The sequence below is a fragment of the Pseudomonas sp. GW821-FHT10B02 genome (assembly GCF_059415665.1).
In genome coordinates this window covers 169,776-226,590 of the sequence record NZ_JBWKNR010000001.1, presented here as the reverse complement: position 1 = coordinate 226,590, position 56,815 = coordinate 169,776, and the positions used below count along the sequence as shown (strand labels likewise).

The 56,815-nt window shown below is 61.2% G+C and carries 52 protein-coding genes (2 of these 52 only partly in view); 22 read left to right on the top strand and 30 right to left on the bottom strand.

Annotated elements, in window-relative coordinates:
• Positions 1-1,308: the 3' portion of a hemolysin family protein gene (locus tag AC07OF_RS01055; protein WP_157190552.1), read on the top strand. Its footprint begins 33 nt before the window's first position; only the last 1,308 of its 1,341 coding nucleotides appear in the window; its start codon lies beyond the left edge, outside the window; its stop codon occupies positions 1,306-1,308.
• Between the two features lie 6 nt (positions 1,309-1,314).
• On the opposite strand, the gene AC07OF_RS01050 is transcribed toward AC07OF_RS01055, so the two are convergent.
• From AC07OF_RS01050 to AC07OF_RS01015, 8 genes are all read right to left on the bottom strand, one after another.
• Positions 1,315-2,211 (bottom strand): peptidoglycan DD-metalloendopeptidase family protein, encoded by an 897-nt coding sequence (locus AC07OF_RS01050; protein ID WP_495072492.1) that lies wholly within the window; start codon positions 2,209-2,211, stop codon positions 1,315-1,317.
• A 129-nt stretch (positions 2,212-2,340) separates the two neighbouring features.
• Positions 2,341-3,243, bottom strand: a complete 903-nt coding sequence (locus AC07OF_RS01045) for a response regulator (protein ID WP_157190554.1) — start codon at positions 3,241-3,243, stop codon at positions 2,341-2,343.
• 162 nt (positions 3,244-3,405) lie between these two features.
• Positions 3,406-4,164 (bottom strand): phosphate signaling complex protein PhoU, encoded by a 759-nt coding sequence (gene phoU, locus AC07OF_RS01040; protein ID WP_038615977.1) that lies wholly within the window; start codon positions 4,162-4,164, stop codon positions 3,406-3,408.
• Between the two features lie 56 nt (positions 4,165-4,220).
• Positions 4,221-5,054, bottom strand: coding sequence for a phosphate ABC transporter ATP-binding protein PstB (gene pstB / locus AC07OF_RS01035; RefSeq protein ID WP_107024483.1), 834 nt, complete (start codon positions 5,052-5,054; stop codon positions 4,221-4,223).
• An 85-nt stretch (positions 5,055-5,139) separates the two neighbouring features.
• On the bottom strand, positions 5,140-6,810 hold the full coding sequence (gene pstA, locus AC07OF_RS01030) for a phosphate ABC transporter permease PstA (protein WP_157190555.1): 1,671 nt from the start codon (positions 6,808-6,810) through the stop codon (positions 5,140-5,142).
• Between the two features lie 17 nt (positions 6,811-6,827).
• Positions 6,828-9,116 (bottom strand): ABC transporter permease subunit, encoded by a 2,289-nt coding sequence (locus AC07OF_RS01025; protein WP_157190556.1) that lies wholly within the window; start codon positions 9,114-9,116, stop codon positions 6,828-6,830.
• 139 nt (positions 9,117-9,255) lie between these two features.
• Positions 9,256-10,254 carry a phosphate ABC transporter substrate-binding protein PstS gene (locus AC07OF_RS01020; protein WP_038615983.1) on the bottom strand — a complete coding sequence of 333 codons (999 nt, stop codon included), beginning with the start codon at positions 10,252-10,254 and terminating at the stop codon, positions 9,256-9,258.
• 161 nt (positions 10,255-10,415) lie between these two features.
• Positions 10,416-11,705, bottom strand: a complete 1,290-nt coding sequence (locus AC07OF_RS01015; RefSeq protein WP_157190557.1) for an MFS transporter — start codon at positions 11,703-11,705, stop codon at positions 10,416-10,418.
• A gap of 373 nt (positions 11,706-12,078) precedes the next feature.
• Between AC07OF_RS01015 and AC07OF_RS01010 the strand changes: the two genes are divergently transcribed.
• Together AC07OF_RS01010 and AC07OF_RS01005 are read left to right on the top strand one after the other, a co-directional pair.
• Complete coding sequence (locus tag AC07OF_RS01010) at positions 12,079-12,480, top strand: acyl-CoA thioesterase (protein ID WP_009402429.1); 402 nt, start codon at positions 12,079-12,081, stop codon at positions 12,478-12,480.
• A 72-nt stretch (positions 12,481-12,552) separates the two neighbouring features.
• Entirely contained in the window at positions 12,553-13,449 is an 897-nt protein-coding gene (locus AC07OF_RS01005) for a D-hexose-6-phosphate mutarotase (RefSeq protein ID WP_157190558.1), read from the top strand.
• 98 nt (positions 13,450-13,547) lie between these two features.
• Here the strand turns inward: AC07OF_RS01005 and AC07OF_RS01000 are convergent, their stop codons facing one another.
• From AC07OF_RS01000 to AC07OF_RS00980, 5 genes are all read right to left on the bottom strand, one after another.
• Positions 13,548-14,081: a DUF3299 domain-containing protein gene (locus tag AC07OF_RS01000; protein ID WP_198325387.1), complete on the bottom strand. Its 534-nt coding sequence runs from the start codon at positions 14,079-14,081 to the stop codon at positions 13,548-13,550.
• A gap of 44 nt (positions 14,082-14,125) precedes the next feature.
• The gene (locus AC07OF_RS00995; protein WP_157190560.1) at positions 14,126-14,371 is read right to left on the bottom strand and encodes a GlsB/YeaQ/YmgE family stress response membrane protein; all 246 of its coding nucleotides are present in this window, start codon (positions 14,369-14,371) and stop codon (positions 14,126-14,128) included.
• A gap of 93 nt (positions 14,372-14,464) precedes the next feature.
• Positions 14,465-15,547 carry a 5-(carboxyamino)imidazole ribonucleotide synthase gene (locus AC07OF_RS00990; protein ID WP_157190561.1) on the bottom strand — a complete coding sequence of 361 codons (1,083 nt, stop codon included), beginning with the start codon at positions 15,545-15,547 and terminating at the stop codon, positions 14,465-14,467.
• 10 nt (positions 15,548-15,557) lie between these two features.
• Entirely contained in the window at positions 15,558-16,049 is a 492-nt protein-coding gene (gene purE / locus AC07OF_RS00985) for a 5-(carboxyamino)imidazole ribonucleotide mutase (RefSeq protein WP_038615995.1), read from the bottom strand.
• 201 nt (positions 16,050-16,250) lie between these two features.
• Positions 16,251-17,156 carry a LysR substrate-binding domain-containing protein gene (locus tag AC07OF_RS00980; protein WP_157190562.1) on the bottom strand — a complete coding sequence of 302 codons (906 nt, stop codon included), beginning with the start codon at positions 17,154-17,156 and terminating at the stop codon, positions 16,251-16,253.
• 178 nt (positions 17,157-17,334) lie between these two features.
• Here AC07OF_RS00980 and aspA point away from each other — a divergent pair, with 178 nt between their 5' ends.
• The 4 genes from aspA to AC07OF_RS00960 all read left to right on the top strand — a co-directional run bounded on the left by aspA (position 17,335) and on the right by AC07OF_RS00960 (position 22,140).
• Positions 17,335-18,759 (top strand): aspartate ammonia-lyase, encoded by a 1,425-nt coding sequence (gene aspA / locus AC07OF_RS00975; protein ID WP_038615998.1) that lies wholly within the window; start codon positions 17,335-17,337, stop codon positions 18,757-18,759.
• 162 nt (positions 18,760-18,921) lie between these two features.
• Entirely contained in the window at positions 18,922-19,914 is a 993-nt protein-coding gene (locus AC07OF_RS00970; RefSeq protein WP_157190563.1) for an asparaginase, read from the top strand.
• A gap of 58 nt (positions 19,915-19,972) precedes the next feature.
• Complete coding sequence (locus tag AC07OF_RS00965) at positions 19,973-20,965, top strand: AraC family transcriptional regulator (RefSeq protein WP_157190564.1); 993 nt, start codon at positions 19,973-19,975, stop codon at positions 20,963-20,965.
• 143 nt (positions 20,966-21,108) lie between these two features.
• Positions 21,109-22,140, top strand: coding sequence for a histone deacetylase family protein (locus AC07OF_RS00960; RefSeq protein ID WP_038616001.1), 1,032 nt, complete (start codon positions 21,109-21,111; stop codon positions 22,138-22,140).
• Between the two features lie 3 nt (positions 22,141-22,143).
• On the opposite strand, the gene pdxR is transcribed toward AC07OF_RS00960, so the two are convergent.
• Positions 22,144-23,673, bottom strand: a complete 1,530-nt coding sequence (gene pdxR / locus AC07OF_RS00955) for a MocR-like pyridoxine biosynthesis transcription factor PdxR (protein ID WP_157190565.1) — start codon at positions 23,671-23,673, stop codon at positions 22,144-22,146.
• Positions 23,674-23,763: 90 nt separating this feature from the next.
• On the opposite strand from pdxR, the gene AC07OF_RS00950 reads away from it, so the two are divergent.
• Genes AC07OF_RS00950 through AC07OF_RS00940 form a run of 3 tightly spaced genes read left to right on the top strand, consistent with a single transcriptional unit; the run spans position 23,764 to position 25,542 of the window.
• On the top strand, positions 23,764-24,393 hold the full coding sequence (locus tag AC07OF_RS00950) for an FMN-binding negative transcriptional regulator (protein WP_495072491.1): 630 nt from the start codon (positions 23,764-23,766) through the stop codon (positions 24,391-24,393).
• An 11-nt stretch (positions 24,394-24,404) separates the two neighbouring features.
• Entirely contained in the window at positions 24,405-24,851 is a 447-nt protein-coding gene (locus AC07OF_RS00945) for a GNAT family N-acetyltransferase (RefSeq protein ID WP_157190567.1), read from the top strand.
• Between the two features lie 16 nt (positions 24,852-24,867).
• Positions 24,868-25,542 (top strand): GNAT family N-acetyltransferase, encoded by a 675-nt coding sequence (locus tag AC07OF_RS00940; RefSeq protein ID WP_495072490.1) that lies wholly within the window; start codon positions 24,868-24,870, stop codon positions 25,540-25,542.
• 89 nt (positions 25,543-25,631) lie between these two features.
• Here the strand turns inward: AC07OF_RS00940 and oadA are convergent, their stop codons facing one another.
• Both oadA and AC07OF_RS00930 read right to left on the bottom strand, forming a co-directional pair.
• Positions 25,632-27,440 carry a sodium-extruding oxaloacetate decarboxylase subunit alpha gene (oadA, locus tag AC07OF_RS00935; RefSeq protein ID WP_038616011.1) on the bottom strand — a complete coding sequence of 603 codons (1,809 nt, stop codon included), beginning with the start codon at positions 27,438-27,440 and terminating at the stop codon, positions 25,632-25,634.
• Positions 27,441-27,451: 11 nt separating this feature from the next.
• Positions 27,452-28,867: an acetyl-CoA carboxylase biotin carboxylase subunit gene (locus AC07OF_RS00930; RefSeq protein WP_045186243.1), complete on the bottom strand. Its 1,416-nt coding sequence runs from the start codon at positions 28,865-28,867 to the stop codon at positions 27,452-27,454.
• Positions 28,868-29,070: 203 nt separating this feature from the next.
• On the opposite strand from AC07OF_RS00930, the gene AC07OF_RS00925 reads away from it, so the two are divergent.
• Positions 29,071-30,018: a LysR family transcriptional regulator gene (locus AC07OF_RS00925; RefSeq protein ID WP_198325419.1), complete on the top strand. Its 948-nt coding sequence runs from the start codon at positions 29,071-29,073 to the stop codon at positions 30,016-30,018.
• Here the strand turns inward: AC07OF_RS00925 and AC07OF_RS00920 are convergent.
• Together AC07OF_RS00920 and hexR are read right to left on the bottom strand one after the other, a co-directional pair.
• Positions 29,960-30,178 carry a PA3496 family putative envelope integrity protein gene (locus AC07OF_RS00920; protein WP_075226612.1) on the bottom strand — a complete coding sequence of 73 codons (219 nt, stop codon included), beginning with the start codon at positions 30,176-30,178 and terminating at the stop codon, positions 29,960-29,962. The two genes, AC07OF_RS00925 and AC07OF_RS00920, sit on opposite strands and share 59 nt — an antisense overlap.
• A 200-nt stretch (positions 30,179-30,378) precedes the next feature.
• Complete coding sequence (gene hexR / locus AC07OF_RS00915) at positions 30,379-31,245, bottom strand: transcriptional regulator HexR (protein WP_038616018.1); 867 nt, start codon at positions 31,243-31,245, stop codon at positions 30,379-30,381.
• 104 nt (positions 31,246-31,349) lie between these two features.
• Between hexR and zwf the strand changes: the two genes are divergently transcribed.
• Both zwf and AC07OF_RS00905 read left to right on the top strand, forming a co-directional pair.
• Positions 31,350-32,792: a glucose-6-phosphate dehydrogenase gene (gene zwf / locus AC07OF_RS00910; protein ID WP_157190570.1), complete on the top strand. Its 1,443-nt coding sequence runs from the start codon at positions 31,350-31,352 to the stop codon at positions 32,790-32,792.
• An 85-nt stretch (positions 32,793-32,877) separates the two neighbouring features.
• On the top strand, positions 32,878-33,201 hold the full coding sequence (locus AC07OF_RS00905; protein ID WP_157190571.1) for a hypothetical protein: 324 nt from the start codon (positions 32,878-32,880) through the stop codon (positions 33,199-33,201).
• 37 nt (positions 33,202-33,238) lie between these two features.
• Here AC07OF_RS00905 and AC07OF_RS00900 read toward each other — a convergent pair whose 3' ends face one another.
• Complete coding sequence (locus tag AC07OF_RS00900) at positions 33,239-36,097, bottom strand: putative bifunctional diguanylate cyclase/phosphodiesterase (protein WP_157190572.1); 2,859 nt, start codon at positions 36,095-36,097, stop codon at positions 33,239-33,241.
• Between the two features lie 224 nt (positions 36,098-36,321).
• Between AC07OF_RS00900 and uvrD the strand changes: the two genes are divergently transcribed.
• The 3 genes from uvrD to AC07OF_RS00885 all read left to right on the top strand — a co-directional run bounded on the left by uvrD (position 36,322) and on the right by AC07OF_RS00885 (position 39,972).
• Positions 36,322-38,505 carry a DNA helicase II gene (uvrD, locus tag AC07OF_RS00895; protein ID WP_157190573.1) on the top strand — a complete coding sequence of 728 codons (2,184 nt, stop codon included), beginning with the start codon at positions 36,322-36,324 and terminating at the stop codon, positions 38,503-38,505.
• Positions 38,506-38,597: 92 nt separating this feature from the next.
• Positions 38,598-39,452, top strand: a complete 855-nt coding sequence (locus AC07OF_RS00890) for a Tim44 domain-containing protein (protein ID WP_157190574.1) — start codon at positions 38,598-38,600, stop codon at positions 39,450-39,452.
• A 112-nt stretch (positions 39,453-39,564) separates the two neighbouring features.
• Positions 39,565-39,972 (top strand): SMI1/KNR4 family protein, encoded by a 408-nt coding sequence (locus AC07OF_RS00885; RefSeq protein WP_038616029.1) that lies wholly within the window; start codon positions 39,565-39,567, stop codon positions 39,970-39,972.
• A 145-nt stretch (positions 39,973-40,117) separates the two neighbouring features.
• Here AC07OF_RS00885 and AC07OF_RS00880 read toward each other — a convergent pair whose 3' ends face one another.
• Positions 40,118-41,878, bottom strand: a complete 1,761-nt coding sequence (locus tag AC07OF_RS00880; RefSeq protein ID WP_157190575.1) for a cation:proton antiporter — start codon at positions 41,876-41,878, stop codon at positions 40,118-40,120.
• A 322-nt stretch (positions 41,879-42,200) separates the two neighbouring features.
• On the opposite strand from AC07OF_RS00880, the gene AC07OF_RS00875 reads away from it, so the two are divergent.
• On the top strand, positions 42,201-42,686 hold the full coding sequence (locus tag AC07OF_RS00875) for an acyl-CoA thioesterase (RefSeq protein WP_157190576.1): 486 nt from the start codon (positions 42,201-42,203) through the stop codon (positions 42,684-42,686).
• Here the strand turns inward: AC07OF_RS00875 and pdxY are convergent.
• The gene (gene pdxY, locus AC07OF_RS00870; RefSeq protein WP_157190577.1) at positions 42,683-43,555 is read right to left on the bottom strand and encodes a pyridoxal kinase PdxY; all 873 of its coding nucleotides are present in this window, start codon (positions 43,553-43,555) and stop codon (positions 42,683-42,685) included. The two genes, AC07OF_RS00875 and pdxY, sit on opposite strands and share 4 nt — an antisense overlap.
• A gap of 118 nt (positions 43,556-43,673) precedes the next feature.
• On the opposite strand from pdxY, the gene AC07OF_RS00865 reads away from it, so the two are divergent.
• Positions 43,674-44,066: a DUF3301 domain-containing protein gene (locus AC07OF_RS00865; RefSeq protein ID WP_157190578.1), complete on the top strand. Its 393-nt coding sequence runs from the start codon at positions 43,674-43,676 to the stop codon at positions 44,064-44,066.
• On the opposite strand, the gene AC07OF_RS00860 is transcribed toward AC07OF_RS00865, so the two are convergent.
• Together AC07OF_RS00860 and zigA are read right to left on the bottom strand one after the other, a co-directional pair.
• Complete coding sequence (locus AC07OF_RS00860) at positions 44,063-45,034, bottom strand: CobW family GTP-binding protein (RefSeq protein WP_157190579.1); 972 nt, start codon at positions 45,032-45,034, stop codon at positions 44,063-44,065. The genes AC07OF_RS00865 and AC07OF_RS00860 overlap by 4 nt on opposite strands.
• A 55-nt stretch (positions 45,035-45,089) precedes the next feature.
• Entirely contained in the window at positions 45,090-46,298 is a 1,209-nt protein-coding gene (gene zigA / locus AC07OF_RS00855; protein ID WP_157190580.1) for a zinc metallochaperone GTPase ZigA, read from the bottom strand.
• Positions 46,299-46,423: 125 nt separating this feature from the next.
• Here zigA and AC07OF_RS00850 point away from each other — a divergent pair, with 125 nt between their 5' ends.
• Entirely contained in the window at positions 46,424-46,810 is a 387-nt protein-coding gene (locus AC07OF_RS00850; RefSeq protein ID WP_476446261.1) for a glutamine synthetase, read from the top strand.
• 31 nt (positions 46,811-46,841) lie between these two features.
• Positions 46,842-47,729, top strand: a complete 888-nt coding sequence (gene folE2 / locus AC07OF_RS00845; RefSeq protein WP_495072489.1) for a GTP cyclohydrolase FolE2 — start codon at positions 46,842-46,844, stop codon at positions 47,727-47,729.
• A gap of 16 nt (positions 47,730-47,745) precedes the next feature.
• Here folE2 and AC07OF_RS00840 read toward each other — a convergent pair whose 3' ends face one another.
• Positions 47,746-48,273 carry a DUF3617 domain-containing protein gene (locus AC07OF_RS00840; protein WP_157190582.1) on the bottom strand — a complete coding sequence of 176 codons (528 nt, stop codon included), beginning with the start codon at positions 48,271-48,273 and terminating at the stop codon, positions 47,746-47,748.
• A gap of 127 nt (positions 48,274-48,400) precedes the next feature.
• Here AC07OF_RS00840 and cls point away from each other — a divergent pair, with 127 nt between their 5' ends.
• A complete protein-coding gene (gene cls / locus AC07OF_RS00835; RefSeq protein WP_495072488.1) occupies positions 48,401-49,840 on the top strand; it encodes a cardiolipin synthase in 1,440 nt (479 codons plus the stop codon).
• Positions 49,841-49,845: 5 nt separating this feature from the next.
• Here the strand turns inward: cls and cfaB are convergent, their stop codons facing one another.
• Positions 49,846-51,030 (bottom strand): C17 cyclopropane fatty acid synthase CfaB, encoded by a 1,185-nt coding sequence (gene cfaB, locus AC07OF_RS00830; protein ID WP_495072487.1) that lies wholly within the window; start codon positions 51,028-51,030, stop codon positions 49,846-49,848.
• 209 nt (positions 51,031-51,239) lie between these two features.
• On the opposite strand from cfaB, the gene lpdA reads away from it, so the two are divergent.
• Positions 51,240-52,640: a dihydrolipoyl dehydrogenase gene (gene lpdA, locus AC07OF_RS00825; protein ID WP_157190585.1), complete on the top strand. Its 1,401-nt coding sequence runs from the start codon at positions 51,240-51,242 to the stop codon at positions 52,638-52,640.
• 2 nt (positions 52,641-52,642) lie between these two features.
• Here lpdA and AC07OF_RS00820 read toward each other — a convergent pair whose 3' ends face one another.
• From AC07OF_RS00820 to AC07OF_RS00800, 5 genes are all read right to left on the bottom strand, one after another.
• Entirely contained in the window at positions 52,643-53,848 is a 1,206-nt protein-coding gene (locus AC07OF_RS00820) for a benzoate/H(+) symporter BenE family transporter (RefSeq protein WP_495072486.1), read from the bottom strand.
• 108 nt (positions 53,849-53,956) lie between these two features.
• Positions 53,957-54,889 carry a catechol 1,2-dioxygenase gene (catA, locus tag AC07OF_RS00815; RefSeq protein ID WP_038616056.1) on the bottom strand — a complete coding sequence of 311 codons (933 nt, stop codon included), beginning with the start codon at positions 54,887-54,889 and terminating at the stop codon, positions 53,957-53,959.
• A 38-nt stretch (positions 54,890-54,927) separates the two neighbouring features.
• Complete coding sequence (gene catC / locus AC07OF_RS00810) at positions 54,928-55,218, bottom strand: muconolactone Delta-isomerase (protein ID WP_038616059.1); 291 nt, start codon at positions 55,216-55,218, stop codon at positions 54,928-54,930.
• 11 nt (positions 55,219-55,229) lie between these two features.
• On the bottom strand, positions 55,230-56,351 hold the full coding sequence (locus AC07OF_RS00805) for a muconate cycloisomerase family protein (RefSeq protein WP_495072485.1): 1,122 nt from the start codon (positions 56,349-56,351) through the stop codon (positions 55,230-55,232).
• Positions 56,352-56,369: 18 nt separating this feature from the next.
• On the bottom strand, positions 56,370-56,815 hold the 3' portion of the coding sequence (locus AC07OF_RS00800; RefSeq protein WP_495072484.1) for a 1,6-dihydroxycyclohexa-2,4-diene-1-carboxylate dehydrogenase. 316 nt of this gene lie beyond the right edge of the window; only the last 446 of its 762 coding nucleotides appear in the window; its start codon lies beyond the right edge, outside the window; it ends in the stop codon at positions 56,370-56,372.

Genomic DNA, 56,815 nt, shown 5'->3' with positions numbered 1-56,815 from the left:
CTTTTCGCCGATTTCGGCATGATTCTTTTTGCTCTGCTGCTGGTGCTGCTCAACGGCTTTTTCGTTGCCGCCGAGTTCGCCATGGTCAAATTGCGCTCGACCAAGGTCGAGTCGATTGCCGTGCAGCATGGCTGGCGCGGGCAAATCCTGCGCACCGTGCACAACCAGCTGGACGCCTATCTCTCGGCCTGCCAGCTGGGCATCACCCTCGCTTCGCTGGGTCTGGGCTGGGTCGGTGAGCCGGCCTTTGCGCATCTGCTCGAACCGCTGCTGGCCGCTGTCGGCGTAGAGTCGCCGGAAGTCATCAAAGCGGTGTCGTTCTTCAGCGCCTTCTTCGTGATTTCCTACCTGCACATCGTGGTTGGTGAACTGGCGCCCAAGTCCTGGGCGATCCGCAAACCCGAACTGCTGTCGCTGTGGACTGCGGTACCGCTGTACCTGTTCTACTGGCTGATGTACCCGGCCATCTACCTGCTCAACGCCAGTGCCAACGCCATTTTGCGCATCGCCGGCCAGGGTGAACCCGGCCCGCATCACGAGCACCATTACAGCCGCGACGAACTGAAGTTGATCCTGCACTCCAGCCGTGGCCAGGACCCCAGCGACCAGGGCATGCGCGTACTGGCATCGGCAGTGGAAATGGGTGAACTGGAGGTGGTCGACTGGGCCAACTCCCGTGAAGACATGGTCTGCCTCGACGCCCATGCGCCGCTCAAGGAAATCCTGGCGATGTTCCGCCGGCACAAATTCAGTCGCTACCCGGTGTTCGATGCCACGCGCGGTGAGTTCATCGGCCTGCTGCATATCAAGGATCTGCTGCTGGAGCTGGCCGATCTGGAGCACATCCCCGAATCCTTCAACCTTGCCGAATTGACCCGGCCGCTGGAGCGCGTGTCCCGCCACATGCCTCTGGCCCACCTGCTCGAAGAGTTCCGCAAAGGCGGCGCGCACTTCGCCCTGGTCGAGGAAGCCGATGGCAAGGTCATTGGCTACCTGACCATGGAAGACGTGCTGGAAGTGCTGGTCGGTGACATCCAGGACGAACACCGCAAGGCCGAGCGCGGCATCCTCGCCTACCAGCCAGGCAAGCTGCTGGTACGTGGCGACACACCGCTGTTCAAGGTCGAGCGCCTGCTCGGCGTGGACCTGGACCATATCGAGGCGGAAACCCTCGCCGGTCTGGTCTACGAGACCCTCAAGCGGGTACCGGAAGAAGAGGAGCAACTGGAAGTCGAAGGCCTGCGCATCATCATCAAGAAGATGAAAGGCCCGAAGATTGTCCTGGCCAAGGTGCTCAAGCTCGATTGAGCCGCCTCAGGGGTTGCCGGCGGTAAAGTTCGGCAACCCGCCGACAGGCTGGTTGAACTGGTAAGGAATCGACTCCAGCGCCAGCCCGACGTTGCGCTGCACGACAAAATGCAGGTGCGGGCCAGTGCTGTTGCCGGTGTTGCCGGATTTTGCCAGCGCACTCCCGTAGACCACCCGCTGTCCCTCGCGAACCACCACAGAACCACGCATCAGGTGCAGATAGACACCCATGGTGCCGTCGTCATGCAGAATCCGCACGAAATTGCCCGCCGGGTGCGTTCCGCGCCCGCTCTGGTTGTTTTCGGTCTTGATCACGGTACCCGCTCGTGAAGCAATGATCGGCGTACCTTCCGGCATGGCGATGTCCATGGCATAGCGGCTCTTGGGGCCAAAATGGCTGTAACTGCCGTTGGCCCCCTGGGTCACGCGAAAAGGCCCACCGCGCCATGGCAGCGGATATTTAAAGGCCTGCTGGCGCTGTGCCGGGTTGCCCAGGGCGTAGGTGAACTTCTCCTGATAACTCACCGGCAGGTCCGCTTGCAGTGTGTTGACCACGGTCAGCAGCACTGCCGCACGCGCAGGCACCACACGCCGGACAAGCCGCGTACCTGCGCCCTTGGCGTTACCCAGACGCTCCAGGCGCAGCTCCACCTCCACCGGCGCATGGGTGTCGTTGCGGGCGCTGAAGCTCACGCCGCTGGCGAACTTGATGGCGTGCAGTTTCACCTGACCTTCCAGCTGCTCGACCATTTGGTCGCGGAAAACAAAGGCCTTTGCGCCAGGCAGTGGCCGGTCGGAATACGAGACCACACCGTTGGTATCGGTGCTTTTGTAGAAGGTCGAGGCCAGAGTCGGGCTGCAAGCCACGAGCAAGGCGCAGAACAGCAGCGAATGTGCCTGCATGGTTAGTGGCTTTTTGACAGTTGAAGTCTGTCGAAGACTAGCAGCAGATTTTGCCGGAGGGATGGTGGAGGTGTTTCAGAAGACGAGCGGTGTAGGAGCGGATTTATCCGCTCCTACCAATCCTGCGGGTCAGGCTCCCGGTACGAAATGCTTCTGCGCCGTACCACGGGCAATCAACCGCGACAGGTAGTCCAGCTTCTGCGCATCCTGATCGACGAACTTGAAGGTCAGCTGCAACCAGTCGCTGTCCGGCTTCGGCTCCAGCGCCACCACAGCATGCAGGTAACCATTGAGGCGGGCGACTTCGGCGTTTTCACCCTGCTCCAGATCGAGCACAGCGCCTTCGAGCACCTGTGGCAGGGTGTCGCCACGGCGGACCACCAGCAGCGCCTCCTTGAGGCTCAGGGCCTTGATCACGCACGGCTGCACACCGTTTGGCAGACGCAGCTGACCTTGGCCACGCCCCGCAGGTGCGGCAGCGGCAGCAGTGGGCTTGGGCGCATTGATCAGTGGCTTGGCCGCCGCCACCGGAGCAGCCGCTGCTGCCGGTTTTACCGTCTCGGCACGGCCACCGGTGAGGGCGCTCAGCGAGTCGTTGGCAAAAGCCGAATTGGCACGCGTCGGGGCGCTGGCCAGCAAGGTATCGAGCTTGCCAACCTTGGTCAGGGCCTTCTTCACCTTGGTCAGCAATTGCTCATTGGTGAACGGCTTGCCGACGAAGTCAGAAACACCGGCCTGGATTGCCTGAACCACGTTTTCCTTGTCGCCGCGGCTGGTCACCATGATGAACGGCAACGTCTTCATCGACTCCTGCTGACGGCACCAGGTCAGCAGCTCCAACCCGGACATTTCCGGCATTTCCCAGTCGCACAGGACCAGGTCAAAGGCTTCACGCGCCAGCAATGTCTGGGCCTTGCGACCGTTGACCGCGTCTTCGATGACAATTCCCGGGAAATAGTTGCGCAGACACTTCTTCACCAGGTCGCGAATGAACGGCGCATCATCCACAACCAACACACTGACTTTACTCATCGCCACTCCTATTGAATCCCGACTAGCATAACGCTGACTAATGGCCATTTGCCAAACATTGGCTCACGCCGGGACTCGTGGTTTCGTTCGCGGCTGCCTTGAGGTGCTCGACCGCAAACGAAAACGCCCGGCCAGGGCCGGGCGTTCGTTCTCGGGGCAGTCTTACTTATCGTCAGTTTCAGCCGGAACATTAGCCTTTTCGCTGCCACCCTCGACCTCTTCTTTCATGCGCTTGAGGCCCAGGTGACGCACATCGGTACCGCGCACCAGGTAGATCACCAGCTCGGAGATGTTGCGTGCGTGGTCGCCGATCCGCTCCAGTGAACGCAAGGCCCAGATCACGCTGAGTACCCGCGAGATCGAACGCGGATCTTCCATCATGTAGGTGACCAGCTCGCGCAGCGCGGTCTTGTACTCGCGGTCGATGGTCTTGTCGTACTGAGCCACCGACAGCGCCAGGTCGGCGTCGAAACGGGCAAAGGCATCCAGCGCATCGCGGACCATGTTGCGCACCTGGTCGCCGATGTGCCGAACTTCGACGTAGCCGCGCGGCGACTCGCCTTCTTCGCACAACTGAATGGCGCGGCGGGCGATCTTGGTCGATTCGTCACCGATGCGCTCCAGGTCGATCACCGACTTGGAAATGCTGATGATCAGACGCAGGTCGGAAGCGGCCGGCTGACGACGGGCGAGAATGCGCACGCATTCCTCGTCGATGTTGCGCTCCATCTGGTTGATCTGCTCGTCGACTTCGCGCACTTGCTGGGCCAGGCCCGAGTCGGCCTCGATCAGCGCGGTGACCGCGTCATTGACCTGTTTCTCGACCAGACCGCCCATCGCCAGGAGGTGACTGCGGACCTCCTCGAGTTCGGCGTTGAACTGCTGGGAGATGTGGTGGGTAAGGCTGTCTTTGTTGATCATGAGAAATCCTTGGAGCGTCCGGTAAGTGCTGTCAGGCGGCGTTCAGTCGTTGAATCCTAGCCATACCGACCGGTGATGTAGTCTTCGGTCTGCTTCTTCGCCGGATTGGTGAACAGCGTGTCAGTGTCACCGAACTCGACCAGCTTGCCCATGTACATGAAGGCGGTGTAATCGGAAACCCGCGCCGCCTGCTGCATGTTGTGGGTAACGATGACGATGGTGTACTTGGACTTCAGTTCGTAGATCAGCTCTTCGACCTTCAGCGTCGAGATCGGGTCCAGAGCCGAGCACGGTTCGTCGAGCAGCAGCACTTCTGGCTCCACAGCGATGGTGCGGGCAATCACCAGACGCTGCTGCTGACCACCGGACAGGCCCAGGGCCGACTCGTGCAGGCGGTCCTTGACCTCCTCCCACAGGGCCGCGCCCTTGAGTGCCCATTCCACGGCCTCATCGAGCACGCGCTTCTTGTTGATACCCTGGATACGCAGGCCGTAGACCACGTTTTCATAGATGGTCTTGGGGAACGGGTTGGGCTTCTGGAACACCATGCCGACCCGGCGACGCAGTTCGGCCACGTCCTCGCCCTTGCGGTAGATGTTGTTGCCGTACAGGTTGATCGCACCCTCGACACGGCAACCGTCAACCAGGTCGTTCATGCGGTTGAAGGTGCGCAGCAAGGTCGACTTACCGCAGCCGGACGGGCCGATGAAGGCGGTCACGCGCTGTTTCGGGATGTTCATGCTGACGTCGAACAGGGCTTGTTTCTCGCCGTAGTACAGGCTCAGGCCAGGCACTTCGATGGCCACGGTTTCATCGGCCAGTTGCAGGCTCTGCTTGGTACGACCCAGGGCCGACATATCGATGCCGTGGGCGTGGGATTCTTGCTGCATGGTCAGACTCCATACGCTATCAATTTCGTTTCATCGAACCGCCCGGTACAACACACGGGCGGCACTTGCAAAAAGGGTGTTTCGATCAGCTGTCCAGCGCCTTGTACTTCTCGCGCAGGTGGTTACGAATCCATACGGCCGACAGGTTGAGCGTGGCGATCACCAGCACCAACAGCAATGCAGTGGCGTATACCAGTGGCCGCGCGGCCTCGACGTTCGGGCTCTGGAAGCCGACGTCATAGATGTGGAAGCCCAGGTGCATGATCTTCTGGTCCAGGTGCAGGTACGGGTAGTTGCCGTCCACAGGCAGCGATGGCGCCAGTTTCACTACACCCACCAGCATCAGCGGCGCCACTTCACCAGCGGCGCGGGCCACGGCGAGGATCATGCCGGTCATCATCGCCGGGCTGGCCATCGGCAGGACGATCTTCCACAGGGTCTCGGCCTTGGTTGCACCGAGCGCCAGCGAACCTTCGCGAACCGTACGCGGGATACGCGCCAGGCCTTCTTCAGTGGCCACGATCACCACCGGTACCGCCAGCAGCGCCAGGGTCAGCGAGGCCCAGAGCAGGCCCGGAGTACCCAGGGTTGGCGCTGGCAACGCCTCAGGGAAGAACAGGCGGTCGAGCGAGCCACCCAGTACATAGACGAAGAAGCCCAGACCGAACACACCGTAAACGATGGCCGGAACACCGGCGAGGTTGTTCACGGCGATACGGATCAGGCGGGTCACCGGCCCCTGGCGCGCATATTCACGCAGGTACACCGCCGCCAGCACGCCGAACGGGGTGACGATCACGGCCATGATCAGGGTCATCATCACGGTACCGAAGATTGCAGGAAAGATCCCGCCTTCGGTGTTGGCTTCACGCGGGTCGTCGCTAAGAAACTCCCAGACCTTGGCGAAATACACGCCCATCTTGGTGAAGAAGCCCATGCCGTTCGGCTGGTAAGCGTGAACCACCTTGCTCAGGTTGATCTCGACTTCACGACCGTTGCCATCCTTTGCCACCAGGCTGTCGCGACCAAAGTCCTGATGCAGGTTGCCCAGACGCTCTTCGATGGCCTTGTAGCGGTTGTTCAGCTCGGCGCGTTCGGCGTCCATGTCAGCCTGGGCGGCGGCATCCAGTTTGCCGTCGAGTTCCAGCTTGCGAGCGTGCAGACGCAGACGCTCAAGGCCGTAGTTGATGGCACCGATGTCCTTCTTCTCAAGCTTCTGCAGCTCGCCAGCCAGCTTGTCGGCACGCTTGAGGCGCGCTTGCAGTTCGGACCAGGCCGCCTGCCCTTCGGCGACGACCTTGCCGTTTTCCTTGACGCTGACCAGGTAGCCGTAGAAGTTGCCCCACTCACGACGTTCCAGGGCAATCAACTCGACCGGCGTCTGCAGGTCGGTCAGCCAATCGCCGACCACCCAGGTGAAGTCGCTGCCGTTGAGGTCGCGGTTGCCGACCTTGATCAGCTCACGGGTCATGAACTCAGGGCCGTTCTCCGGGACCGGCAGGCCGGCCCCTTTCAGACGTGCCAGCGGCACTTCTTCCTTCTGCACCACTTCGCCGACGACGACGTGGTCGGCCTGGCCAGGCACCTTGTAGGTGGCCTGGACCAGGTCGGCCGGCCAGAAGTGGCCGAGGCCGCGCACAGCGATCACAGAGAGCAGACCGATGGTCATGATCACCGCGATGGCGACGGCGCCACCGCTGATCCAGACGCCGGGGGCGCCGCTCTTGAACCAGCTTTTGAGGGAATCCTTTTTCACGGATCTCTACCTTTCTATCAAAGCGACGAGTATTTCTTGCGCAGACGCTGGCGAATCAGCTCGGCCAAGGTGTTCATCACGAAGGTGAACATCAACAGCACCAGCGCAGCGAGGAACAGCACGCGGTAATGGCTGCCACCGACTTCCGATTCCGGCATTTCCACCGCAACGTTGGCGGCCAGGGTGCGCATACCTTCGAACAGGTTCATTTCCATGACCGGGGTGTTGCCGGTGGCCATCAGGACGATCATGGTTTCACCGACCGCACGGCCCATACCGATCATCAGCGCCGAGAAAATACCCGGGCTGGCGGTCAGGATGACCACACGGGTCAGGGTCTGCCATGGCGTTGCACCGAGTGCCAGGGAGCCCAGGGTCAGGCTGCGCGGCACGCTGAACACGGCGTCTTCGGCAATCGAGTAGATGTTCGGAATCACCGCGAAGCCCATGGCGATACCGACTACCAGGGCGTTGCGCTGGTCGTAGGTGATACCCAGGTCATTGGTGATCCACAGGCGCATGTCACCACCGAAGAACCAGGTCTCCAGAAGTGGGCTCATGTACAGGGCGAACCAGCCGGTCAGCAGGATGACCGGGATCAGGATCGCCGATTCCCAGCCATCCGGAACCCGCAGGCGAATCGACTCAGGCAGGCGGCTCCAGGCGAAGCCGGCGACCAGGATGCCGATCGGCATCAGCAGGAACAGGCTGAATACACCCGGCAGGTGGCCTTCCAGGTACGGCGCCAGGAACAGGCCGGCGAAGAAACCGAGGATTACTGTCGGCATCGCCTCCATCAGCTCGATCACCGGCTTGACCTTGCGGCGCATGCCCGGGGCCATGAAGTAAGCGGTGTAGATGGCTGCGGCAATCGCCAGCGGAGCCGCCAGGATCATCGCGTAGAACGCAGCTTTCAGGGTACCGAAGGTCAGCGGCGAGAGGCTCAGCTTGGGTTCGAAGTCGGTGTTCGAGGCGGTGGACTGCCAGACGTACTTCGGCTCGTCATAGTTCTCGTACCAGACCTTGCTCCACAACGCGCTCCAGGACACTTCCGGGTGCGGGTTCTTCAGCGTCAGTGGCAGCAGCTTGCCGCCCTCTTCGACGATGATGCGGTTGGCCCGTGGCGACAGCGCCAGAACGCCTGCGCCTTCGGCTACCGACTCGACCAGCAGGGTACGGTGCGCGGTACTGTGGAACACACCAAGCTTGCCGGCGGCATCCAGGGCAACGAAGCCCTTGCGGCGCTCTTCGGCATCGATCTGCACGATCGGTGCAGTGCCCATCTGGAACTCGCGAATGCGCTTGAAGCGCTGCTCGCCATCCGGATCGCGGGCCATGAACCACTGGGCCAGGCCGCCTTTGGAGTCGCCGATGATCAGCGAGATACCACCCACCAGCTGATTGCTGGCGGTGACTTCGGCATTACCGTCGTCGAGCAGTTTGTAACGGCCATTGAGGCTCTTTTCACGCAGGCTGAAGACATCCGCCTGGGCCCGGCCGTTGATCACATACAGCCACTGCTGACGCGGGTCGATGAAGATCGCTTTGACCGGTTCAGTCATCTGCGGCAGGTCAATGCGGTTCTGCTCGCTGGTGACCTCACCGGTCATCATGTTTTCTTCGCGGCTCAGCGATACCACCTGCAGGTGCGCGCCAGTGGAACCGGCAACCACCAGGGTCTCGCCATTCACATTGAGGCTGACGTGCTCCAGCGCCCGGCCCTGCTCATCGAGCACGAACGGCTCCTGGCCATAAGGGAAGTCGATGGCCGGGGTGATGGTTTTCTTGTTGTCCGGGTAAGTGATCTTGTAGCTGTGGCTGAACGCCAGCGCCTGACCGTTGGACAAGCCCAGCACCACCAGCGGGTTACCCGGCTGATCGGCGCCAATAGAGGTCACCTGAGTACCTGCCGGTACTGGCAGGTCAACGCGTTTGAGCTCGGCACCGCTCTTGGTGTCGAAGAACAGCGCTTGGCCCTTGTCGGAAACCCGCATCCCCACCAGGTTCTGCTCTTCCAGGGCAATCATCAGCGGCTTGCCGGCATCCTGGCTCAGCCAGGTCGGCTCCAGCGCTTTCTTGCTGGTCAGCGTGGCGCCCTGGAACAGCGGCACGACCACATAGGCCAGGTAGAAGAAGATCAAGGTGATCGCTGCCAGCACGGCAAGCCCGCCCACCAGTACATACCAGCGGGTCAGGCGATCCTTGAGCGCACGCATGCGGCGCTTGCGTTGCAGTTCGGGCGTATTGAAGTCAATCCGCACGGGGGGAGAATTTTGGGTCATTGTGGAGTTGGCCAGATCATTCATGCGCACACCCTAGCGGTCCCGTATGACAAAAACATGACAATGCAGTGACGCAAAAAAGCCCGCCGCTCAGTGGTCCTGGCAGCGGACTCGCAATTAGTGGCGAAACCGGGTCATTGACCGGGTCCCGCCGAACCTTCAGTTACTTCTTTGCAACGTTGCCGTTGTGGTTCAGACCCAGGTCCGCCAGGGCTTTTTCAGCCACTTTGGCAGGCAGCGGGATGTAACCGTCCTTCACGACAACCTGCTGGCCTGCTTGCGACAGAACCAGTTTGACGAACTCGGCTTCCAGCGGGGCCAGAGGCTTGTTCGGCGCCTTGTTGACGTAGACGTAGAGGAAACGCGACAGCGGGTAGGTGCCGTTCAGGGCGTTGGCTTCGTTGTCTTCAACGAATGCGCCACCTTCCTTCTTGGCCAGAGGTACGGTCTTGACGCTGGCGGTCTTGTAGCCGATGCCCGAGTAACCGATGCCGTTCAGCGAGCTGCTGATCGACTGCACGACCGAAGCCGAGCCAGGTTGTTCGTTGACGTTAGGCTTGAAGTCACCTTTGCACAGGGCTTCTTCCTTGAAGTAGCCGTAGGTGCCGGATACCGAGTTACGACCGAACAGTTGCACCGGCTTGTTGGCCAGGTCGCCGGTCACACCCAGATCACCCCAGGTTTTCACATCGGCTTTGGCGCCGCACAGACGGGTCGAGGAGAAGATCGCATCGACCTGGGCCATGGTCAGGCCTTTGATCGGGTTGTCCTTGTGCACGAATACGGCCAGGGCGTCGACGGCAACCGGGATGGCGGTTGGCTTGTAGCCGTACTTCTGTTCGAACGCCTGCAGCTCGACGTCCTTCATCTTGCGGCTCATCGGGCCGAGGTTGGCGGTGCCTTCGGTCAGCGCCGGTGGCGCGGTGGAGGAACCGGCAGCCTGAATCTGGATGTTTACGTTCGGGTATTCCTTCTTGTAGGCCTCAGCCCACAGAGTCATAAGGTTCGCCAGGGTATCGGAACCGACGCTGGAGAGGTTGCCCGACACACCGGTGGTCTTGGTGTAGGTCGGAATAGCAGGGTCAACAGCGGCAACCGCATTGGCGGTGGCAACGCCAGCGGCGACGAAAGTCAGGGCCGCCATCAAACGCTTCAGTTTCATGCCTTGCTCCTAGCAGAATTTGGGGTGAGATGGATCGGGCCCAAGTATCTGCAGGCCGTATGACTACTCTATGAACCGAATGTGACAATTAGATGAAAGGCCATCACCGAAATCCGGGGATGGCCTTTTCAAAATGTTGCGAGGGTTGGTTTAGAGCGCTTTCAGCGTTTTTTCGCCAACAGATAGATACCCACCAGCAGACCAATGGTGCAGATGCCAGCGACGTAGTAGGCCGGTGCCATGGGGCTGAACTTGAGCAGTGCGGTGACCACCATCGGCGTCAGACCACCGAAAATTGCGTAAGCCAGGTTGTAGGAAAAAGACAGACCACTGAAGCGCACCACCGGCGGGAACGCTTTGACCATGACATACGGCACCGCACCGACAATACCCACGCACAGCCCCGTCAGGGCATACAGCGGGAACATCCACTCAGGGTGGGTTGGCAGGCTATGGTAGAAGGTCCAGGACGACGCCAGCAACAGCAGGCTGCCGACAATGAATACCCGGCCGGCGCCCAGGCGATCAGCCAGCGCGCCAGTGCCGATGCAGCCGAAGCTGAGCAGGACGATGGCCAGGCTGTTGGCCTTCAGCGAATCGGTCGGGCTGACCTGATACAGGCTCTGCAGCAAGGCCGGAGTCATCAGGATCACCACCACGATGCCGGCCGACAGCAGCCAGGTCAGCAACATCGAGATGACGATGGCGCCACGGTGGTCACGCAACACCGCACGCAGGGGGACTTCTTCAGCCAGCGCCTTGCGCGCCTGCATCTCGGCAAACACCGGGGTTTCGTGCAGCCAGCGGCGCAAGTACACAGCGAAGAAGCCGAACACCCCACCCAGCAGGAAAGGAATTCGCCAGGCGTAGTCGGCAACTTCCTGCGGGCTGTAGATGCTGTTGATCAAGGTTGCCACCAGCGAGCCGAGCAGAATCCCGGAGGTCAGCCCGGCCGTCAGGGTGCCACAGGCGTAGCCAGTGTTGCGTGCCGGCACATGCTCGGACACAAACACCCAGGCGCCCGGCACTTCACCACCAATCGCCGCGCCCTGGATCACCCGCATCAGCAACAGCAGGATCGGCGCCCACATGCCGATCTGTGCGTAGGTCGGCAGCAGGCCCATGATCAGGGTCGGCACGGCCATCATGAAGATGCTCAGGGTGAACATCTTCTTACGTCCCAGCAGGTCGCCAAAGTGGGCCATGACGATCCCGCCCAGCGGCCGCGCCAGGTAGCCGGCGGCAAAAATACCAAACGTTTGCATCAACCGTAGCCATTCCGGCATGTCGGCGGGAAAGAACAGCTTGCCGACCACGGTGGCGAAGAACACGAAAATAATGAAATCGTAGAACTCCAGCGCACCGCCCAGGGCGGAAAGCGACAGAGTTTTGTAGTCACTGCGGGTGAGCGGCCGCGAAGGCTGCGCGATACTGCCGGGCACGGAAGTCATAGGTATCTCTTATTGGTATAGCTTTATTGATACTGCAGGCCGCCTGTGACGCGGGTTACGGCCTGGGAAGCCCCAAACCATAGCAAATTGCCGGAAAAAGCACATAGCAGTACATATTCAATACAACTATTCATGACTGCATGGTCGTCGCTGCGCTTTTCGCTCTATATACTGGCCGCCTGTAGGAAAAGGTTGCGCCTTCTGAAGGATGTTGTGCGAAAACGCCGCTAGATATGCTTAGTCGGTTTCGCAGAGTTTCCCTTCGCCGCCTGGCAAAGCGAAAGCAGCGTAGAATAGTTGTGCTGAATCGTTTTTCGAGGCGTCTGTCATAGCGCCAACCAACGAAGCGTCACGGGTCAGAGGCACCCCCGGCATGATTGAACTCGAACAAGAAGATCCTATCCCGCAAGGCGACCTGGCCTTGCAGATCACTGCATTACCGCGTGAAACCAACGGTTTCGGCGACATTTTCGGCGGCTGGCTAGTCGCCCAGATGGACCTGGCCGGCACCGCCATGGCCAGTCGTGTCGCCGGTGGCCGGGTGGCAACCGTGGCGATCGACCGTATGGCCTTCCTGGTCCCTGTGGCCGTTGGCGCGCAGTTGTCCTTTTATACCCAGACCCTGGAAATTGGCCGTAGCTCGATCCAGATGATGGTCGAGGTGTGGAGCGACGATCCGCTGTCCAGCGAATGGCGCAAGGTCACCGAGGCTGTGTTCGTGTTCGTTGCCATTGATGGCAGCGGCCGCACCCGTTCGGTTCCTCCTCGTCGCTGACACGCCTGCGCGGTAAACTCGAAGGTATGCAAGCGGTCGAAAACCGTACGGCAAACCAACGAGATCAAGCGCATGTCCACACCCAAGGTCGAATCCGAACAGCACGGCGAGCTCAATTGCTGGCGCATCACCAGCGACACTGCCGAACTGCTGGTAGCCCAGCAGGGCGCGCAGGTCCTGAGTTATCAGCGGCTCGGCGAGCCGCCTTTGCTGTGGCTCAGCGAGCAGGCCATCTTCAAGCAGGGCAAATCCGTGCGCGCCGGGGTTCCGGTGTGCTGGCCCTGGTTCGGCAACCTCAAGCGTAACCCCGCAGCTGTGCAGGCCATGTATCGCGGTGAAGACGCACCGGCCCATGGCCTGGTGCGTGGTCGCGACTGGCAACTGCTGAGCATCGAAGGCAGCGGCGACAGTGTCCGGGTTGAATTTACCCTGCCGGAAACCCAGGGCGACCTCCCCGGCTGGCCGCACAATGTCGAGCTCAAGTTGAGCATCGTCATGGGCGAACAGCTGACTATCACCCTCACCAGCTACAACCTCGACAACGTTCCGGTCACCATCAGCCAGGCGCTGCACAGCTACTTTGCAGTCAGCGATGTGCGCGAGGTGCAGGTAGAAGGTGTCGATGGCCTGGGCTATATCGAAACCCTGGCTGACTGGGAACAACGCGTACAGCAAGGCAACCTGGGTTTTGCCGGTGAGACTGACCGCATCTACCTGCAGGCGCCTGAGCAGTTGAGCATTGTCGACCCGAACTGGAACCGGCGCATTCGCCTGAACAGCAGCGGTTCACGCTCGGCGGTGATCTGGAACCCGTGGATCGCGCGCGCGGCCGAACTGCCGGACATGGCCGATGATGGCTGGCAGCGCATGCTGTGTATCGAGACTGCGAACGTCTGGGACGACGTGGTGACGCTGGCACCTGGGGCAACGCATTCGCTGAGTGTCAGCATTGCCAGCGAAAATCTCTAGACCCTGTGGGAGCTGGCCTTGCCGGCGATCGAGCGCGAAGCGGTCGCCGACTGAACTGGCCTCATCGCCGGCAAGGCCAGCTCCCACAGGAGTAGCGTTTACAAATCGGCGTCTTCCACTACCCGCACCTTGGCCGCATCCATGGCATAAGCGGCGTCGGCCAGATCATTGCTGACTTTCTCGATCTTCAACGTGCCGTTGACCCACAATGGCGTATAGATATCGTCGAGCTTCAAACCTTTGGGATACCGAACCAGCACCAGCTGGTTAGGTGGCGGTGGCGGTACGTGGATGCAGGCCCCCGGATAAGGCACGAGAAAGAACAGCGTACTGTTGCCCTTGGCATCAGTTTCCAGCGGCACTGGATAGCCACCCAAACGGATCTGCTTGCCGTTCATGGCAGCGACGGTCTTGTTCGAATACATCACCGCCGGCAGGCCCTTGGCCTGCTTCATGCCACCCTTCTCGGTGAAGGTGCCCATGGCTTCCGGGGTGTTGTGGTCGATCTCGGGCATCAGCTCAAGGGCTTTCTGGTCCGACTTGGGCATCAGCTCCAGCCAGTCGGTTTCCGCCAGTTCAGCGCGGGCCAGGCTGCTGATGAGCAACAGTGAAAGCAGTAATACACGGCGCATGAGAATGCTCGGCAACGGAAATTGCCGAGCATTCTAGCCTGCCATCAGTTCTTTTTGACCATACCGTAGATCACCAGAAGGACGACCGCGCCCACCAGCGCACCGAGAAAACCTGCGCCCTCGCCGGCCCGGTAGATGCCCAGCGCCTGGCCGCCGTAGGTCGCTGCGAGCGAACCGGCAATGCCGAGGAGAATGGTCATGATCCAGCCCATGCTGTCGTCGCCGGGCTTGATGAAGCGTGCCAGCAGACCGACGATCAGGCCGATGAAGATGGTTCCGATGATACCCATGGCAATCCCTCTGAGTGAAATGGCGCATGCCAAAGCCTAGTCAGCGCTTTGGCATCCCGCCATCAGAGGGACCGCGAAGAAGGAAGGTTCCCTTCAGCCCTGGATCAGGGCTTCGACCTGCTGGATCTTCTGTTCCAGGGTGGCCATGTCGTCACAACGCAGGGTGGCATGACCCACCTTGCGCCCGACCTTGAAGGCCTTGCCGTAGTGATGCAGGTGGCATTCGTCGATGGCAACCACCTTGTCTACCGCCGGTACTTCGCCGATGAAGTTGAGCATGGCGCTTTCGCCGACCTTGGCGGTCGAACCCAGCGGCAGGCCGGCCACGGCACGCAGGTGGTTTTCGAACTGGCTGCACTCGGCGCCTTCGATGGTCCAGTGCCCGGAGTTGTGCACCCGTGGGGCGATCTCGTTGGCTTTGAGACCACCGTCGACTTCGAAGAACTCGAAGGCCAGCACGCCGACATAGTCGAGCTGCTTGAGCACGCGACCGGCGTAGTCCTCGGCCAGGTTCTGCAGCATGTGGTCTTCACTGGCGACCGACAGGCGCAGGATGCCGTTCTCGTGGGTGTTGTGCACCAACGGGTAGAAACGGGTTTCGCCATCACGGGCACGCACGGCGATCAACGAGACTTCACCGGTGAACGCCACGAAGCCTTCCAGCAGGCATGGCACGCTGCCGAGTTCGGCGAAGGTGCCTACAACATCCTCGGCAGTTCGCAGCACTTTCTGGCCTTTTCCGTCATAACCCAGGGTGCGGGTCTTGAGCACGGCCGGCAGGCCGATGCTGGCCACCGCGGCGTCCAGGTCGGCTTGCGACTGGATGTCGGCAAACGACGGGGTCGGAATGCCCAGGTCCTTGAACATGCTCTTTTCGAACCAGCGATCGCGGGCGATGCGCAGCGATTCGGCACTCGGATAGACCGGAACGAATTGCGACAGGAAGGCCACGGTTTCAGCTGGGACGCTTTCGAACTCGAAGGTCACCAGATCGACTTCGTCGGCCAACTGGCGCAGGTGGTCCTGGTCGCCGTAATCGGCACGCAGGTGCTCGCCCAGTGGCGCGGCGCAAGCGTCCGGAGCCGGGTCGAGGAAGGCGAAGTTCATGCCCAGCGGCGTTCCTGCCAGGGCCAACATGCGACCCAACTGGCCGCCACCGATTACACCGATTTTCATGCTTTTGACCTCAGGCCTGGCGCGGATCTGGATTGTCCAGAACGTTGTCTGTCTGCTCAGCGCGGAACTGCTTCAGCACCGTGTGGAACTGCGGGTGCTTGGCCCCGAGGATGCTCGCCGAGAGCAGCGCGGCGTTGATCGCACCGGCCTTGCCGATGGCCAGGGTGGCAACCGGAATACCGGCTGGCATCTGTACGATCGACAGCAGCGAATCGACACCGGAGAGCATCGACGACTGCACCGGTACGCCCAGGACAGGCAGGTGGGTCTTGGCCGCACACATGCCTGGCAAGTGGGCAGCGCCACCGGCTCCGGCGATGATCACCTCAATGCCACGGCCTTCAGCCTCTTCGGCATACTGGAACAGCAAGTCCGGGGTGCGGTGGGCGGAAACCACCTTGACCTCGTAGGGAATGCCGAGTTTTTCCAGCATATCGGCGGTGTGGCTAAGGGTGGACCAATCGGACTTGGAGCCCATGATCACGCCAACCAGTGCACTCATCGTCGAGCCTCTTCTCTTGGGCGCCCGCAGGCGCGTCAAAAAACAACAAGCCACGCGGGACAACCGGCGTGGCTTGTTATACGAATTAGGGTCGGGGGAAACCGACCGAAGGCCGCGCAGTATACCGCAAAGCCGCGCTTTTGATGCACCCTGACGACCAACTGTCGGCCTTATTTTTCGGGGCTTTGGCTGACTTTTGAGTCAAGCCGTTGCCGGCCCGCCCTCCAGCTTGCGCCAGAGCAAGCGCACGTTGGCTTTGCGCACCAGCGCGCAGCGATACAGACGGATTTCCAGCGGCACGTGCCACTGGCTGCCGCCACAGATCACCAGCTCACCCCGCTCAAGCTCGGCGCGCGCCGACAGTCGCGGCACCCAGGCGATGCCCAGGCCTTCCAGCGCCATGCTCTTGAGGCTGTCGGCCATAGCCGTCTCGTACACTGTGGTAAATCGCAGATTGCGCTGGCGCAGCAGCAAATTGACCGAGCGGCCGAGAAACGCCCCGGCGCTATAGGCCAGCAACGGCACACTGCCCTCGCCTTCGAGATCGAACAACGGCTTGCCTTCGGCGTCGGCGGCGCACACCGGGAGCATTTCGGTGTTGCCCATATGCAACGACGGGAAAATTTCCGCGTCCATCTGCAACGCGGCATCCGGGTCGTAGAACGCCAGCATCAAGTCGCAACCGCCTTCACGCAGGGCGTGCACCGCATCGCCAACGTTGGTGGCCACCAGCCGCGTGGCGATGTTCAGACCATCGTTGCGCAACTGGGCGATCCAGCGCGGGAAGAACCCCAGCGCCAGGGAGTGAGCGGCCGACACCTGAATCACCTCGCCCTGCCCGCCTTCCAGATGATGCAGATGGCGCAGGACTTCACCCAACTGATCGACCACAGTGCGCGCCGTCACCAGGAACAATTGGCCGGCCGCCGTCAGTTCGATCGGCGTGCGCGAGCGGTTGACCAGGGTCAGCCCCAGCGCGGCCTCAAGGCTGCGAATACGGCGGCTGAAGGCCGGCTGGGTCACAAAGCGGCGCTCGGCCGCCTGGGAAAAGCTACGGGTCGCCGCCAGGGCACTGAAGTCTTCCAGCCATTTGCTTTCGAGGTTCATCTGTCTCTCCAGGCATGCACCAAAATGGCACACGCTCGAATGTCGGTTGGCGTCACATCAACCATTATGCCGTTTGTGCATAGGTTAGCGTGCAACAGCATTGGCCGCAAAATCGGCGCAGGCCTAGGATTGGCGCCATTCCGGCATGTGCCGGGCCTAACACGAGATGATATTTATCATGTCCGCTGCTGCATCGTTCCGCGTCGAAAAAGACCTGCTTGGCACCCTTGAAGTCCCAGCTGATGCCTACTACGGCATCCAGACCCTGCGCGCTGCCAACAACTTCCACCTCTCCGGTGTTCCGCTGTCGCACTACCCTAAACTGGTTGTCGCCCTGGCGATGGTCAAGCAGGCTGCTGCTGACGCCAACCGTGAGCTGGGTCACCTGAGCGATGCCAAGCACGCCGCCATCAGCGAGGCTTGCGCCCGTCTGATCCGCGGTGACTACCACGAGCAGTTCGTGGTCGACATGATTCAAGGCGGTGCTGGTACTTCTACCAACATGAACGCCAACGAAGTAATCGCCAACATCGCGCTGGAGGCCATGGGCCACCAGAAGGGCGAGTACAAGTACCTGCACCCGAACAACGACGTGAACATGGCGCAGTCGACCAACGACGCCTACCCGACTGCGATCCGTCTGGGTCTGCTGCTCGGTCACGATGCGCTGCTGGCCAGCCTCGACAGCCTGATTCAGGCCTTCGCCGCCAAGGGCAAGGAATTCGACCACGTACTGAAGATGGGCCGTACCCAGCTGCAGGACGCCGTGCCGATGACCCTGGGCCAGGAATTCCGCGCCTTCGCCACCACCATGACCGAAGACCTCAACCGTCTGCGTTCCCTGGCGCCAGAGCTGCTGACCGAAATCAACCTGGGCGGTACCGCCATCGGTACCGGCATCAACGCCGACCCGGGCTACCAGATGCTGGCCGTCCAGCGCCTGGCAACCATCAGCGGCCAGCCGCTGGTACCGGCTGCCGACCTGATCGAAGCCACCTCGGACATGGGCGCCTTCGTCCTGTTCTCGGGCATGCTCAAGCGTACTGCGGTCAAGCTGTCGAAGATCTGCAACGACCTGCGCCTGCTGTCCAGCGGCCCGCGTACCGGCATCAACGAGATCAACCTGCCAGCGCGTCAGCCAGGCAGCTCGATCATGCCAGGCAAGGTCAACCCGGTAATCCCGGAAGCCGTTAACCAGGTGGCCTTCGCCATCATGGGCAACGACCTGGCCCTGACCGTCGCTGCCGAAGGCGGCCAGCTGCAACTGAACGTGATGGAACCGCTGATCGCCTACAAGATCTTCGATTCGATCCGCCTGCTGCAACGCGCCATGGACATGCTGCGCGAACACTGCATCGTCGGCATCACCGCCAACGAACAGCGCTGCCGTGAACTGGTCGAACACTCGATCGGCCTGGTCACCGCCCTGAACCCGTACATCGGCTACGAAAACGCCACCCGTATCGCTGCCATCGCCCTGGAAAGCGGCCGTGGTGTGCTGGAACTGGTCCGCGAGGAAGGCCTGCTGGACGAAGAGATGCTCAACGATATCCTGCGTCCGGAAAACATGATTGCTCCGCGTCTGGTGCCGCTGAAGGCGTAACCGATGCTGTAACACCGCTCACCAGGTCGAGGGACTAGACACCTCTCACCTTTTGAGGGCCCAGGGATCACTCCCCGGGCCCTTTTTTTATGCCTGTGGCATATCGTTGACAGCATGACGTACTGTGAGCAGCTAACTATAAGCCGATCACGGAGACAGCCCATGGCAACCGCACACCCCGCTCGCAACATCATGGTGCTGTATACCGGTGGCACCATCGGCATGCAGGCCAGCGCCAACGGCCTGGCCCCGGCCTCGGGTTTCGAGCAGCGGATGCGTGAGCAACTGGCCGGACGTGCCGATATCCCGCACTGGCAGTTCCGCGAAATGCAGCCGCTGATCGACAGCGCCAACATGACGCCCGAGTACTGGCAGCGCCTGCGCGCGGCGGTGATCGAGGCTGTCGATGCGCAAGGCTGCGATGCCGTACTGATCCTGCACGGCACCGATACCCTCGCCTACAGCGCTGCCGCCATGAGCTTCCAGCTCCTCGGCCTGCAAGCACCTGTGTTGTTCACCGGCTCGATGCTGCCGGCCGGGGTTGCCGACAGCGATGCCTGGGAAAACCTGGTCGGCGCCCTGCTGGCTCTGGCCCAAGGGGTCGCTGCAGGTGTGCAGCTGTATTTTCATGGCGAACTGCTCGAACCCAACCGCACCGCCAAGGTGCGCAGCTTTGGCCGGCACCCGTTCGTCACGCTCAAGCGCTTCGGTGGTGCCGCCAACGTGCAGCCTTTGCCAAGTGAACTCGACTATCGGCAGCCAAAACAAACCGCCACGGTCGCCGTCCTGCCACTGGTACCGGGCTTCGGCGCCGCGCTGTTGCAAGCGGCGCTCGACAGCGGTGCACAGGGCCTGATCCTGGAATGCTTCGGCAGCGGTACCGGACCGGCTGACAATACGGACTTTCTCGATGCCCTGGCGCAAGCGCAAGCGCGCGGGGTCGTGGTGCTGGCAATCACCCAGTGCCATGAAGGCGGGGTCGAGCTGGGTGTCTATGAAGCCGGCAGCCGCCTGCGTCAGGCCGGGGTGTTGTCGGGAGGCGGGATGACCCGCGAAGCGGCGTTCGGCAAGTTGCAACTGCTGCTTGGCGCCGGCTTGCCGATGGCAGACATACGCCGCCTGATCGAGCTCGACCTGTGTGGCGAACTGCGCTGACCCCGGCAAGGCACGCATATTGCTCGCTTGCCGGTAGCCCTTCAGCAGGAAGCCAGACATGCTCCACTCACACCTCACCACCCTCAACGCCGTGTCGCTGGTGCTACAGGCCTTCAAGGATGACGACGTAGACGCTGCGGCGCTGCTCGACGGTAGCGGCATCAGCCCGGCCGACCTGGGCCGCGCCGATTCGCGCATCACCACGCGCCAGGAGCTGCTGGTGTGCGCCAACGCCGTGGCGCGGCGCCGTGAAGTGGGCCTGGAACTGGGTCGGCGCATGCATGTTTCCTGCTACGGCATGCTCGGTTACGCCCTGCTCTCCAGTGCCACCTTAGGTGACGCTTTGCGCCTGGCCATGCAATATCCGGCGCTGCTGGGAACACTTTTCCAGCTGCGCCTGATCGACGACGGCGAGCGTATCTGGTTCAGCGCCAGCAATTATCGCGAAGCCCCTCACCTGGCGGCGTTCAACGCCGAGTTCTGTCTGACCTCGTTGAAAGTCATCTGTGATGACCTGCTCGGGCAATCGCTGCCGCTGCTGGCGTCGCGCTTTGTCCACACCGCTCCCGATTACCAGGCGCTGTACGCTGAAACCTTCAACTGCCCGCTGCACTTCGAGGCCAGCGACAATGCCTTTGCCTTCGAGCGCCGCTGGCTGGATATGCCCTTGCCATTGGCCGACCAGATCACTCACCGGGCCATGAGCGAACGCTGCCGCCGGCAGAACCTGGAGTTCACCGGTCGCCAGGCGTGGCTCGGGCGCATCCGTCAGTTGCTGCTCGATCAACTGGATGCCGCGCCCGGGCTGGAAGGCCTGGCAAAACAGATGAACTGCTCATCACGCACATTGCGCCGGCATCTGCAGGAGCTGGGCAGCAGCTACCAGCAGTTGCTCGACGAGCTACGATTCGAGCGAGCCAAACAGTTGCTGGCCGAAGACCAGCTGCCGATCTATCAAATTGCCGAAGCGCTGGGTTTCAGCGAAACCGCCAGTTTCCGCCATGCATTTCTGCGCTGGAGCGGCGTAGCGCCAAGTCATTTCCGCGCCTGACGAGCGCTCAGCTTGCCGCGTAGGGGCGATATCCGGACATCCAGGCTTGGCCATATCGATCCCCTTTTGGCCGTTTCCGCCGTTCTGCGCCGGGGCCGATCCATCAACAATGGACCCATGCCAGTGACCCCGGAGAACAACAAATGCTGACAATTTATTCCGATGACCATCACCTTCATCACGGCCGCTGCGAGTTGATCGACGGGCAGCTGATGCCCTGCTTCGAAATGCCTTCACGTGCCGACCATGTGCTGGAACGGGTCAAAACCCGTGAATTGGGCCCGGTACAAGGCCCTGCAGATTTTGGCCGGGCACCGCTGTTGCGCGTGCACAGCGCCGATTACCTGAACTTCTTCGAAGGCGCCTGGCAGCGCTGGGCCAGCCTCGGCCACGATGGCGACCTGCTGCCCTTCACCTGGCCTGCGCGCACCTTGCGCAGCATCAAACCCAAAGGCCTGCATGGAGAACTGGGCTATTACAGCTTCGATGCCGGTGCGCCGATCACCGCCGGAACCTGGCAGGCCGCCTACAGCGCAGCACAAGTCGCACTCACCGCCCAGGCCGCCGTGCAAGCCGGTGCCCGCAGTGCCTTTGCCCTGTGCCGTCCACCGGGACACCACGCCGCCAGCGATGTCATGGGCGGCTACTGCTACCTGAACAATGCCGCCATTGCCGCCCAGGCATTCCTCGACCAGGGCCAGCGCAAAGTCGCGATCCTTGATGTGGATTACCACCACGGCAACGGCACCCAGGAAATCTTCTACCAGCGCAGCGACGTGTTCTTCGCCTCGATTCATGGCGATCCACAAGCCGAATTCCCGTTCTTCCTCGGCTATGCCGACGAACAGGGCGAAGGCGAAGGCCTGGGCTACAACGTCAACTACCCGCTGCCCGCAGGCAGTGACTGGGCAACCTGGAGCAACGCCCTGGATCAGGCTTGCGAGCGTATCGCCGCCTATGCACCGGACGTGGTAGTGGTGTCGCTCGGCGTCGATACCTTCAAGGACGACCCGATCTCCCAGTTCAAACTGGACTGCCCTGACTACCTGAAGATGGGCGAGCGCATTGCCCGCCTCGGCAAACCGACCCTGTTCGTCATGGAAGGCGGTTATGCGGTCGAAGAGATCGGTATCAATGCCGTGAACGTACTTGAAGGTTTCGAAGCGGTTCGATGATCGTCAACCACGCCAGGCACGCCGCAAGCGTGCCAGGGCGTCGGCAATCTTCGCTTCGTCCACCGCGGCGAAGCCCAGCACCAGCCCTGCGCGGTTATCCACAGGGGTAAGCGAATCAGGCAACCAGTAGTCGCTCAGGGCATTGAGTTCGACGCCGACGGCTTCGGCCTGGGTGATCAGCTGTTGCTCGCGGGCATGGCTTTCGACATCAATCTTCACGTGTAATCCCGCCGCCACCTCGGGCATCGGCCCGAGGCCGGAGATATCCACAGGCCAGCCTGCTTGCAATGCATTGCGCCGGCTCAGCGCAGCGCGCCGCACCCGGCGAATGTGCCGCTGAAAATGCCCCTGGGCCATGAACTGCGCCATCACCGCCTGGGTGCCGACCTCCGAATGCCTGACCGCCAGCGCCCGGCACCGGGAGAAGGCTTGCACCAGCTGTTGCGGCAGCACCAGATAACCCAGACGCAACGCCGGAAAGGCGATCTTGCCGAACGTGCCGACATACAACACCCGCCCGCTACGATCCAGCGCCGCCAGCGGGGCCAATGGCGCCCCGCTGTAGCGGTACTCGCCGTCGTAATCGTCCTCGATGATCCAGGCGTCCTTGCGCTGTGCCCAGTCCAGTAGTTCCAGGCGCCGGGCCAGGCTCATGGTGACCCCGGTGGGATACTGGTGCGAGGGGGTCACATAACTCAGGCGGCAGTGCGCCACGTCATAGAGTGCAGCGCAGTCCAGTCCTTCGTTGTCGACAGCAATACCGCGCACTTGCGCACCGGTCAGGGCGAAGGCATTACCGGCGGCACGATAGCCGGGGTTTTCCACAGCCACCACGTCACCCGACTCCAGCAGCAACTGTGCACAAAGGCTTATCGCCTGCTGCGCACCACTGGTGATCACAATTTGTTCAGCCGTGCAGGAAAGCCCGCGCGATCGGCGCAAATAGGTGGCAATCAGCTCACGCAGCTCGGTCTCCCCCGCCGGATCGCCGTAGCCCAAAGCGGCAGGATCCGGATTGCGCCAGAATCCCGCCTGCAGCTTGGCCCAGACGTCGAACGGAAACAGATCGAGCGCCGGTAATCCGACACGAAACGCCCGCGGCGGACCGCTTTTCGGCGCGGGCAAATGGTGCTTTTCCAGCCGTTCCAAGGGGCCGTTGTGGATAACATTACTGGATATAATCTCAGTGTTTTCCGACGTTTTTGTGGATAACCCTGTGGAAAAACCCAGGGATAACCCTGTGGATACTTTTGTGGATAGTTTTGGCAGCTGACTCACATAGGTGCCGTCGCCAACCCGGCTCTCGATAAAGCCTTCGGCATACAGCTGGTCATAGGCACGCACCACGCTGTTGCGCGACAGTGCCAGTGCCGCAGCCATGTCGCGGGTGGCCGGCAAGCGCGTGCCGCTGCTCAAACGGCCATCCAGCACGCGCAGGCGCAGCGCCTGGTAAAGCTGACGGCTCAGCCCCTGGCGCCGGTCAAGGACGATACCGGTAGGGTCGAACGGCAACGCGAAAGGACGCACGCTCATGACAATGGACCTATCAAATTAGCTGGAAATGGCTCTTACCATAGACCAATAGCCTGCCTAGGATTGAACCATTCGCCAAGGACAATCCTCATGTTCACACCTTCGAGCTACAAGGAAACCGACCTCAGCCAGCTGCACCGGCAGATTGAGCAGACCCGCCTGGCCGTGCTGGTTACCCAGGGTGAACAAGGCCTGCAGGCCAGCCACCTGCCGCTGCTGCTGGATCGCAGCCAAGGCAGCAACGGCACCCTCTACGGCCACTTCGCCCGCGCCAACCGGCAATGGCAAGCGCTGGAGAACGGTGCCGAAGCCCTGGTGGTGTTTTCTGGGCCCGACGCCTATGTCAGTGCCGGCTACTATCCGAGCAAGGCCGAGGATCCGCGCACCGTACCGACCTGGAACTACCTGGCCGTACACGCCTGGGGTAAAGCCGAGGTTTACCACGATGCCGAGCATCTGCTGGACATCGTCCGGCGCCTGAGCGACCGCCATGAGCAGACTCAAGCCAAGCCGTGGTCGGTGGATGAAGCGCCCGCCGACTACCTCGCTGGAATGCTCAAGACGATTGTCGGCTTTGCCCTGCCCATCGAGCGCCTGCAAGGCACCCGCAAACTCAGCCAGAACCGTTCGGCCATCGATATCGAAGGTGTGCGTACGAGTCTGGCCAACAGCAGCGATCCCCTGGACAACCAACTGGCCGCAGTGATGCGCCACTCTTGAAGGACTCTCTCATGCCTATCGTTTCGATCCGCCCGGTTACTGCCGATGACCACAGCGCCTGGCTGCCCCTGTGGCAGGCCTACCAACGCTTCTACGAGACCCGTATTGGCGACGAGGTGACCGCCGTGGCCTGGCAGCGCATGCTCGACCCGAATGAGCCGACCAATGCCGCGCTGGCCTGGGTCGACGGTAAAGCGGTGGGCATGGTCCACTGGATCTACCATCGCTCGAACTGGAGCATCGAGAACTCCTGCTACCTGCAGGATCTCTATGTCCAGAGTGAGCAACGTGGCCTGGGTGTCGGTCGCCAGTTGATCGAATACGTCTACGCTACGGCGAAGGCAGCAGGCTGCGCCAAGGTTCACTGGTTGACCCATGAAACCAATGCCACCGCCATCAGCCTGTACGAGCAGGTCGCCGAGCGGCCTGGTTTCATCCAGTTTCGCAAACCGCTGTAAGCCCTGGAGCCTTTACATGAATGCATCGTTGAACTGGCACCCGGCAAAACGCCCGCAACCGAAAACCCTGGTCGGGCGCTTCATTCGCCTGGAAAAGCTTGATCCGCGTCGCGATCGCGAAGACCTCTGGCAGGTGCTCCAGGGCCCCGACGCCGACCCGAAACTCTGGGATTACCTGGCCTACGGGCCGTTCACCGAGCGTGAAGACTTCGACCACTGGCTCGACAGCAACGCGGCCAGCAGCGATCCGTTGTTCTACAGCGTCATCGACAGCGCCAGCGGCCAGACCCAGGGCATCCTCAGCCTGATGTCGATCGTGCCCGAGCAGGGCCGTATCGAGATCGGCCATATTGCCTTTGGCGCCGCCATGCAGCGCACGCCCAAAGGCACCGAGGCGGTCTACCTGCTGGGCAAGCTGGCGTTCGAACTGGGCAACCGCCGCCTGGAGTGGAAGTGCAACAACGACAACGCCCGCTCCAAACGTGCAGCCGAACGCTTCGGCTTCCGCTTCGAAGGGGTGTTTCGCAAGCATATGGTGATCAAGGACAGAAATCGCGATACCGCCTGGTTCTCGATTACCGATGATGAATGGCCGGCGATTGCGGCGGGGTTTGAGCGCTGGCTGGGGGAAGACAATCAGCGGCCAACGGGGCAGGTTCAAACACTGGAAGCCTGTCGCGCAGTTCACTGATTGCTGAAGGTTTCCACAAATACAGGCGCGAAAAAAAGGGGAGCATATGCTCCCCAGAGGTTAACCGCTTGTAGATGAAGGCCTGAAAATCAGCCCTCGATCTCGATCAGGATTTCGCCCGGGTTGACCCGGTCGCCCTTGGCTACATGAATGGCGGTGACCTTGCCGGCGATGTCCGCCTGGACTTCGGTTTCCATTTTCATGGCTTCGGTGATCAGCACCGGCTGGCCGGCCTTGACCATGTCGCCTTCCTTGACCAGTACATCGACGATGTTGCCCGGCATGGTGGTGCTGACGTGGCCCGGTGCGCTGGCCTGCTTGCGCTTGCTGCTGCCGCCGCCGACGAATTCGTTGAGCGGTTCGAACACCACTTCTTCCGGCATGCCGTCGATGGACAGGTAGAAGTGACGCTTGCCTTCGGACTTGACGCCGACACCGGTGATGTCGACGCGGTAGGTTTCGCCGTGGACGTCGATGACGAACTCGGTCGGCACGCCTTCGCCGCCAGCCGAGGCCACCTTGCCAGCTTCCGGAATCGGCAGCAGTACTTCAGGGGTCAGGGTGCCAGCTTCGCGCTCTTCGAGGAACTTGCGCCCGATGTCCGGGAACATGGCGAAGGTCAGTACGTCTTCTTCGGACTTGGCCAGGTTGCCAATATCGGCACGCAGCTTGGTCATTTCCGGCTTGAGCAGGTCGGCCGGGCGCACGTCGATGACTTCTTCGCTACCGATGGCCTGACGACGCAGGTTCTCGTCGACCACGCCCGGAGCCTTGCCGTAACCACCTTGCAGGTACAGCTTCACCTCGTTGGTGATGGTTTTGTAGCGCTCGCCGGCAAGGACGTTGAAGAACGCCTGGGTGCCGACGATCTGCGAGGTCGGGGTCACCAGCGGCGGGAAGCCGAGGTCTTCACGCACGCGCGGGATCTCGGCCAGCACTTCGTTCATGCGGTTGAGCGCGCCCTGCTCCTTGAGCTGGTTGGCCAGGTTGGAAATCATCCCGCCCGGTACCTGGTTCACTTGCACGCGGGTGTCCACGGAGGTGAACTCGCTTTCGAACTGGTGGTACTTCTTGCGCACGGCGTAGAAGTACAGGCCGATTTCCTGCAGCAGCTCCAGGTCCAGGCCGGTGTCGAACTCGCTGCCCTTGAGCGCTGCAACCATCGACTCGGTACCCGGATGGCTGGTGCCCCAGGCAAAGCTGGAGATCGCGGTGTCGATGTGATCGGCGCCGTTCTCGATAGCCTTGAGCTGGCACATGGCAGCCAGGCCGGCGGTGTCGTGGGAGTGCACGAACACCGGCAGCGATTGCTCGGCCTTCAGCGCCTTGACCAGCTCGCCGGTGGCGAATGGGGTCAGCAGGCCGGCCATGTCCTTGATCGCCACCGAGTCGCAACCCATGGCTTCCATCTGTTTGGCCTGGGCCACGAAAGCGTCGATGGTGTGCACCGGGCTGGTGGTGTAGGCAATGGTGCCCTGGGCGTGCTTGCCGGCAGCCTTGACCGCTTCGATGGCCACGCGCAGGTTACGCACGTCGTTCATGGCATCGAAGATGCGGAACACGTCGATACCGTTGACCGCAGCCTTGGCCACGAAGGCTTTGACCACATCGTCGCTGTAGTGGCGGTAGCCGAGCAGGTTCTGGCCGCGCAGGAGCATCTGCAGGCGGGTGTTAGGCAGCGCTGCACGCAGTTTGCGCAGACGCTCCCACGGGTCTTCCTTGAGGAAACGCACGCAGGCGTCGAAGGTCGCGCCGCCCCAGACTTCCAGCGACCAGTAGCCGACTTTGTCGAGCTTGTCGCAGATCGGCAGCATGTCTTCGGTACGCATGCGGGTGGCCAGCAGGGACTGGTGGGCGTCGCGCAGGATTGTGTCGGTTACAAAGATTTTCTTGGACATTATGGGATTCCTCACAGGCCTGCGTGGGCGGCAATGGCGGCAGCGATGGCCAGGGCCAGCTCTTCGGGTTTGCGCTTGATCGAGTAGTTGGTCAGTTCCGGATGGCTTTCAACGAAGCTGGTATTGAACTGACCGCTGCGGAATTCCGGATTGCGCAGGATTTCCTGGTAGTAGGCGGCAGTGGTCTTCACCCCTTGCACGCGCATGTCGTCCAGAGCCCGCAGGCCGCGGTCCATGGCTTCTTCCCAGGTCAGCGCCCAGACCACCAGTTTCAGACACATCGAGTCGTAGAACGGTGGAATGGTGTAGCCGGTATAGATCGCCGTGTCGGTCCGCACGCCAGGGCCGCCGGGTGCGTAGTAACGGGTGATCTTGCCGAAGCTGGGCAGGAAGTTGTTCTTCGGATCTTCAGCATTGATCCGGAACTGCAGGGCAAAGCCGCGGTGCTGGATGTCTTCCTGCTTCACCGACAGCGGCAGGCCGGAAGCAATACGGATCTGCTCGCGAACGATATCGATACCGGTGATTTCTTCGGTGATGGTGTGTTCCACCTGCACCCGGGTGTTCATCTCCATGAAGTACACCTCGCCATCGGCGAGCAGGAACTCCACGGTACCGGCGTTCTCGTAACCCACCGCTTTGGCTGCGCGCACCGACAGGTCGCCGATATAGGCGCGCTGTTCAGGGGTCAGTTGCGGGCTTGGGGCGATTTCGATGAGCTTCTGGTTGCGGCGCTGGATCGAGCAATCGCGCTCGAACAGGTGCACAACGTTGCCGAAGCTGTCACCGAGGATCTGCGCCTCGATGTGTTTCGGATTGACGATGCATTTTTCCAGGAACACTTCCGCCGAGCCAAAGGCCTTGGTCGCTTCGGAAATCACCCGTGGGAATGCCTGTTCCAGCTCCTCGCGGCTGTTGCAGCGACGAATACCGCGGCCGCCACCACCGGAGGTGGCCTTGAGCATCACCGGGTAACCGATGCGGTCACCTTCCTCAAGCGCCTCGTGAATGTCGGCAACGTTGCCTTCGGTGCCCGGAGTCACCGGCACACCGGCTTTGATCATGCTGCGACGGGCTTCGGTCTTGTCGCCCATGCGGCGAATGACTTCGGCTGCCGGACCAATGAACTTGATCCCGCGTTCAGCACAGATGTCCGCAAGCTCAGCGTTCTCAGACAGAAAACCATAACCGGGATGCAGCGCATCACAACCGGTTTCCACGGCCAGGTTCACCAGCTTGCGCGGGTTCAGGTAACCGGCCAGGGGCTCGGCACCAATGCTGTGGGCCTCGTCTGCACGCTTGACGTGCAAGGCATGGCGGTCGGCGTCGGAGTAGATCGCCACGGAGCGAATGCCCATCTCGGCGCAGGCACGCACGATCCGAACTGCGATTTCACCCCTGTTGGCGATCAGGATTTTTTTTATCACTGGAGTATTCCCAAGGCCGCTAGAACAAACGAGCCGGCACCGCCGGTCGGCGCGTGACCAATCGTCGCTGGCCAGTCGCATCTTTACCCTAGCGCTGTCTCTGGATAAACAAAAATCAATATTTATTAGGGCGTGCATTAGCAAAAGCTTATAGTGCTGTTACAAGGTTTTGCCGGGATGTGGAAAAAATGCGTAAGTCATTGATGCGTATGACATTGCGTCAGTTGCAGATCTTCAATGAGGTCTGTGATTTGCGTTCCTACAGCCGCGCGGCCGAGGAGATGAACCTCACGCAACCCGCCGTTAGTCTACAAATCCGCCAGCTCGAAGAACTGGTGGGTCAGCCGCTGTTCGAGTACGTCGGCAAAAAACTCTACCTGACCGAGGCTGCCGAAGCCCTGCAACGCGCCAGCCGGGACATCTTCGGCCGCCTGGAAAGCCTCGACATGCAGCTCTCCGACATGCAGGGTTCGTTGCAAGGGCAGCTGAAGCTGGCAGTGGAATCCAGTGCCAAGTACTTCGTCCCGCATCTGTTTGCCGCCTTCAAGCGCCTGCACCCTGAAGTCAATCTTACCCTCACCGTGGTCAACCGGGCCCAGGCCATCCGTCGCCTCTCGGACAACCGTGACGACCTGATCATCATGTCCATGGTGCCCCAGGACATGGGCCTGGAATTCCTGCCGTTCCTCAACAATCCGATTGTCGCCGTGGCACCGCCGGATCATCCGCTGTGCAAGCTGGAAAAGCTGCGCTTGCAAGATCTTGAGCCGCATACCCTGCTGGTTCGCGAACAAGGTTCGGGCACCCGCAAGGCCTGCGAGGAGTACTTCAAGGACAAGCGCGTGCACTTCACCCAGACCCTTGAGGTCGCCTCCGCCGATGCCCAGCGCGAATGCGTGATTGCCGGCCTGGGCATTGCCCTGCTGACCCGGCATGCGCTGAACCTGGAACTGGCTACCGGGATACTGCGCGAGCTACCGGTCGAAGAACTGCCGCTGTACCGCAGCTGGTGCGTGGTGCAGGCCAAGGCCAAGCGGCAGTCGCCGGTGGCCTTGGCCTTTCTTGCGTTCATCCGCAGCGAACGAACGCAAATCAGCGGGCTTGTTGAGCGTTTTTCGGGGAGTTTGCCGCCGATACCTGCCATACGCTGATGGCTTGCAACTCGGGGTAATCGGCGATTTCCTGGAGCAGGCGGCGTTGTTCGGAGTAGCTTTCGATCGCGCGGCGGTACTCCATGCGGCGCTGATCTTTCTCCTGCTGCTTGCGGGACTTGGCGTTGGGTTGATACGAGCCATCGAGTTCACGAGCCATTGCATATCTCCCTGATCGAGTGCGGGAGTTTCAGCCTGACTACGCGGCGTTACGATTTGGCGGCGTGCCAATGACAAATCGATGAAAGGACAGATATCCCTGTGGGAGCGGGCTCGCCCCGCGATGCGATGTGGCTGAAAGACTGCAATCGCGGGGCAAGCCCGCTCCCACAGCCATACACAGGTGCAGCCAAGGCTGTATCAGTCGTCCATCGCCTTGATCGACTTGGGCGACAGGCGCAGGCTGCGCAAGCTGCGTTTGACGCTCTTGAGGTGATTGACCAGGCTCGGACCACGCGCCATGGCCACGCCCATGGCGAGCACATCGATCACCACCAGGTGGGCAATACGCGAGGTCAGCGGAGTGTAGATTTCCGTGTCTTCGTGCACGTCAATCGCCAGATTGACGGTCGACAGCTCGGCCAATGGGGTCTGGCTCGGGCACAGGGTAATCAGGGTAGCACCGCTTTCACGCACCAGGTTGGCGGTGATCAACAGGTCCTTGGAACGCCCTGATTGGGAAATGCAGATGGCCACATCACCCGGCTTCAGGGTCACCGCCGACATTGCCTGCATATGCGGGTCGGAATACGCCGCCGCCGTAAGCAGCAGACGGAAGAACTTGTGTTGGGCGTCAGCCGCCACTGCGCCGGACGCGCCAAAGCCATAGAACTCGACACGCTGGGCCTGGGCCATGGCCGAAACCGCACGTTGCAGGGCCTGAGGGTCGAGGTGCTCGCGCACTTCCATCAGGGTATGCAGGGTGGTGTCGAAAATCTTCAGGCTGTAATCGGCGACCGAGTCGTCTTCATGAATGGCGAACTGGCCAAAGCTGGCACCGGCCGCCAGGCTCTGGGCCAGCTTGAGCTTGAGGTCCTGGAACCCGGAACAACCAATGGCTCGGCAAAAGCGCACGATGGTCGGCTCGCTGATACCAACGCTGTGGGCAAGATCGGCCATGGAGCTGTGCATGACGGCTGCGGGATCCAGCAGCACGTGATCGGCAACTTTGAGTTCCGATTTGCGTAACAGATGGCGCGACTGGGCGATGTGTTGCAACAGATTCAAGGGCAGGACTCGGTTATGATCGACTGACCGGGTTGTAGCTTTCTTGTAGTTATACTACATGACCGGCGACCCGCCCAGCTAAACGAACCAGGAGAGTGGTGGTATTGACTATCCCTTGCGACATTATGGTGTTCGGCGGCACCGGTGATCTGGCACTGCACAAACTGCTTCCGGCGCTCTATCACCTGTATCGCGAGGGCCGCCTGCACATCGCCGTGCGCATCATTGCCCTGGCCCGGCGCAACCTGCCACGCAGTGAGTATCTCAAGCTCGCCGAGCGTCGCTGCCGGGCGCAGATTGCCCGCAACGACTTCGATGAGGATGTCTGGGCGCGTTTCTCCGCACGTCTGGACTACTTCGCCATGGATGCCGCGCAAAGTGCCGACTTCGGTCGCCTGGCGCGCTTTCTCGGCGAAGCGGGCGGGCTGACCCGCGTCTACTACCTGGCGACCGCACCGAACCTGTTCGTGCCGATCGCCAACCACCTGAAAGTTGCCGGTCTGGCCGAAAGCGAAGCACGCATTGTCCTGGAAAAGCCCATCGGCCATTCACTGGCGTCGGCCACCGCGATCAACCAGGCCATCGGCGCGGTGTTCGACGAGTCGCAGGTGTTTCGCATCGACCACTACCTGGGCAAGGAAACCGTGCAGAACCTCATGGCCTTGCGCTTTGCCAATGCCCTGCTGGAACCGGTGTGGCGCAACAACCAGATCGATCATGTACAGATCAGCGTGTGTGAAAGCCTCGGCGTAGAGAACCGCGGCGCTTACTACGACCGCGCCGGGGCGACCCGCGATATGCTGCAGAACCACCTGCTGCAACTGCTCTGCCTGGTGGCGATGGAGCCGCCCGCGCAATTCGAGGCGGAAGCGGTGCGCGACGAGAAGGTGAAAATCCTCAAGGCCCTCAAGCCCATCGACGGCCAGGATGTGCAGGACAAAACCGTGCGCGGTCAATACAGCGCCGGCAAGATCGGCGGCCAGGAAGTGCCTGCCTACTATTTCGAGAAAGATGTCGACAACGACAGCGATACCGAGACCTTCGTCGCCGTAGAAGCGCATATCGACAATTGGCGCTGGGCGGGTGTGCCCTTCTATCTACGCACCGGCAAGCGTCTGGCCAAACGCTCGTCGCAGATCGTTATCCAGTTCAAGCCCGTACCCCATCGCCTGTTCGAGGGCGATCAGGCCAACCAGCTGCTGATCCAGCTGCAGCCAGACGAGCGCATCAGCCTGCAGATGATGACCAAGACGCCCGGCAAGGGGATGCGCCTGGAGCCCGTCGAACTGAACCTGAACCTTGCTCAGGTATTCGGCCAGACCCGGCGCTGGGACGCCTATGAACGCCTGCTGCTGGATGTACTCGAAGGCGACTCGACGCTGTTCATGCGCCGTGACGAGGTCGAAGCGGCCTGGGCCTGGATCGATCCGATCCTCAACGGCTGGCAGGAGCACTTCCAGGCGCCAAGGCCCTACCCGGCCGGTTCCAACGGCCCGGAGCAAGCCCATAGCCTGCTGGCACGCCAGGGTAGCGCCTGGCACGACTGAAAACCTTCCTGCTCCATTGAGCGCCTCGATAACCGGAAGATGGACTTGCAACATGAGTTGCAACCCATCATCGAGGAATCAAGGCATGACCATCGCAACCAAGGACTGGACCATTCAAAACGACCTGATGCCAGGCATCGGCGGGGGAAGTTTCCGCGTGCGCGGCACCGTCACAGTCGCCCATCCAGGCATCACTCCCGTATTGGTAAAGCCCGATCTTCAGGACCGATCCTTAGCGTTGAACCTGAATCTGGAGCTGGTGCAGGAAGAAGGCATCTTTACCCAGGTACAGACTGACAAAGAAGTCTGCTTCGAGATGTCTGGCGATCACAGCTACATCCCTTGCGTGAGGGTGCTGCATGAGGGTGAGATTCTGGCCATTGTCGACGAGATCATCACCACCAACTGACGTGTCCAGCAGCAGGCCTGTGCTCAGGCACGGCCTGCTAGCTGATAAGGCGAGTCATGCTACGCCCCAGCAGCGCACCGAATGCACTGGCATCCACCGGCTTGCTGATCAGGTAACCCTGCACTTCGTCACACCCCTGCTCGCGCAGCAACGCCAACTGCTCCTGGGTTTCCACGCCCTCGGCAACCACCTTCAAATCCAGGCTCTTGGCCATGGCAATGATCGCCCGGGTGATCGCGGCGTCTTCGCTGCCTTCGTGCAGGCCACGAATAAAAGCCTGGTCGATCTTGACGTAGTCCACCGGGAAACGCTTGAGGTAGCTGAGCGATGAATAGCCCGTGCCGAAATCGTCGATTGCCAGCTTGACCCCGAGTTCATGCAGCTGCTGAAAGGTGGTGATGATGTGCTCGACGCTGTCGAGTAACTGGCTCTCGGTCAGCTCCAGCTCCAGCAGGTGGGGGGCCAGGCCGCTCTCCTCCAGGACCTGGCGCACCAGGCTGACCAGCTTGCCCTGACGCAATTGATACACCGACAGGTTCACCGAAACGCGGATCGGCGCCAGCCCCTGGCGCTGCCATTCGCAAGCCTGCCAGCAGGCCTGGCGCAGAACGAACTCACCAATGGGCGCGATCATTCCGGTCTCTTCGGCCAGGCCGATGAATTCACTGGGTGGGACCATGCCCCATTGCGGATGCTGCCAGCGCACCAACGCTTCGGCCGCCAGCAAGCGCCCCTGGCGCAGGCACAACTTGGGCTGGTAGTAGACCAGCAACTGCCGCTCCTCGATGGCCTTGCGCAAGTGGTTCTCCAGTTGCAGGCGCTCAAGGGTGCTGGCACGCAGGTTCTCGGTGTAGAACTGAAAGCTGTCGCCGCCCAGATGCTTGGCATGCTGCTTGGCCATGTCGGCCTGGCTGACCAGCGCGCCAAGATCAAAGGTTGCATCGGACAACAAGCTGATGCCCACCGAAGCACTGATCACCACTTCATGGCCATCCAGACGCTGCGGCACCCGCAGCTTGTCCAGCAGGCGCGTGGTCACCCGTACCAGGCTGGACAGGTTGTTGTAGCCATCAAACAGCACGGCAAACTCATCACCGGACAAACGCGCCACGGTATCGGCCTCCGGCACGGCGTTGGCGATGCGCTGGGCCATCTTTTTCAGCAGTTGGTCAGCCAGCTCATGCCCGAGGCTTTCATTGAGCAGCTTGAAGCGGTCCAGGTCGATGTGCAGCAATGCCAGGCTGCGGCCGTTAAGCCTTACCCGCTGCCCGGCATCGTGCAGGCGCAAGCGGAACAGCGCGCGGTTGGCCAATCCGGTCAGTTCGTCGTAATGCGCCAGGTAGCGCAGGCGCTCCTCCGACTCACGGCGGGCCGACAGGTCGGTATAGAAGCCGACAATATTGCTGATAGTGCCACGGGCATCACGTACCCCGTTCAGCTGCAGCCATTGCGGATACAAATCGCCATTCTTGCGTGCTTCAACCAACTCCCCCTGCCAGCGCCCCTGCTGATCCAGAGCCTGTTCAATGGCCAGGCTGTGCCGTCGCGCATCACGGCTGCTGGGCAGCTCCAGGGCGTTGCGTGAGAGCAGTTCTTCACGGGAGTAGCCGGTGACTTCGCAGTACGCCTGATTGACCGCCAGCAGTACGAAATCCGGGTCAAGAATGGCAATGCCTTCGCTGGCCGCCTCGAATACCGTGGCCGCCAGACGTTGCTGTTCCTCCTGAGCCTTCTGCGCAGAAACATCGCGGCGCGTGCCAAGCATGCGCACGACCTTGCCATTGGCGCCGTGCTCGACCGCCCGGCCGCGGTCTTCGATCCAGCACCAATGCCCCTGGCTGTGGCGCACCCGGTACTCGACCCGGTAATCCTCGCTGCGCCCTTTGAGGTGCTCGACCAGTGTGCGGCGCAACAGCGGTAAATCGTCTGGATGCAGGCGTGGCTTGAGGTCATTGCGCACGCTGCGTACCTGGGTCGGTTCCAGGCCGAACAATTCGCGTAGCTGGGTATGGTGGACCTCATCGGTCTCCAGGTTCCAGTCCCACAACCCCAGTTCACTGGCCTCCAGAGCCAGGGCCAGGCGCTGTTCGCTTTTGCTTAGCGCATGGTTGGCTTGATCGACCCGGGATTCCAGGCCGACCTGAGCTTCACGCAATTGTTCCTCGATCAGGCGCCGCTGCTCAACTTCGCCGGCCAGCGCCTGATTGAGGCGCTCGCTGCGCCGCTGGGCCATCTGCAGATGCTCGATCAGTGCCTGGTTCTGAAAACGTTTGAGCAGCCCGCCTTCGATCAGCCGATTGACCTGCCAGGCCACCACCAGCAACGCCCCCAGCACAATCAGGCCAAGCCAGCCCCAGCCTCGATGCTGCTCGTCGCCACTCCAGAACAAGAAGGCGATAGGCGGCAGCAGACAAGGCAAGGTAAAGCTGAGGAAGGCCGGCAGGCTGACGGCATAGGCGATACTGGCCGACAGCGTCGCCGCCCCCAGCAGGCCAAACACCCAGGCTTGCTGGACGAAGTTATCCACAGGGACCAACGCAATCGCGGCGCTGGCCAGGGTCAGGCCACTGAACGCCGAACCCAGCAAAAACATGCGCCACCAGGTCGGCTGAGCCTGGCGATCGGGCATGGCCGAATCAAACGCGGCCACCTGGATAACCCGCAGGGCCACCAGCGCCATCAACCAGACCACCCAGACGCTGACCTGCAGGTAGCGCGCCGGGCTCCAGAGCAACCAGGCACAGACCAGACCGTTGAGCAGCATGAACAGGGTGGGCAGCAACGAGCCTTGATAGAGCAGGCGGGTGCGCTCTACGGCCAGTTGCGTAGCGAATTGTTTACGAATACTCCCGCGTGTCCCCAGAGGCACGCCGACGAAGCCGGAACCAGATGTCATAGGCAGTGTTCTTGTAATGGTTAGCCCTAAACGTGCACGGAGCATACACAAGCAAACGCCTGCGCCAAACTGCTCTGGATCATTATTCTGCTCTGCGGTTTTCCGACGAAAAGCGCTCAAGCGCGCAGGCCTTGGGCTGGAGCGCGGTGACCGGCCAGTCGGGAGGACGAAGTTTTTCTACTGTATATTTGCCCAAGGGTTGCCCGCGCCCCTAAAATGGTCGGATGCGCGATGATCTCTCTCTCCTGTTGAACTCCCTCAACGACGCCCAACGCCAGGCCGTAGCGGCCCCCGTCGGTCGTCAGTTGGTCCTGGCCGGTGCCGGCTCCGGCAAGACCCGTGTGCTGGTGCACCGCATCGCCTGGTTGATCCAGGTCGAGCAGGCCTCGCCGCACTCGATCCTGTCGGTGACCTTCACCAACAAGGCCGCTGCCGAGATGCGCCAGCGTATCGAGCAATTGATGGGTATCAACCCGGCCGGTATGTGGGTAGGCACCTTCCACGGCCTGGCCCATCGCCTGTTGCGGGCGCACTGGCAGGAAGCCGGGCTGAACCAGAACTTCCAGATTCTCGACAGCGATGACCAGCAACGCCTGGTCAAGCGGGTGATCCGCGAGCTGGGCCTCGATGAGCAGCGCTGGCCGGCGCGCCAGGCCCAATGGTTCATCAACGGGCAGAAAGACGAGGGCTTGCGCCCGCAACACATCCAGGCCAGCGGCGACCTGTACCTGGGCACCATGCGCAGCATCTACGAAGCCTACGAGTCCGCTTGCCAGCGCGCCGGGGTCATCGACTTCTCCGAGCTGCTGCTGCGCGCCCTGGACCTGTGGCGCGACCATCCGGGCCTGCTCGAACATTACCAGCGACGCTTCCGCCATGTGCTGGTGGACGAATTCCAGGATACCAACGCCGTGCAGTACGCCTGGTTGCGTCTGCTGTGCAAAGGCGGCGACAGCCTGATGGTGGTTGGCGACGACGACCAGTCCATTTATGGCTGGCGCGGTGCCAAGATCGAGAACATTCACCAGTACAGCGCCGACTTCCCCGACGCCGAGATGATCCGTCTGGAGCAGAACTACCGCTCCACGGCCGGCATCCTCAAGGCCGCCAACGCCCTGATCGCCAACAACAGCGATCGCCTGGGCAAGGAACTGTGGACCGACGGCGGCGATGGCGAGCCCTTGAGCCTGTACGCGGCCTTCAACGAACACGATGAAGCGCGCTACGTGGTGGAAACCATCGAGAGCGTGCTCAAGACCGGCTTGGCCCGTAGCGACATTGCCATCCTGTATCGCTCCAACGCTCAGTCGCGGGTGCTTGAAGAAGCCTTGTTGCGCGAACGCATCCCCTACCGCATCTACGGTGGTCAGCGCTTCTTCGAACGCGCCGAGATCAAGAACGCCATGGCTTACCTGCGCCTGCTCGAAGGGCGCGGTAACGATGCGGCACTGGAGCGGGTGATCAACGTACCGCCACGGGGCATCGGCGAGAAAACCGTCGAAGCGATTCGCGACCACGCCCGGCACAGCGAGGTGTCGATGTGGGAATCGATGAACCTGCTGATCGCCAACAAGGCGCTCAAAGGCCGCGCCGCCAGTGCCCTGGCCGCGTTCATCGAGCTGATCGAAAACCTTGCCGCCAAGGTCATGGAGATGCCGCTGCACCTGATGACCCAGACAGTCATCGAGCAGTCCGGGCTGATCATCTATCACCAGGAAGAAAAAGGTGAAAAGGGTCAGGCACGGGTAGAAAACCTTGAGGAACTGGTCAGCGCCGCGCGCAACTTCGAAACCAGCGAAGAAGATGCCGAACTCTCGCCCCTGGCCGCGTTCCTCGGTCATGCTTCGCTGGAAGCCGGCGATACCCAGGCCGACGAACACGAAGACAGCATCCAGCTGATGACCCTGCACAGCGCCAAAGGCCTGGAATTCCCGCATGTGTTCCTGGTCGGCATGGAAGAAGGCCTGTTCCCGCACAAGATGAGCCTGGAAGAGCCTGGCCGTCTGGCGGAAGAACGCCGGCTGGCCTATGTCGGCATCACCCGGGCGATGCAGCAGCTAGTGATGACCTACGCTGAAACCCGGCGTCTGTATGGCAGTGAAACCTACAACAAGGTTTCCCGTTTCGTACGCGAGATACCGGCGGGACTGATCCAGGAAGTGCGCTTGTCCAACAGCGTCAGCCGCCCTTTCGGCTCAGGTCAAAAGCAGAACACCAGCAGCCTGTTCGCCAACGCGAACATTCCGCAAACTGCCTTCAATCTTGGCCAGCGCGTGCAACACGCCGTATTCGGCGAGGGCGTGATCCTCAACTTCGAAGGCTCCGGCGCCCAGGCCCGGGTGCAGGTCAACTTCGCCGAAGGCAGCAAGTGGCTGATGCTCGGCTACGCCAAGCTCGAGGCGCTTTAGGCAAAAGATGGAAACATCTTGACGCTGGTCATGTGTCCTACAACCTGTGCACCATGACGCGCGTGCAATCCACAAAACGGGAATACCCTTCTATGCAACGTTTTCTTAGCATCGCCCTGGCGTTGTGCATCGGCCTGACGATGAGCCTCGACGCCAACGCCAAACGCATGGGCGGCGGCAAAAGCTCAGGCGCCGCGCCAATGCACCAGACCCGCCAGGCTGCCCCGACCACCCCGGGTGCCTCGCCAACCGTTCCAGGTCGCGCACCGGCAGCCGCCAGTGGCGCATCGAAATGGCTCGGCCCTCTGGCCGGTATCGCCGCCGGTGGCCTGCTGGCCTCGATGTTCATGGGCGATGGCTTCGATGGCATGCAGATCTTCGACATCCTGATCATGGCGCTGATCGCCTTCCTGGTGTTCCGCTTCATCGCCGCCCGTCGCCGCAAGCAGCAGCCACAAATGGCCGCCGCCGGTCACGCGCCATTCCAGCGTGAAGCCCATCAGCCAACTGCTCAGCCGTCGATCTTCGGTGGTTCCGCCGCGCCAGCCGCTGCCGCCCGTCCGGTCATCAACGCACCGGCCTGGTTCAACGAGCAAAGCTTCCTGGCCGCTGCCCGTAACCACTTCCAGACGCTGCAGCAGCACTGGGACGCCAACGAAATGGACAAGATCGCCGAATTCGTTACCCCGCAAATGCTGCAGTTCCTCAAGCAGGAGCGTGCTGAGCTGGGTGATGGCTTCCAGTCCACCTACATCGACAACCTGGATGTGCAGCTTGAAGGCGTCGATGATCGCGCCGACAAGACCATCGCCACCCTGACCTTCAGCGGTGTGTCGAAAACCTCGCGCTTCGACCAGGGTGAAGTGTTCAGCGAAAGCTGGAACATGGAACGCGCCCAGGGCGAAAACCAGCCTTGGCTGGTCGCCGGGATCCGCCAGAACGGCTGATCTTGAGGCATTGCACAAAAAAACCCCGGGCTTGTCCCGGGGTTTTGCTTTTAGCGCAGCGGGCTACTAGGGTATAACGCGCAGCGTGTCGTAAAGGTTAGAGGATAGAACCGTGGAAGAAGTCATCGAACAGCTCCGAGAAGCCAATGAACCGGTACCGGTGCCGCTTGAGTTGCCGGACGAAGACCAGTTGGTCGAAATCGAAGAAGAGTTGTTCATCAATATTCCATTCGTCTTCAAGGAGTTCCTGCTGACGGTCAGCGACGTGGTTTATGGCAGCCTGGAGCCCGTCACTGTCACCGATCCGCAGTCGCACACCTACCTGCCGGAGGTGGCGGCCAACGCCTGGGATGCGGGTGTACCGCGAGACCTGATCCCGATCTGCCAGGATGGCGACGATTACTACTGCGTCGAAGAAGACGGCACTGTCGTGCTGTGGTCCGGCGAAGAAGAAATTGTCACCGAAGAAAGCTGGGAGTCGGTCTGGCACTGGGCTCGGGACGTCTGGCTGGAAAGCTGAATGAGAAATATCCTCACAAATTAATGGCCCTTAGCCATTAATGTTCGTAGAATCGCCATGCCTTCCTGTGCGTGGCGATTTGCTACCGCTCCATCCCCTCGGACATTCGAATCGTCTCGCGCAGGAAGCGTCTTGCCCCGTCACCCTAGTGGTGATTCTCCTGATGATTGTCCAGCGTCTCCAGCAAGGCGATCTGCATGCGTGTGTGCACGCGGATGAGCCAGCGCCAGAGCAACGCCGCCACACCCGCCGCCACCACCACAATCAGCACCAGCAATTCGCTGGTCGGCAGAATGCTCGCCGAAAGTGCCGACAACAGCAGAAAGATCACCAGCAGCGACAACAGCGGAATGACCTCGGCAATCACCCGGCGCACCCGTTGGGTATGACGCCCGGCCATTTCCGGCTTGACGCCCATCTCGGCCAACAGCATCGACAGTGCCTTGAGCTTGCGATAGGCGGCAATCAGGAAGGGTAGCGACAGCAATAGTGCAGCGCCCCAGATCAGCGCCTTCTGCTGGCCTACATCGCTGATCCATGCCCCCAGGTATTCGCCGATGCGCGCAGCGAAATAGCCGCCACTGAAAAAGATCGCCACCACCAGTGCCAGGTTCACCCCCACCTGCAGCAGAATGCGCCGGATCATCGAAGCCAGTAACGCGCCCTCGCCGTGGGGCTGGATACTGCGCAGCCACTCGCCGTACAGCGACAACACCCGTGCCAGGCGGCGCGGGACGACCTTGGCAAGCTTCAGCGACAAAGGGTCGGCGCCACGGATCAGATAAGGCGTGAGCAGCGTGGTGATGGCCGATACGGCTACCGCGACCGGGTAGAGAAAGTCGCTGGTGACCTGCAGGGTCATGCCCAGCGCCGCGATGATGAAGGAGAACTCGCCAATCTGAGACAGCCCCATCCCTACCCGTAGCGAGGTGCGTCCGTCATTGCCGGCGATAAATGCCCCCATGCCACAGGACAGCATCTTGCCCAACACCACGGCCACGGTAATGACCACGATCGGCCAGGCATATTCGACCAGCACCAGCGGGTCGATCATCATGCCGATGGCGACAAAGAAAATCGCACTGAACAGGTCGCGAACCGGTTCGATCAGCCGCTCGATTTTCAGCAACTGCCGCGACTCGGCCATGATTGCACCGATCAGGAAAGCCCCCAGCACCATGCTGTACTCGAGTTTGACCACCAGCAGACAGAAGCCGAAACACAGGCCCAGCACGGTGATCAACAGCATCTCGTTGCTTTCGAAACGTGCGACGTAGGCCAGCAGCCGCGGCACCAGCAGAATGCCGATGACCAGCGCCACAATCATGAACAGCGACAGCTTGCCGACGGTGGAAAACACTTCGCCGGAACTGACCGAGCCACTGACGGCGATCCCCGAGAGCAAGGCGATGATGCCGATACCGAGAATATCCTCGACGATCAGCACGCCGAAGATCAGTTGGGCAAAGCGCTCGTTCTTCATTTTCAGGTCGTTGAGCGCCTTGACGATGATGGTGGTCGAGGAAATCGCCAGAATCGCACCCAGAAACAGCGAATCCATGGTGCTCCAACCGAACCAGCGGCCGATCTCGAAGCCAATCCAGATCATCAGCACGATTTCCAGGAACGCCGCGATAAACGCCGTGGCGCCGACCTTGAACAGCTTGCGCAGGCTGAACTCCAGGCCCAGGCAGAACATCAGGAAGATTACCCCGAGCTCGGCGAGGGTCTTGATCGTGTCTTCGTCGTGAATCAGGCCAAACGGTGGGGTGTGCGGGCCGATGATAAAGCCGGCGACGATGTAACCCAGCACCACCGGCTGCTTGAAACGGTGAAAGAGGATGGTGACCACTCCCGCAACCAGCATGATCACTGCCAAGTCCTGGATAAAGCTTATGGCATGCACGGCGTGGTACTCCTTACCTTGAGACGAAGGACAAACCGCTGCTCATCCCAGGAATAGACTGATTGAGTTGCGGGTACATAGTGTTTTTAATGTAGAAAACCCACCTTGCATGGGCCTCCTCAGGTTAACACTGCCGCCTGTCGCGCAAAGCCGGTGCAATAAGTGGAAACAGATCGACCAAATCAACGCCGCAAATGGCACAAACAGCGTGACGGCAAGGCCGCTGTCAGCGTCCCGTCTTTAGATGGGAATCGTAATAGGGGAAAGAAGCGTGAATACCAGTCGCCACCCCGCCTCAGCGCAACCTAACCGTGAGCACACTATGGAACCTGGAAACGCCCAGCTGTCGATGACCGTCCTGATGACCCCGGACATGGCCAACTTTTCTGGCAACGTTCATGGCGGCACACTGCTGAAATACCTCGATGAAGTCGCCTATGCCTGCGCCAGCCGCTATGCCGGGCGTTATGTGGTGACCCTGTCGGTAGACCAGGTGGTCTTTCGCGAGCCGGTACATGTCGGCGAGCTGGTGACCTTTCTTGCCTCGGTCAACTACACCGGCAACACCTCGATGGAAGTCGGCATCAAGGTGGTCACCGAAAACATTCGCGAGCGTTCGGTACGCCACAGCAACAGCTGTTTTTTCACCATGGTCGCCGTCGATGACGACCGCAAACCTGTAGCGGTACCGCCGCGCCAGCCAGAAAGCAGCGAAGAAAAGCGCCGCTTCCTGCAAGGCAAGCAGCGCCGGCTGATTCGCCAGGAGCTGGAAAAACGCTACCAGGAGCTCAAGGGCGACACCCTTTAACAGCTCAGGCGCCGAGCCTCGAAGCGCACCCGTGGATGCACGATGCGGTCCTGGGCCCGCACCAGCTCGAGTTCGTAGCTGGCGCAGGCCTGGGTTTCGAGCAGTACTTCATGGACGGCGGCGGCGGTGAATTCGAACGCTGCCAGGCAGCTATCGCCCAGCAGCAGGCGCGCCAGGAACAGCCCTGACGTCAGGTCGCCCACGCCCACCGGTTGACGCGGAAAGGCCAGCAGCGGCCGGCGCAGGTGCCAGCTGCCTTCGGCGGTGACCAACAGCATCTCGAAATCTTCCGCGCCGCGTCCTGGATAAGCCAGGTGCTTGACCAGCACCGTCTTCGGCCCACGTTCCAGCAGGCTGCGAGCCATGCTCACGCAATCCTCCAGGGACTGCGGCCGGCGATCACAGAAACTGTCCAGTTCCAGCTGGTTCGGGCACAACACATCAGCGGCGGCCAACGCTTCTTCGAGCAGAAAGCGGCTGACTTCGGCCGGTACGATGCAGCCCTTTTCCGGATGCCCCATGACCGGGTCACACAGGTACAAGGCCTTGGGGTTGGCCGCCTTGATCCGCGCCACGCCACTGAGGATCGCGCGCCCCTGCTCGGCGCTGCCCATGTAGCCGGACAACACTGCATCGCAATTGCCCAACTCGCCGATCGCGGCAATGCCCTCGACCAGTGCGGGAATTTGAGCTGGCGCAAGCACTTCTCCCGTCCACTGGCCATACTGAGTGTGATTGGAGAACTGCACGGTATTGAGTGCCCAGACATTCACACCGACCCGCTGCATCGGGAACACTGCCGCGCCATTACCGGCATGGCCGAAAACTACATGGGACTGGATGGCGAGCAGATGCGGCGTACGTTTCATGCAAGACTTCCGAAGCAGTGAATTGAAAGACAAGACGTGCAGTATGGCGTCAAATGCCACCTGTACGACAGAGCGGGGAGGCAGTTAAGCTGGGCGTACTTCGTTGGAGTAAATGTAAATGCTGACCCTGGGTAATCTCGCCGTGCTGATGCTGCTGGCTACAGCTGGCGCCTGGCTGTGGCACAACCACGGATTGCGTGAAAAGGCCCTGGAACGGGTCAAGCAGCACTGTGCAAAACTCGATCTGGAACTGCTCGATGGCAACGTGGCGCTCAAGCGCATCGGTTTTGTCCGCGACGCCCAGGGTCGCAAGCGCCTGGCCCGTGTGTATAACTTCGAGTTCACCGTCACCGGAGAGCAACGCCACCCGGGCACTGTCACCCAGTTTGGTGCCCACAGCATGCAGATCGAACTGGCGCCCTACCCGTTCGAAATCAAACCGGCACAGCATGCTGACAACGTCATCGAAATGAATCAGTGGCGCCAGGACCATAACCGCTGGCGTAACTAGAGCCGGCAAGCCTGCATGGCTTGCTGCAGCAGCTTTTGATCCTGTGCGCTGGCGAAAATCAGCTCGATGCGCGAGTCACGCCGCCATTCGCTGGGTTGCCAGTGCAGATCGCCCTGCCCGCCTACCGCGTTGATCGACTGCCAACCTTGCAGGCTGTGGATAACCAGTTTTGCCCGGCGCCAGTTGAAATCACGCAACAACTGTTCGAGAAGCGAGCGTTCAAACCTCTGTTGCGGATGCCAGCGCCAGCCGATACTCCAGCCCTCGGCAGCGTCCTGAATACTGCAGATTGGCTCCTGTGGATTTATCCACAAGGCCGCCGTAGGCCCGGCTGTACTGGGCAGAACCAGCTTATCCACAGATGCGGTTTCGCCCGGTGCAAACACTTGGGTGGGCAACTCCGATAACGGCAATCTCCCCTGCTCGGTCCAGTACAGCGACTGACGGGGCAGCTGTGAAGTTATCCACAAGCGCTTTTCATCATCCAGCCCTTGGGATTTATTCAGCACCAGCAAGCCTGCGTCGGCCAACGCGTTCTGCTGCGCCTCAGGTAAAGCGCTGCCCGCTGCAAGTTGCTCGGCATCCAGCACCATGACCGCTGGCTGTACGGCCAATACCCCACGCCATGGCGGCTGCCGAAGCTGCTCCAGCAATTGCAGTGGATGTCCCAACCCCGAAGGTTCGATAAACAACCGGTGCGGTTTGGCTTTGCGCAGTAAACGCCCCAGTCCGACCTGAAAAGGCGCACCGTTGACGCAACACAGGCAGCCACCCGCCACCTCGCCCATGGCGATGCCCTGATCATCGGTGCTCAGCAACGCCGCATCCAGGCCGATCTGACCGAATTCATTGATCAGAATCGCCCAGCGCTCGTTTACCGGTCGCTGGGCCATTAACTGACGGATAAGGCTGGTTTTGCCGGCCCCCAAAGGTCCGGCAATAACGTGGGTAGGGATGTTCTGCAGCATATGACGTTAGGCGTCCTGGATTTTCATCACTATGCCTTGAAATCAGTCCATTGCGTCAAGCCGCCTCTTCGTCATGCCAAGGGCCGAAAGGATCTGCCAGTTGGCACCAGCTTTCGGCGCCTTCAGCCATTTCCGCGTCGCTCAGCAGGCAAGCGTCCAGCTCGGCCGTCAACTGGGCGAAGTCAATGTTCTGACCGATGAACACCAGCTCCTGACGGCAATCGCCGCAGTCGGCCGTCCAGTTGTTGAGGATTGCTGCCGTACTCTGTTCATCTTGCGGCCAGTGCTGACGCGGCACAAAGCGCCACCAGCGTCCGGCAAAACCGTAACGCATCATGCCCCCGGCCTGCGACCAGCTGCCGGCCTCCTGATGCTTGCTGGCCAGCCAGAAGAATCCTTTCGAGCGCAGCAAGCGGCCATTACTCCACGCGCTGTGGATAAAGTCGAAGAAGCGTTGCGGATGCAGCGGTCGACGGGCCTGCCAGGTGCTGGCGGCGATACCGTACTCCTCGGTTTCCGGCACATGCTCACCGCGCAGTTCCTGCAGCCATCCCGGGGCCTGGGCGGCACGCTCGAAATCGAACAGACCGGTATTGAGGATCGACGCCAAAGGCACCTGGCCCATGATCATCGGTACGATCCGCGCATGGGCATTGAGGCTGCGCAGGATGGCGCTGAGCTCTTCGCGCTCATGGCTGCTGATCAGGTCGATCTTGCTGAGCAGGATCACATCGGCAAACTCCACTTGTTCGATCAGCAGGTCACTGATCGAACGCTGGTCGTCCTCGCCCAGGGTTTCGCCATGGCTGGCCAGGCTTTCAGCCGCCTGGTAATCACGCAGGAAGTTCAACCCGTCGACAACCGTGACCATGGTGTCCAGCCGCGCCTGATCGGCCAGGCTGCGGCCCTGCTCATCACGGAAGGTAAATGTCTCGGCAACCGGTAGCGGTTCGGAGATGCCGGTGGACTCGATCAGCAGGTAGTCAAAGCGGCCCTCACGCGCCAACCGGCCAACCTCTTCAAGCAAGTCCTCACGCAGGGTGCAGCAAATGCAGCCGTTGCTCATCTCCACCAGTTTTTCTTCAGCGCGGTTGAGGCTGACATTGCGTTGCACCTCGCTGGCATCGATGTTGATTTCACTCATGTCGTTGACGATCACTGCCACCCGCAGGTTCTCGCGGTTGCGCAGGACATGGTTGAGCAGGGTGCTTTTGCCGGCACCCAGAAAGCCGGAAAGCACGGTGACGGGAAGGCGGTTGGGCATGGTCAGATCCTCATCGGGGCAGGTGCATTCGAACGATGCATTGCGCAATGTTATATTATAACAATACAATCTCGCCAAGCTGCTTTATCTGAACTCGACCGAAGGCCCCTCGAAGGACGCCAAAAATGAAACTGTTGTGCCTGTCTGCCACTGCCCTCTTGCTGCTGTGCCTGCCTGTTGCAGCCATGGCTGTTCCACTGAGCAAAGGCTTGGCGCTGTGCACCCGTAGCGCCACCTTGCTGGCATGTGGTGATGCGCAAGGCAATTACTACAGCGTGCGCAGCGAGGGCAGCACGACGTATCTGCGTGGTTATGAAGTGCAAGGACGGCGGCTATGGACACAAACCAACAGCCGCTACGGGCAGCTGACGTTCTACACCGGCCTGGCCAGTGACGGTGAAACCTGGGTGGGTTACAGCCGCAAAGTCGGCTGGACCACTTTCAATCGGGTTTCCAGCTCCAGCGGTCAGCGCTTCAACCTGCACTGCAATCGCCTGAGCGGCTGCCAGTAATCACTCTCGCCCAACAGAATACGAGCTGCCCATGACTGCCCTCACGCTTCCTGATATTGCCGCGCAATCCATTCACACCTCCTTGCCCCTGGACTGGGTAGGCATGTGCAACATTGCTTTGCCTGTGTTGTTTGATGGCAGCACGATGCGTGCAAGTGCCGACGCGGGCGTCAGCCTGGACGATGGCAGCTCACGCGGAATCCACATGTCGCGGCTGTATCTGGCACTGGAGGTGTTCGAACAGCAGCCTTTAACACCTCTGCTCATTCACCAGGTGCTGGATACTTTTCTGGAAAGCCACGCAGGAATATCCGCAGGCGCTTACTTGAATTTACGCTTCGAACTCATGCTCAAACGGCCGGCATTGATCAGCCCGTTGGCGGGGTGGAAAGCCTATCCGGTCAGCCTTTCTGCACAGCTAAAAGACGAAGTGTTCCACGTGGAACTAAAAGTGCAGCTGGATTACTCCTCCACCTGCCCTTGCTCTGCTGCCTTGGCCAGGCAATTGATTCAACAGCAATTCCTCACCGATTTCGGCAACCGTAGCCTCAGTCATGAGGCTGTACTCAGCTGGTTGGGCAGCGCCCAGGGGGTGGTGGCAACGCCTCACAGCCAACGCAGTGTGGCGCAACTGCAGATACGCTTGAAGCAAGGGCTCAGCGAACTGCCGATCAGGGCACTGATCGATCAGGCTGAGGCGGCACTCGGCACCGCCGTGCAGACTGCGGTGAAGCGCGCAGACGAACAGGCCTTTGCCTTGGCCAACGGTCAGAACCTGATGTTCTGTGAAGACGCCGCTCGACGCCTGCACCTGGCCCTGCAACACCTGACCTGGCTGAGCGGCTTCAGCCTGCGCGTGGAACATGCAGAAAGTCTGCATGCCCACGATGCGGTTGCTCACAGCCAGTGGCACTGGTAACGCAGTTCAAGGTGCTTTAGGTTCGCGGCTTGACGCTACCGCAGTCGTCGCCCAGCCAAACGGCACGCGTGTTCATGCTGCCTTGTTGCTGGACACCCGAAGCATTGAAGGTGCCGTTCACCGTGGTGGTGAACTCTTTATCACTCTGGAATGTGGCTACCCCATTACCCTGCGCTTTCGGGCAGCTGAAGGTGAACTTCCAGACATTGCCCGTGCGCTCGGTAATCTTCTGGGTGCAACCGGACTTCGGGTCCTGCAACGGGATATCGTTGGTCTTGACCTGCTCAGGCGTCAGGCACGAGCGCACGCCCTGACCGGCGACACTGATCCCCTGCTTGGCCAGACCGCCTTCAATCATCGCCCGCTGCTCGGGCGGCAGGTTCTTCAACTGGCCGAGCATGAAGCCCATGTCCGGCAGCGCCTTGCCATCGACCTGCATGTTGCTGGTGGTCAACTCCCACAACCCCGGTTGCAACATCTGCGCATGCACCAACGGGCTCGATACACCCAGGACCAATGCCAGCATTGGCAGACGACTTTTCATGTAATGACTCCTCGAAACTCCAGCCCCAAGCTGGAACACAGCTTAGACGTCAATTTGCCCTTTCGGTTGCAAGTACCGTGTGGAACATGCTCTGTTAGAGGCAGTGCCTTTGGACAGCAGGATGCATATGGATTACCACAGCCCCTACTTCTTCGGTTACCTGATCGGTGCCCTGCACTTGCTTGGTGCCATCGCCGCCATGCATGCGGTGCTCACCGTGCGCACTGCCCAGGGTGCAATTGCCTGGGCCTTGTCGCTACTGTTTATCCCCTACTTCACCTTGATCCCTTATCTGGTATTCGGCAGCCGCACCTTCGACGCTTACATCCAGGCGCGACGCCAGGCCAACCGCGAAATGCATGTAGCCATGGCCGACCTCAACTGGCGGCCGTGGGTCGATGAAGCGCTGGCAGCACGCAACTCCGAATCCTATGGCGCACTTCGGGCCATGCCCAGGTTGGGACGGATGCCGTGTCTGGCGAACAACCAGGTGCGCCTGCTGATCGACGGCAAGGCAACTTTCGACGCGATCTTTGCCGCCATCGAGCAAGCACGTGACACGGTGCTGGTGCAGTTCTTCATCATCCATGACGACAAGCTGGGGCGCGCCTTGCAAGCCCTGCTGCTGAAGAAAGCCGCCGAAGGGGTAAACATCTATGTGCTGTACGACCGGGTCGGCAGCCACGCCCTGCCCGCCAGCTACAGTCAAAAGCTGCGCGACGGTGGTGTGAACGTCCGCGCCTTCGCCACGCGCCGTGGTTGGTTCAACCGCTTCCAGGTCAACTTTCGCAACCATCGCAAGATCGTCGTGGTCGATGGCGTGCAGGGTTTTCTCGGCGGGCACAACGTCGGCGACGAGTACCTGGGCGAAAAGCCCAGGCTCTCACCCTGGCGCGATACCCATGTGCAAGTCAGCGGGCCGGTGCTGGCCTGCCTGCAGGAATCCTTTGCCGAGGACTGGTTCTGGGCCGCACGCAAACTGCCGCCGCTGATCCTGCCGGACACCTACCCCGAAGATGGCGTGCTCTGTCAGGTACTGGCCAGTGGTCCGGCCGACCCTCAGGAAACCTGCTCGCTGTTCTTCGTCGAAGCCATCCATTCGGCAAGGGAGCGGCTGTGGATTACCAGTCCCTACTTCATTCCTGATGAGGCGGTGGCCGCCGCACTACGCCTGGCCGTATTTCGCGGAGTGGATGTACGTATCCTTTTGCCGTCGCGTGCGGACCATCGCATCGTCTATGCCGCATCCAGCCTGTATGCCTTCGAAGCGGTGCGCGCCGGGGTAAGGATGTTCCGCTATGGTCCGGGCTTCCTGCACCAGAAGGTGGTGCTGATCGACAACGAGATCAGCGCCATCGGCAGCGCCAACCTCGACAACCGTTCGTTCCGCCTGAACTTTGAAGTGATGCTGCTGACGGTCGATCGCGCCTTCGCCGATCAGGTCGAAGCCATGCTCATCCATGACTTCGACCAGGCCCGGGAGATCAGTGCCGAGGACAGCCAGGACACCCACCGCCTACAACTGTTGGGCATGCGTATCGCCCGGCTGATTTCACCGATTCTCTAAGCACCTCAGCGATAGAGGTCCTCGCGGGTCAGCGGCAGGTCATGATGACCGTCGGCATAAGGTTTGACCGCGAGGATCTGGTGCAGGTTGATCCAGCCCTTGGCGAAGGCGTAGGAACAGCCAGCCAGGTACAGGCGCCAGATCCGCAGGGCCTTTTCCGGCACTAGCGTCGAGGCTGCTTGTAACTGGTTTTCCAGGCGGTCGCTCCAGTGCTTGAGCGTGCGCGCGTAGTGCAGGCGCAGGCTCTCGACATCGACAATCTCAAGACCGGCATGGCTGATGCTGGCAGCGATCATCGACAAGTGTGGTAGCTCGCCGTGAGGGAACACATAGCGCCCAATGAAACTACCCGCGCCCCGCCCTACCGGGCGCCCATCAATATGCTTGGCGGTGATGCCGTGGTTCATCACCAGACCACCTTCGCGCACGGCACCGAACAGACGCTCAGAGTACAACGCCAGGTTGGCATGGCCGACGTGCTCGAACATGCCGACACTGACCACCTTGTCGAAGCGGCCATCCTGAGGGATGTCGCGGTAGTCGAGAATCTGCAGCTTCACCTGGTTCTGCAGACCTTCGTCCTTGACCCGTTGGCGGCCGAGCTTGAGCTGCTCTTTGCTCAGGGTGATACCTAACACCTTGGCGCCAAACTCCCGGGCGGCAAAGCGCGACAACCCACCCCAACCACAGCCGACATCGAGCAGGTAGTCACCCTTCTGCAAGCGCAGCTTGCGGCACAGGTGCTCGAACTTGTTCTGCTGGGCCTGCTCAAGGGTGTCCTGCTCGGTTTTGAAGTAGGCGCAGGAATAGGCCATGTCGCGGTCCAGCCACAGCTGGTAGAAGTCGTTGGACAGGTCGTAGTGATAGGAAATCGCCGCCGCGTCAGTTTCCTTGTCATGCTCGCTGCGCACCGGCAGGTCGTCGACTTCATGCTTGAGCAAGGCTTCGCTGAGCTCATCGCAAATCCGGATCACCTCGCCGATGGTGCCCTCCAGCTCCAACTTGCCTTCGACGAAGGCGGCGCCCAGCTCGTCCAGGCTCGGATGGGCCAGTTGGGTGATCAGCTGCGGATCCTTGACCAGGATGGTGACCTGCGGTTTTGGCCCCAGATCGAACTCATGACCATCCCACAGCTTCAGGCGCAGTGGCAGTCGCAGGCTTTGCAGAACAGGCGGAAGTTGCGCAAGCATGAAATGAGCCTCCCTTTTTCATCGGACGTCACCGCCAAAGGGTAGTTCATCTGTCGGAAGTTTCAGCTTATCGCGACCATAGCCTGAAGCTGTCGCCCCCATTCCAGACCCTTTTGGGGAAATCGAAGCGCACGATTGATTGTATACAATCACTTGCCTGGCAGACTAATCTTGGCGCCATTGTCGATTCTTCATCCTGGAGTACAACAATGAAAACCTATGATGTGGTGATCATCGGCGGCGGCCCGGGCGGCTACAACGCCGCAATCCGCGCCGGTCAGCTGGGCATGAGCGTGGCCTGTGTGGAAGGCCGCTCGACCCTCGGCGGTACCTGCCTGAATGTCGGTTGCATGCCGTCCAAGGCACTGCTGCATGCCTCGGAGCTGTATGAAGCGGCGGTGGGCAGCGAGTTCGCCAACCTGGGTATCGAGGTCAAACCGACCTTGAACCTCGCCCAGATGATGAAGCAGAAAGACGAAAGCGTGACCGGCCTGACCAAGGGCATCGAGTTCCTGTTCCGCAAGAACAAGGTCGACTGGATCAAGGGCTGGGGCCAGATCGCAGGCACAGGCCGGGTCAATGTCAGCGCCGAGGACGGCAGCATCACTGAGCTGCAGGCCAAGGACATCGTCATCGCCACCGGCTCCGAGCCGACCCCGCTACCGGGTGTAACCATCGACAACCAACGCATCATCGACTCCACTGGCGCCCTGTCGCTACCCAGCGTGCCCAAGCACCTGGTGGTGATCGGTGCTGGCGTGATCGGCCTGGAGCTGGGTTCGGTGTGGCGGCGCCTGGGGAGTCAGGTCACCGTGATCGAATACCTTGACCGCATCTGCCCGGGCACCGACGAAGAGACCGCCAAAACCCTGCAACGCGCGCTGGCCAAGCAAGGCATCAGTTTCAAGCTGGGCAGCAAGGTCACTCAGGCCACCGCCTCGGCGGAGGGTGTCAGCCTGAGCCTGGAACCTGCCGCCGGCGGTGCCAGTGAAAGCCTGCAAGCGGACTATGTGCTGGTCGCTATCGGCCGTCGTCCGTATACCAAGGGCCTGGGCCTGGAAAATGTCGGCCTGGAAACCGACAAGCGCGGCATGCTCGCCAATGAGCACCACCGCTCGGCGGTGCCAGGGATCTGGGTTATCGGTGACGTTACCTCCGGCCCGATGCTCGCGCACAAGGCCGAAGACGAAGCGGTGGCCTGCATCGAGCGGATCGCCGGCAAGGCCCATGAGGTCAACTACAACCTCATCCCCGGGGTGATCTACACCCGTCCGGAACTGGCCAGCGTCGGCAAGACCGAAGAGCAGCTCAAGGCCGAAGGACGTGCCTACAAGGTCGGCAAGTTTCCCTTCACCGCCAACAGCCGGGCCAAGATCAACCACGAGACCGAAGGCTTCGCCAAGGTCCTGGCCGACGCCAACACCGACGAGGTGCTCGGCGTGCACCTGGTCGGCCCGAGCGTCAGCGAGATGATCGGCGAGTTCTGCGTGGCCATGGAGTTCTCGGCTTCGGCCGAAGACATCGCCCTGACCTGCCACCCGCACCCGACCCGTTCCGAAGCCTTGCGCCAGGCGGCGATGAACGTCGAAGGCATGGCCATGCAGATCTGACTTCAGTCAGCCTGCACCCCTGCCCTGCTCACCTGTGGCACTGGTCGCCGCAGGTGCAGCAGCAGGTGCGCGAACAAGCCGAAGATCAGCCCCCAGAAAGCCGCCGACAAACCGAGGAATGACATCCCCGAAGCCGTCACCAGGAAGGTGATCAACGCCGCCTCGCGGTCACTCGGCACACTCATCGCCCCGGCCAGCGCTCCACCAATCGCACCAAACAAGGCCAGCCCGGCCAGCGCTGCGATCAAGGCCGCAGGAAACGCAGTGAACAGTGACACCAGCGTTGCCCCGAACACCCCCAGCAGTAAATACAGCACGCCCCCACAGACACCCGCCCAATAGCGTTTGCGCGGATCGTCATGTGCTTCACGACCGGTGCAGATGGCCGCCGTGATCGCTGCCAGGTTCAGGCCATGACAACCGAACGGCGCCAGCATCAGACTGGTCAGCGCGTTACTGGCGATGATCGGGCTGGCCGGGGTTTGATAGCCATCGTTACGCAACACGGCGATACCCGGCACGAACTGCCCGGTCAGCGCCACCATCACCAGCGGCAGGCTGATGCTCAACACAGCGTTCCAGCTGAATGCCGGCGTGGTCCATACCGGTGTAGCCAGCCCCACCACCAGCGCCGAGCTGTTCATTTCGCCGCTGAACACGGCAATGCTCACTCCGCACACCAGCACCGCCAACACCGCGTATCGCGGAGCGATGCGCTTGAACACCAGGTAGCTGACGAACATCGCCAGCACCAGCAGCGGTTGCGATTTCAATGAGGTGAACAAGCCGGTACCGAAACTGAACAGGATACCCGCCAGCATCGCTGCGGAGATGGCTGGCGGCAGCTTGCCGACAATGCGGTCAAAGGCGCCCGACAGACCGACGAGCAGGATCACCAGGTTGGCGACAATGTAGGCACCGACCGCTTCGGCAAAAGCGATGTCCGGCAACAGCGCCACCAGCAGGGCCGAGCCCGGTGCCGACCAGGCAATCACCAACGGCACCTTGAAGCGCAGGCTGAGCACCACGCCGAGCACACCGCTGCCGATGGAAATGGCCCAGACCCACGAAGACAGTTCAGCCGCCGACAGCTGTGCGCTGTGGGCGGCCTGGAAGATGATCACCAAGGGGCCAGCGTAGGAAATCAGGGTGGCGATGAAGCCGGCAACCAAGGCAGAGAGGGAGAAGTCCTGGAGTATTGTTTTCATTGGATTGTCCAGTGAGTGGCTTCTGAAAAGCAGCGCGGGGCAAGCCCACTCCCACAGTCTTATTACCTGTAGGAGCGGGCTTGCCCCGCGATGGATTCAACCCGGTCCTCAGACGTCTTGCAACGCCCGCGGCCGCTTGCTGCGTGCTTCACTCGCAGGCTTGGGTGCATTGAGCAACTGGAAGTCGAAGTCCATTTCGGCAAAGCGCCCTTCTACACCACGGGCATCGGCGGCGGCCGCATCCTCGACAAAGCGCAGCTCGCCGATCAGGCCGTCACGGGTGGCATAGGCAAAGTCGTCCCACAGGTACTGATCACCGGCCAGGTTGATCTGGGTGGTCAGGTGACGATACCCCGGTGCGGAAATGAAGAAGTGGATATGCGCCGGACGATTGCCGTGACGACCCAGCTGGTCGAGCAGTTCCTGGGTCGGCCCGTCCGCAGGGCAGCCATAACCCGACGGCACGATGCTGCGTGCGCGGTAGCGGCCTTCGGCGTCGGTGACGATACGCCGGCGCAGGTTGTAGTCAGACTGGGTGCTGTCGAAGTACGAATAGGTACCCTGGGTGTTGGCATGCCACAGGTCCACCACGGCGCCAGCCACCGGCTGGCCCTGCTCGTCCAGGACACGCCCCTGGAGGAACATCACCGTGCCCGGGTCCAGGCCGTCGTCCATCCGCACTTCGCCTTCGGCCATCGGTGCGCCAGCAACATACAGCGGCCCTTCAATGGTGCGCGGAGTACCGCCGCTGATGCCGGCTTCGGCATCCTGGGCATCGAGTTGCAGGTCCAGGTAGTGTTCGACGCCCAGCCCGGCCACCAGCAGGCCGGCTTCCTGGCGCGAACCCAGGCGGTTGAGGTAATCCACCGCCTTCCAGAATTCATCAGGGGTGACTTGCAGGTCTTCGATGATGCGGGCGACGTCGTTGACGATACGGTTGGTCACCAGCTTCATGCGCGGGCTACCCAGGTCGTTGTTCAGGCCACTGACTTCTTCGAAGAATTTCTGGACATCGGCAGTGTGAGCAATCTTCACGGTCATGATATGTACCTCGAATTGTTGTTATCGGCGTTACGCGTTCAACGGTCGTCGCTGTGGATCGATGACGGGTGGCGGCACAGGCCATCGATCTCGATGTCCATGTAGGGGAACAGCGGCAGCTGCATCAGGGTGTCGTGCAGCGCCTCGACGCTGGGCAGGTCGAACACGCTGTAGTTGGCGTAGTGCCCGGCAATGCGCCACAGGTGGCGCCAGCTACCTTCGCGCTGCAGCCGCTGGGCCAGTTCCTTTTCGTCGGCCTTGAGCGTTGCGGCTTTGGCCGGGTCCATGTCCAGGGGCAGGTTCACGGTCATTTTCACGTGGAACAACATGGCATCTCTCCTTACTTGCGGCTGAAGAACGCCAGGCGCTCTTCGTCCAGGGTCAGGCCCAGGCCCGGGGTGCGTGGTACGTGCAGGGCGAAGTCGCGATACACCGGCGCTTCGTTGACGATCTCTTCGGTCAGCAGCAGCGGGCCGAACAGTTCGGTGTGCCAGGTCAGTTTGTTCAGGGTGACAAAGGCATGGGCGGCGGCCAGGGTGCCGATCGAACCTTCGAGCATGGTTCCACCGTACAGGGCGATACCGGCGGCTTCGGCGATCTGCGCGGTGCGCAACACGGCACGCGGGCCACCGTTCTTGGCGATCTTCAGGGCGAAGATGCTGGCGGCGCCGTCGGCTGCCAGGCTGAAGGCGTCCTCGACGCTTTCAATCGACTCATCGGCCATGATCGGTGCCGGGCTGCGCTGGTTCAGGCGTACCTGGCCGGCGCGGTTGATGCGCGAAATCGGCTGCTCGACCAGGTCGATACCGTTGTCGCCCAGCACCTGGCAAGCGCGAATCGCCTGGGACTCGTCCCAGTACTGATTGACGTCGACCCGCACGCTGGCGCAGTCGCCCAGTGCGCGTTTGATCGCGATCACATGGTTGAGGTCGTGGCTGACTTCGTTGGAACCGATCTTCAGCTTGAAGATACGGTGACGGCGCAGGTCGAGCATTTGCTCGGCCTCGGCGATGTCGCGTGCGGTGTCGCCACTGGCCAGGGTCCAGGCCACTTCCAGACTGTCGCGTACACGCCCGCCAAGCAGTTCGCTGACGGCCAGGCCCTGGCGCTTGCCCTGGGCATCGAGCAAGGCGCTTTCGATCCCGGAGCGGGCGAAGGTGTTGCCCTTGATGACCTTGTCCAGACGCTGCATCGCCGCATTGATATTGCTGGCATCCTGGCCGATCAACAGCGGCGCAAAGTAGCTGTCGATGTTCTGCTTGATGCTTTCCGGGCTTTCGTTGCCGTAGGCCAAGCCACCGATGGTGGTGGACTCACCCAGGCCTTCGATGCCATCCGAGCACTGCAGGCGGATGATCACCAGGGTCTGTTTCTGCATGGTGTGCATCGCCAGCTTGTGCGGGCGAATGGTCGGCAGGTCGACGATCAGCGTCGAGATGCGTTCAATCAAAGGATGACTCATCGAGATCTCCAGGGGCGCTCAGCCGAGGTCGCCGCCGCCAACCGGCAACACCGTGCCGGTGATGTAGGAAGCCTCGTCGGAGGCCAGAAAGAGAATCGCGCCAACCTGCTCATCGAGGTTGCCGTAGCGTTTCATCAGGCTGCTGTCGAGGGTCTGGTCAACGATCTGCTGGTACCAGACTTTCTCGTCGCTGCTCTGCTCGGCGCTGTTGCGTGGCACTCGACGTGGCGGTGCTTCGGTGCCACCGGGTGCCGTGGCATTGACCCGTACACCACGGCCGGCGGTTTCGAAGGCCAGGCAGGCGGTCAGTGCATTCACTCCGCCTTTGGCGGCGCCATAGGGCACGCGGTTGACACTGCGCGTGGCGATCGAGGAAACGTTGACGATGGCGCCGCTGCCCTGCTCAAGCATGTAGGGCAGCGCCGCGTGGCAGCACCACAGGGTGGGGAACAACGAGCGACGCA

Excerpts from the sequence above, each read along its gene's own strand:
- AC07OF_RS01050 (WP_495072492.1), bottom strand. The coding sequence starts at position 2,211 with ATGCAGGCACATTCGCTGCTGTTCTGCGCCTTGCTCGTGGCTTGCAGC.
- AC07OF_RS01045 (WP_157190554.1), bottom strand. The coding sequence starts at position 3,243 with ATGAGTAAAGTCAGTGTGTTGGTTGTGGATGATGCGCCGTTCATTCGC.
- phoU (WP_038615977.1), bottom strand. The coding sequence starts at position 4,164 with ATGATCAACAAAGACAGCCTTACCCACCACATCTCCCAGCAGTTCAAC.
- pstB (WP_107024483.1), bottom strand. The coding sequence starts at position 5,054 with ATGCAGCAAGAATCCCACGCCCACGGCATCGATATGTCGGCCCTGGGT.
- AC07OF_RS01025 (WP_157190556.1), bottom strand. The coding sequence starts at position 9,116 with ATGAATGATCTGGCCAACTCCACAATGACCCAAAATTCTCCCCCCGTG.
- AC07OF_RS01020 (WP_038615983.1), bottom strand. The coding sequence starts at position 10,254 with ATGAAACTGAAGCGTTTGATGGCGGCCCTGACTTTCGTCGCCGCTGGC.
- AC07OF_RS01015 (WP_157190557.1), bottom strand. The coding sequence starts at position 11,705 with ATGACTTCCGTGCCCGGCAGTATCGCGCAGCCTTCGCGGCCGCTCACC.
- AC07OF_RS01010 (WP_009402429.1), top strand. The coding sequence starts at position 12,079 with ATGATTGAACTCGAACAAGAAGATCCTATCCCGCAAGGCGACCTGGCC.
- AC07OF_RS01005 (WP_157190558.1), top strand. The coding sequence starts at position 12,553 with ATGTCCACACCCAAGGTCGAATCCGAACAGCACGGCGAGCTCAATTGC.
- AC07OF_RS01000 (WP_198325387.1), bottom strand. The coding sequence starts at position 14,081 with ATGCGCCGTGTATTACTGCTTTCACTGTTGCTCATCAGCAGCCTGGCC.
- AC07OF_RS00995 (WP_157190560.1), bottom strand. The coding sequence starts at position 14,371 with ATGGGTATCATCGGAACCATCTTCATCGGCCTGATCGTCGGTCTGCTG.
- AC07OF_RS00990 (WP_157190561.1), bottom strand. The coding sequence starts at position 15,547 with ATGAAAATCGGTGTAATCGGTGGCGGCCAGTTGGGTCGCATGTTGGCC.
- purE (WP_038615995.1), bottom strand. The coding sequence starts at position 16,049 with ATGAGTGCACTGGTTGGCGTGATCATGGGCTCCAAGTCCGATTGGTCC.
- AC07OF_RS00980 (WP_157190562.1), bottom strand. The coding sequence starts at position 17,156 with ATGAACCTCGAAAGCAAATGGCTGGAAGACTTCAGTGCCCTGGCGGCG.
- aspA (WP_038615998.1), top strand. The coding sequence starts at position 17,335 with ATGTCCGCTGCTGCATCGTTCCGCGTCGAAAAAGACCTGCTTGGCACC.
- AC07OF_RS00970 (WP_157190563.1), top strand. The coding sequence starts at position 18,922 with ATGGCAACCGCACACCCCGCTCGCAACATCATGGTGCTGTATACCGGT.
- AC07OF_RS00965 (WP_157190564.1), top strand. The coding sequence starts at position 19,973 with ATGCTCCACTCACACCTCACCACCCTCAACGCCGTGTCGCTGGTGCTA.
- AC07OF_RS00960 (WP_038616001.1), top strand. The coding sequence starts at position 21,109 with ATGCTGACAATTTATTCCGATGACCATCACCTTCATCACGGCCGCTGC.
- pdxR (WP_157190565.1), bottom strand. The coding sequence starts at position 23,673 with ATGAGCGTGCGTCCTTTCGCGTTGCCGTTCGACCCTACCGGTATCGTC.
- AC07OF_RS00950 (WP_495072491.1), top strand. The coding sequence starts at position 23,764 with ATGTTCACACCTTCGAGCTACAAGGAAACCGACCTCAGCCAGCTGCAC.
- AC07OF_RS00945 (WP_157190567.1), top strand. The coding sequence starts at position 24,405 with ATGCCTATCGTTTCGATCCGCCCGGTTACTGCCGATGACCACAGCGCC.
- AC07OF_RS00940 (WP_495072490.1), top strand. The coding sequence starts at position 24,868 with ATGAATGCATCGTTGAACTGGCACCCGGCAAAACGCCCGCAACCGAAA.
- oadA (WP_038616011.1), bottom strand. The coding sequence starts at position 27,440 with ATGTCCAAGAAAATCTTTGTAACCGACACAATCCTGCGCGACGCCCAC.
- AC07OF_RS00925 (WP_198325419.1), top strand. The coding sequence starts at position 29,071 with ATGCGTATGACATTGCGTCAGTTGCAGATCTTCAATGAGGTCTGTGAT.
- AC07OF_RS00920 (WP_075226612.1), bottom strand. The coding sequence starts at position 30,178 with ATGGCTCGTGAACTCGATGGCTCGTATCAACCCAACGCCAAGTCCCGC.
- AC07OF_RS00905 (WP_157190571.1), top strand. The coding sequence starts at position 32,878 with ATGACCATCGCAACCAAGGACTGGACCATTCAAAACGACCTGATGCCA.
- AC07OF_RS00900 (WP_157190572.1), bottom strand. The coding sequence starts at position 36,097 with ATGACATCTGGTTCCGGCTTCGTCGGCGTGCCTCTGGGGACACGCGGG.
- uvrD (WP_157190573.1), top strand. The coding sequence starts at position 36,322 with ATGCGCGATGATCTCTCTCTCCTGTTGAACTCCCTCAACGACGCCCAA.
- AC07OF_RS00890 (WP_157190574.1), top strand. The coding sequence starts at position 38,598 with ATGCAACGTTTTCTTAGCATCGCCCTGGCGTTGTGCATCGGCCTGACG.
- AC07OF_RS00875 (WP_157190576.1), top strand. The coding sequence starts at position 42,201 with ATGGAACCTGGAAACGCCCAGCTGTCGATGACCGTCCTGATGACCCCG.
- pdxY (WP_157190577.1), bottom strand. The coding sequence starts at position 43,555 with ATGAAACGTACGCCGCATCTGCTCGCCATCCAGTCCCATGTAGTTTTC.
- AC07OF_RS00865 (WP_157190578.1), top strand. The coding sequence starts at position 43,674 with ATGCTGACCCTGGGTAATCTCGCCGTGCTGATGCTGCTGGCTACAGCT.
- AC07OF_RS00860 (WP_157190579.1), bottom strand. The coding sequence starts at position 45,034 with ATGCTGCAGAACATCCCTACCCACGTTATTGCCGGACCTTTGGGGGCC.
- zigA (WP_157190580.1), bottom strand. The coding sequence starts at position 46,298 with ATGCCCAACCGCCTTCCCGTCACCGTGCTTTCCGGCTTTCTGGGTGCC.
- AC07OF_RS00850 (WP_476446261.1), top strand. The coding sequence starts at position 46,424 with ATGAAACTGTTGTGCCTGTCTGCCACTGCCCTCTTGCTGCTGTGCCTG.
- folE2 (WP_495072489.1), top strand. The coding sequence starts at position 46,842 with ATGACTGCCCTCACGCTTCCTGATATTGCCGCGCAATCCATTCACACC.
- AC07OF_RS00840 (WP_157190582.1), bottom strand. The coding sequence starts at position 48,273 with ATGAAAAGTCGTCTGCCAATGCTGGCATTGGTCCTGGGTGTATCGAGC.
- cls (WP_495072488.1), top strand. The coding sequence starts at position 48,401 with ATGGATTACCACAGCCCCTACTTCTTCGGTTACCTGATCGGTGCCCTG.
- cfaB (WP_495072487.1), bottom strand. The coding sequence starts at position 51,030 with ATGCTTGCGCAACTTCCGCCTGTTCTGCAAAGCCTGCGACTGCCACTG.
- lpdA (WP_157190585.1), top strand. The coding sequence starts at position 51,240 with ATGAAAACCTATGATGTGGTGATCATCGGCGGCGGCCCGGGCGGCTAC.
- AC07OF_RS00820 (WP_495072486.1), bottom strand. The coding sequence starts at position 53,848 with ATGAAAACAATACTCCAGGACTTCTCCCTCTCTGCCTTGGTTGCCGGC.
- catA (WP_038616056.1), bottom strand. The coding sequence starts at position 54,889 with ATGACCGTGAAGATTGCTCACACTGCCGATGTCCAGAAATTCTTCGAA.
- catC (WP_038616059.1), bottom strand. The coding sequence starts at position 55,218 with ATGTTGTTCCACGTGAAAATGACCGTGAACCTGCCCCTGGACATGGAC.
- AC07OF_RS00805 (WP_495072485.1), bottom strand. The coding sequence starts at position 56,351 with ATGAGTCATCCTTTGATTGAACGCATCTCGACGCTGATCGTCGACCTG.